Annotated in this window: 48 protein-coding genes and 3 pseudogenes (2 of these 51 running past the window's edge); 25 read left to right on the plus strand and 26 right to left on the minus strand. The window is 72.2% G+C overall.

Annotation, left to right across the window (positions count from 1 at the left end; all coding sequences use genetic code 11):
* The 3 genes from ACZ404_RS01020 to ACZ404_RS01030 all read right to left on the minus strand — a co-directional run.
* Positions 1-2,081 carry the 5' portion of a putative bifunctional diguanylate cyclase/phosphodiesterase gene (locus ACZ404_RS01020; RefSeq protein ID WP_468435149.1) on the minus strand. Its footprint begins 64 nt before the window's first position, so 2,081 of the gene's 2,145 nt are visible here — the first part of the coding sequence; it begins with the start codon at positions 2,079-2,081; its stop codon lies beyond the left edge, outside the window.
* Positions 2,078-2,890 (minus strand): SAM-dependent methyltransferase, encoded by an 813-nt coding sequence (locus ACZ404_RS01025; protein ID WP_468435150.1) that lies wholly within the window; start codon positions 2,888-2,890, stop codon positions 2,078-2,080. The genes ACZ404_RS01020 and ACZ404_RS01025 overlap by 4 nt, the downstream gene beginning before the upstream one ends.
* Positions 2,891-3,141: 251 nt before the next feature.
* Entirely contained in the window at positions 3,142-4,119 is a 978-nt protein-coding gene (locus ACZ404_RS01030) for an SCO0930 family lipoprotein (RefSeq protein ID WP_468435151.1), read from the minus strand.
* A 736-nt stretch (positions 4,120-4,855) separates the two neighbouring features.
* On the opposite strand from ACZ404_RS01030, the gene ACZ404_RS01035 reads away from it, so the two are divergent.
* Both ACZ404_RS01035 and ACZ404_RS01040 read left to right on the plus strand, forming a co-directional pair.
* Positions 4,856-4,984, plus strand: coding sequence for a hypothetical protein (locus ACZ404_RS01035; RefSeq protein ID WP_468435152.1), 129 nt, complete (start codon positions 4,856-4,858; stop codon positions 4,982-4,984).
* Positions 4,985-5,014: 30 nt separating this feature from the next.
* Positions 5,015-5,779, plus strand: a complete 765-nt coding sequence (locus ACZ404_RS01040; protein ID WP_468435153.1) for a bestrophin-like domain — start codon at positions 5,015-5,017, stop codon at positions 5,777-5,779.
* Positions 5,780-5,888: 109 nt separating this feature from the next.
* On the opposite strand, the gene ACZ404_RS01045 is transcribed toward ACZ404_RS01040, so the two are convergent.
* Positions 5,889-6,749: a hypothetical protein gene (locus ACZ404_RS01045; protein WP_468435154.1), complete on the minus strand. Its 861-nt coding sequence runs from the start codon at positions 6,747-6,749 to the stop codon at positions 5,889-5,891.
* A 334-nt stretch (positions 6,750-7,083) separates the two neighbouring features.
* Between ACZ404_RS01045 and ACZ404_RS01050 the strand changes: the two genes are divergently transcribed.
* Positions 7,084-7,758: a class F sortase gene (locus ACZ404_RS01050; protein WP_468435155.1), complete on the plus strand. Its 675-nt coding sequence runs from the start codon at positions 7,084-7,086 to the stop codon at positions 7,756-7,758.
* Positions 7,759-7,808: 50 nt separating this feature from the next.
* Here the strand turns inward: ACZ404_RS01050 and ACZ404_RS01055 are convergent.
* The 4 genes and pseudogenes from ACZ404_RS01055 to ACZ404_RS01070 form a co-directional block, all read right to left on the minus strand.
* Positions 7,809-8,383, minus strand: a pseudogene (locus ACZ404_RS01055) (hypothetical protein).
* 129 nt (positions 8,384-8,512) lie between these two features.
* Positions 8,513-9,448 carry a GNAT family N-acetyltransferase gene (locus ACZ404_RS01060; RefSeq protein WP_468435156.1) on the minus strand — a complete coding sequence of 312 codons (936 nt, stop codon included), beginning with the start codon at positions 9,446-9,448 and terminating at the stop codon, positions 8,513-8,515.
* Positions 9,449-9,582: 134 nt separating this feature from the next.
* Complete coding sequence (locus tag ACZ404_RS01065) at positions 9,583-10,092, minus strand: helix-turn-helix domain-containing protein (protein WP_468435157.1); 510 nt, start codon at positions 10,090-10,092, stop codon at positions 9,583-9,585.
* Positions 10,093-10,518: 426 nt separating this feature from the next.
* On the minus strand, positions 10,519-11,286 hold the full coding sequence (locus ACZ404_RS01070) for a helix-turn-helix domain-containing protein (protein ID WP_468435158.1): 768 nt from the start codon (positions 11,284-11,286) through the stop codon (positions 10,519-10,521).
* Between the two features lie 239 nt (positions 11,287-11,525).
* Here ACZ404_RS01070 and ACZ404_RS01075 point away from each other — a divergent pair, with 239 nt between their 5' ends.
* From ACZ404_RS01075 to ACZ404_RS01085, 3 genes are all read left to right on the plus strand, one after another.
* Entirely contained in the window at positions 11,526-12,191 is a 666-nt protein-coding gene (locus tag ACZ404_RS01075) for a DUF4097 family beta strand repeat-containing protein (RefSeq protein ID WP_468435159.1), read from the plus strand.
* Between the two features lie 157 nt (positions 12,192-12,348).
* Entirely contained in the window at positions 12,349-13,164 is an 816-nt protein-coding gene (locus ACZ404_RS01080) for an alpha/beta fold hydrolase (protein WP_468435160.1), read from the plus strand.
* A 317-nt stretch (positions 13,165-13,481) separates the two neighbouring features.
* Complete coding sequence (locus ACZ404_RS01085) at positions 13,482-13,826, plus strand: hypothetical protein (protein WP_468435161.1); 345 nt, start codon at positions 13,482-13,484, stop codon at positions 13,824-13,826.
* Between the two features lie 16 nt (positions 13,827-13,842).
* Here ACZ404_RS01085 and ACZ404_RS01090 read toward each other — a convergent pair.
* Positions 13,843-14,289, minus strand: a pseudogene (locus ACZ404_RS01090) (transposase); the annotation flags it as partial.
* A gap of 95 nt (positions 14,290-14,384) precedes the next feature.
* On the opposite strand from ACZ404_RS01090, the pseudogene ACZ404_RS01095 reads away from it, so the two are divergent.
* Positions 14,385-14,741 (plus strand): annotated as a pseudogene (locus ACZ404_RS01095) (IS982 family transposase); the annotation flags it as partial.
* 39 nt (positions 14,742-14,780) lie between these two features.
* Here the strand turns inward: ACZ404_RS01095 and ACZ404_RS01100 are convergent.
* The gene (locus ACZ404_RS01100; protein WP_468435162.1) at positions 14,781-15,614 is read right to left on the minus strand and encodes a polysaccharide deacetylase family protein; all 834 of its coding nucleotides are present in this window, start codon (positions 15,612-15,614) and stop codon (positions 14,781-14,783) included.
* Between the two features lie 173 nt (positions 15,615-15,787).
* A complete protein-coding gene (gene lysX, locus ACZ404_RS01105) occupies positions 15,788-19,063 on the minus strand; it encodes a bifunctional lysylphosphatidylglycerol synthetase/lysine--tRNA ligase LysX (RefSeq protein ID WP_468435163.1) in 3,276 nt (1,091 codons plus the stop codon).
* 503 nt (positions 19,064-19,566) lie between these two features.
* Here lysX and ACZ404_RS01110 point away from each other — a divergent pair.
* A complete protein-coding gene (locus tag ACZ404_RS01110) occupies positions 19,567-20,046 on the plus strand; it encodes a universal stress protein (protein WP_468435164.1) in 480 nt (159 codons plus the stop codon).
* Here ACZ404_RS01110 and ACZ404_RS01115 read toward each other — a convergent pair.
* The gene (locus ACZ404_RS01115) at positions 19,982-21,232 is read right to left on the minus strand and encodes an MFS transporter (RefSeq protein ID WP_468435165.1); all 1,251 of its coding nucleotides are present in this window, start codon (positions 21,230-21,232) and stop codon (positions 19,982-19,984) included. The two genes, ACZ404_RS01110 and ACZ404_RS01115, sit on opposite strands and share 65 nt — an antisense overlap.
* A 123-nt stretch (positions 21,233-21,355) precedes the next feature.
* On the opposite strand from ACZ404_RS01115, the gene ACZ404_RS01120 reads away from it, so the two are divergent.
* Together ACZ404_RS01120 and ACZ404_RS01125 are read left to right on the plus strand one after the other, a co-directional pair.
* Positions 21,356-22,312, plus strand: coding sequence for a LysR family transcriptional regulator (locus ACZ404_RS01120; RefSeq protein ID WP_468435166.1), 957 nt, complete (start codon positions 21,356-21,358; stop codon positions 22,310-22,312).
* A gap of 51 nt (positions 22,313-22,363) precedes the next feature.
* Positions 22,364-23,788, plus strand: coding sequence for an amino acid permease (locus ACZ404_RS01125; RefSeq protein ID WP_468435167.1), 1,425 nt, complete (start codon positions 22,364-22,366; stop codon positions 23,786-23,788).
* 30 nt (positions 23,789-23,818) lie between these two features.
* Here ACZ404_RS01125 and ACZ404_RS01130 read toward each other — a convergent pair whose 3' ends face one another.
* Positions 23,819-24,979, minus strand: a complete 1,161-nt coding sequence (locus ACZ404_RS01130; RefSeq protein ID WP_468435168.1) for a CapA family protein — start codon at positions 24,977-24,979, stop codon at positions 23,819-23,821.
* A 243-nt stretch (positions 24,980-25,222) separates the two neighbouring features.
* On the opposite strand from ACZ404_RS01130, the gene ACZ404_RS01135 reads away from it, so the two are divergent.
* From ACZ404_RS01135 to ACZ404_RS01145, 3 genes are all read left to right on the plus strand, one after another.
* The gene (locus ACZ404_RS01135) at positions 25,223-25,771 is read left to right on the plus strand and encodes a sigma-70 family RNA polymerase sigma factor (protein ID WP_468435169.1); all 549 of its coding nucleotides are present in this window, start codon (positions 25,223-25,225) and stop codon (positions 25,769-25,771) included.
* A 142-nt stretch (positions 25,772-25,913) separates the two neighbouring features.
* Positions 25,914-26,429: a hypothetical protein gene (locus tag ACZ404_RS01140; protein WP_468435170.1), complete on the plus strand. Its 516-nt coding sequence runs from the start codon at positions 25,914-25,916 to the stop codon at positions 26,427-26,429.
* Between the two features lie 228 nt (positions 26,430-26,657).
* A complete protein-coding gene (locus tag ACZ404_RS01145; RefSeq protein WP_468435171.1) occupies positions 26,658-27,311 on the plus strand; it encodes a zf-HC2 domain-containing protein in 654 nt (217 codons plus the stop codon).
* A gap of 28 nt (positions 27,312-27,339) precedes the next feature.
* On the opposite strand, the gene ACZ404_RS01150 is transcribed toward ACZ404_RS01145, so the two are convergent.
* Together ACZ404_RS01150 and ACZ404_RS01155 are read right to left on the minus strand one after the other, a co-directional pair.
* Positions 27,340-28,203 (minus strand): Fpg/Nei family DNA glycosylase, encoded by an 864-nt coding sequence (locus ACZ404_RS01150; protein ID WP_468435172.1) that lies wholly within the window; start codon positions 28,201-28,203, stop codon positions 27,340-27,342.
* Between the two features lie 43 nt (positions 28,204-28,246).
* Positions 28,247-30,343, minus strand: coding sequence for a SpoIIE family protein phosphatase (locus ACZ404_RS01155; protein WP_468435173.1), 2,097 nt, complete (start codon positions 30,341-30,343; stop codon positions 28,247-28,249).
* Between the two features lie 170 nt (positions 30,344-30,513).
* Between ACZ404_RS01155 and ACZ404_RS01160 the strand changes: the two genes are divergently transcribed.
* Positions 30,514-31,935: a lipase maturation factor family protein gene (locus tag ACZ404_RS01160; protein ID WP_468435174.1), complete on the plus strand. Its 1,422-nt coding sequence runs from the start codon at positions 30,514-30,516 to the stop codon at positions 31,933-31,935.
* A 105-nt stretch (positions 31,936-32,040) separates the two neighbouring features.
* Positions 32,041-33,402, plus strand: a complete 1,362-nt coding sequence (locus ACZ404_RS01165; protein WP_468435175.1) for an amidase — start codon at positions 32,041-32,043, stop codon at positions 33,400-33,402.
* On the opposite strand, the gene ACZ404_RS01170 is transcribed toward ACZ404_RS01165, so the two are convergent.
* Positions 33,399-33,884 carry a GNAT family N-acetyltransferase gene (locus tag ACZ404_RS01170; protein ID WP_468435176.1) on the minus strand — a complete coding sequence of 162 codons (486 nt, stop codon included), beginning with the start codon at positions 33,882-33,884 and terminating at the stop codon, positions 33,399-33,401. The two genes, ACZ404_RS01165 and ACZ404_RS01170, sit on opposite strands and share 4 nt — an antisense overlap.
* 53 nt (positions 33,885-33,937) lie before the next feature.
* Entirely contained in the window at positions 33,938-34,111 is a 174-nt protein-coding gene (locus ACZ404_RS01175) for a hypothetical protein (protein WP_468435177.1), read from the minus strand.
* A 431-nt stretch (positions 34,112-34,542) separates the two neighbouring features.
* Here ACZ404_RS01175 and ACZ404_RS01180 point away from each other — a divergent pair, with 431 nt between their 5' ends.
* A complete protein-coding gene (locus tag ACZ404_RS01180) occupies positions 34,543-35,409 on the plus strand; it encodes an SDR family oxidoreductase (protein ID WP_468435178.1) in 867 nt (288 codons plus the stop codon).
* Positions 35,410-35,497: 88 nt separating this feature from the next.
* Here the strand turns inward: ACZ404_RS01180 and ACZ404_RS01185 are convergent, their stop codons facing one another.
* The 6 genes from ACZ404_RS01185 to ACZ404_RS01210 all read right to left on the minus strand — a co-directional run bounded on the left by ACZ404_RS01185 (position 35,498) and on the right by ACZ404_RS01210 (position 44,331).
* Positions 35,498-37,006, minus strand: a complete 1,509-nt coding sequence (locus ACZ404_RS01185; RefSeq protein ID WP_468435179.1) for an SDR family NAD(P)-dependent oxidoreductase — start codon at positions 37,004-37,006, stop codon at positions 35,498-35,500.
* Between the two features lie 159 nt (positions 37,007-37,165).
* A complete protein-coding gene (locus tag ACZ404_RS01190; protein WP_468435180.1) occupies positions 37,166-38,509 on the minus strand; it encodes a wax ester/triacylglycerol synthase family O-acyltransferase in 1,344 nt (447 codons plus the stop codon).
* A 144-nt stretch (positions 38,510-38,653) separates the two neighbouring features.
* The gene (locus ACZ404_RS01195; RefSeq protein ID WP_468435181.1) at positions 38,654-40,975 is read right to left on the minus strand and encodes a GH92 family glycosyl hydrolase; all 2,322 of its coding nucleotides are present in this window, start codon (positions 40,973-40,975) and stop codon (positions 38,654-38,656) included.
* A 126-nt stretch (positions 40,976-41,101) separates the two neighbouring features.
* Positions 41,102-42,322, minus strand: coding sequence for a glucose-1-phosphate adenylyltransferase (gene glgC / locus ACZ404_RS01200; protein ID WP_468435182.1), 1,221 nt, complete (start codon positions 42,320-42,322; stop codon positions 41,102-41,104).
* 11 nt (positions 42,323-42,333) lie between these two features.
* The gene (glgA, locus tag ACZ404_RS01205) at positions 42,334-43,536 is read right to left on the minus strand and encodes a glycogen synthase (RefSeq protein WP_468435816.1); all 1,203 of its coding nucleotides are present in this window, start codon (positions 43,534-43,536) and stop codon (positions 42,334-42,336) included.
* Positions 43,537-43,581: 45 nt separating this feature from the next.
* A complete protein-coding gene (locus tag ACZ404_RS01210; protein WP_468435183.1) occupies positions 43,582-44,331 on the minus strand; it encodes a (2Fe-2S)-binding protein in 750 nt (249 codons plus the stop codon).
* Positions 44,332-44,561: 230 nt separating this feature from the next.
* Here ACZ404_RS01210 and ACZ404_RS01215 point away from each other — a divergent pair, with 230 nt between their 5' ends.
* Positions 44,562-45,857: a DMT family transporter gene (locus ACZ404_RS01215; protein ID WP_468435184.1), complete on the plus strand. Its 1,296-nt coding sequence runs from the start codon at positions 44,562-44,564 to the stop codon at positions 45,855-45,857.
* Here the strand turns inward: ACZ404_RS01215 and ACZ404_RS01220 are convergent.
* Complete coding sequence (locus tag ACZ404_RS01220; RefSeq protein WP_468435185.1) at positions 45,827-47,041, minus strand: transglycosylase family protein; 1,215 nt, start codon at positions 47,039-47,041, stop codon at positions 45,827-45,829. The two genes, ACZ404_RS01215 and ACZ404_RS01220, sit on opposite strands and share 31 nt — an antisense overlap.
* Positions 47,042-47,323: 282 nt before the next feature.
* Here ACZ404_RS01220 and gndA point away from each other — a divergent pair, with 282 nt between their 5' ends.
* Complete coding sequence (gene gndA / locus ACZ404_RS01225; RefSeq protein WP_468435186.1) at positions 47,324-48,763, plus strand: NADP-dependent phosphogluconate dehydrogenase; 1,440 nt, start codon at positions 47,324-47,326, stop codon at positions 48,761-48,763.
* 575 nt (positions 48,764-49,338) lie between these two features.
* Here gndA and ACZ404_RS01230 read toward each other — a convergent pair.
* Together ACZ404_RS01230 and panD are read right to left on the minus strand one after the other, a co-directional pair.
* Positions 49,339-49,683: a GNAT family N-acetyltransferase gene (locus ACZ404_RS01230; protein WP_468435187.1), complete on the minus strand. Its 345-nt coding sequence runs from the start codon at positions 49,681-49,683 to the stop codon at positions 49,339-49,341.
* A 28-nt stretch (positions 49,684-49,711) separates the two neighbouring features.
* Complete coding sequence (panD, locus tag ACZ404_RS01235; protein WP_468435188.1) at positions 49,712-50,131, minus strand: aspartate 1-decarboxylase; 420 nt, start codon at positions 50,129-50,131, stop codon at positions 49,712-49,714.
* Between the two features lie 225 nt (positions 50,132-50,356).
* On the opposite strand from panD, the gene ACZ404_RS01240 reads away from it, so the two are divergent.
* The 7 genes from ACZ404_RS01240 to ACZ404_RS01270 all read left to right on the plus strand — a co-directional run.
* Complete coding sequence (locus ACZ404_RS01240) at positions 50,357-51,412, plus strand: lytic transglycosylase domain-containing protein (RefSeq protein WP_468435189.1); 1,056 nt, start codon at positions 50,357-50,359, stop codon at positions 51,410-51,412.
* Between the two features lie 54 nt (positions 51,413-51,466).
* A complete protein-coding gene (locus tag ACZ404_RS01245) occupies positions 51,467-52,504 on the plus strand; it encodes an RNA polymerase sigma factor (protein WP_468435190.1) in 1,038 nt (345 codons plus the stop codon).
* A gap of 96 nt (positions 52,505-52,600) precedes the next feature.
* The gene (locus ACZ404_RS01250; RefSeq protein WP_468435191.1) at positions 52,601-53,542 is read left to right on the plus strand and encodes an ABC transporter ATP-binding protein; all 942 of its coding nucleotides are present in this window, start codon (positions 52,601-52,603) and stop codon (positions 53,540-53,542) included.
* Positions 53,539-54,309 (plus strand): MlaE family ABC transporter permease, encoded by a 771-nt coding sequence (locus ACZ404_RS01255; protein ID WP_468435192.1) that lies wholly within the window; start codon positions 53,539-53,541, stop codon positions 54,307-54,309. The genes ACZ404_RS01250 and ACZ404_RS01255 overlap by 4 nt, the downstream gene beginning before the upstream one ends.
* Positions 54,310-54,312: 3 nt before the next feature.
* Positions 54,313-55,116: an MlaE family ABC transporter permease gene (locus ACZ404_RS01260; RefSeq protein ID WP_468435193.1), complete on the plus strand. Its 804-nt coding sequence runs from the start codon at positions 54,313-54,315 to the stop codon at positions 55,114-55,116.
* 5 nt (positions 55,117-55,121) lie between these two features.
* A complete protein-coding gene (locus ACZ404_RS01265; RefSeq protein ID WP_468435817.1) occupies positions 55,122-56,357 on the plus strand; it encodes an MCE family protein in 1,236 nt (411 codons plus the stop codon).
* Positions 56,354-56,739 carry the start of an MCE family protein gene (locus tag ACZ404_RS01270; protein ID WP_468435194.1) on the plus strand. It continues 652 nt past the right edge of the window, so 386 of the gene's 1,038 nt are visible here — the first part of the coding sequence; its start codon is at positions 56,354-56,356; its stop codon lies off the right edge, out of view. Before ACZ404_RS01265 ends, ACZ404_RS01270 begins: the two co-directional genes overlap by 4 nt.

Here is a 56,739-nt window from a genome sequence, read left to right on the forward strand (position 1 = left end):
TACCAGCCCTGGGCCGTGTCGCAGCCCAGTATCCGCAGCTGTTCGGCCTGGGCTCCGGTCTCCACGCCCTCGACGGTGACCGCGAGGTCGAGGCTGTGGGCCAGGGAGACGATGCCTTCGACGATCTTGAGGTCGACGGGGTCGGCCGGGAACTGCTGCATGCCCTGCGTGAAGGAGCGGTCCAGTTTGAGGATGCTCACCGGCAGGCGGCGCAGGTTGGCCAGGTTCGAGTAGCCGGTGCCGAAGTCGTCCAGGGCGATGTCGACGCCCATCTCGGCGAGGCGGCGCAGCGGTTTGAGGCGGTCGTCGTCGGCGCCGATCAGGGCCGACTCGGTGACCTCCAGGCAGAGGGCGTCCGGGCCCACACCCGCGCGTTCGAGGATCTCGACCGTGTCCTGGACCAGGCCCGGATGGGTGAGCTGGCAGGGCGAGAGGTTGACGTTGATGCGCAGCGGGCCCGCCGTCGTGCGGTCGCCGTACCGTTCTCGCCAGGCACGGGCCTGGCGGATGGACTCCTCCAGGACCCAGCGGCCGAGGGGCACGATCAGGCCCGTGTGCTCGGCGAGCGGGATGAAGCGGTCGGGCCCGAGCACGCCGTGCTGCGGGTGCAGCCAGCGCACCAGGGCCTCGGCGCCGCGGACGCTGCCGTCGCCGAGGTGGACCAGCGGCTGGTACTCGATGAAGAACTCGCCGCGCTCCAGGGCCGTCGGCAGAGCGGTGGTCAGGCCGTGCCGGGTGATCGCGCGGGCGTCGGCCTCGGGGTCGGCCAGTTCCGAGCGGTTGCCGCCCGCCGACTTGGCCCGGTACATGGTGATGTCCGCGCTGCGCAGCACCTCGGCGGCGGTGCGCTCGCCCGCCGGGCCCTCGACGATGCCGAGGCTGCCGCGGACCATCAGGTCACGGCCGTCGATGCTGATCGGGGTGACCAGCGCGTTCATGATGCGCTCGGCGAGCTCGTCGACCTCGCGCTCGGTGCCGGGGCCGGTGGTCAGGGCCACGAACTCGTCGCCGCCGAGCCGGGCCACCATCTCGCCGGGCGCGGTCGCGCAGGACTGCAGCCGGTCGGCGACCTCCACCAGCAGCCGGTCGCCGGCGGCGTGGCCGAGGCTGTCGTTGACGGTCTTGAAGCCGTCCAGGTCGAGGTAGCACAGGCCGAAGCGCTGCCCCTCGCCGGCGCCCAGGGCCTTCTCCAGGCGCTCGAAGAACAGCGTGCGGTTCGGCAGCCCGGTGAGGGCGTCGTGCGTGGCCTCGTAGCGCAGCCGGAGGTTGAGCAGCCGGCGCTCGGTGGTGTCCTCCATGAGGGCCAGCTGGTACTGCGGGTTGCCGTCGGCGTCGCGCAGCAGGGAGACCGTCAGATTGGTCCACAGGACCGTGCCGTCGGGGCGGTTGAACGCCTTCTCGACGTGGTAGTGCTCGCGGTCGCCGCGGACGAGCTCCTCGTAGAGCTTCCAGGTCTGCGGGGCGTCCTCGGGATGCACCCAGTCCAGCACCCGGCGCCCGCGCAGCGACGGCTCCGGGAGGCCGAACATGCGCAGCAGGGCCTCGTTGACCTGAAGGACGTTGCCCTCGAGGTCGGCGATGCCGATTCCTATGGCCGCGCCCTCGAAGACCGCGCGGAAGCGGGCCTCGCTCGCGTGCAGCGCCTGCGCCACCACGCCCTGGGCCTGCAACGCGGCCTGGGCGATGGACTCCTGCTCGGCGAGGGTGCGCTCGCGCAGCGCCTGCGCGTACCCGGCGGCCATCGCGTGCTGCAACCGCGAGGAGCGCATGCGCAGTTCGTCCTGGGGGCCGTCCCCGCCGCAGTACAGCACGAGATAGGCGTCGACGCAGTCCAGGGTGCGGGCGAGCGCCTCGGGGTCGGTGCAGTGGGCGCCGACCAGTGCGGCACCGACCGCTTTCGCCTCCCCTGCGGCGAAGCCGCGGGCCCGCAGCAGCTCGCTCAACCGGCGTGCGAGCGGGAGGAGTTCCGCCTCGAACTCGGGTCGGGTCAGCGACGTGGAGGTGACCGGGAAGACCGCCCGGCTCCAGATCGTCGCGAACCGGCGCAGTCTGTCCTCCGGCCCGTCCGGTTCCGCGGTCACGCCGCGCGCCCCACGCCGGCGAACCCGGAGAAGGCATACGGATCCTCGTCCTCCGGTGCCGACTCCGGCCGCCACAGCGGCGGCGGCACCAGTCCGGGCTCCACCATGTCGTACCCCTCGAAGAACCGTGCGATCTCGTCGCGCGAGCGCATGATCAGCGGATTGCGAATGTCCTTGTATACGTCGACCGCGCCCTCGGCCCGCTCCTGCGGCAACGGGATTCCCTCGTACGAGGCATGGGTCAGGATCAGCAGGCTGCCGGGCGCGAGGGCCGCGCGCAGCTCGGCCACGGCGGCGTAGGGGTCGTCCGCGTCTTCCACGAAGTGCAGTATGGCAACGAGAAGCAGGGCGACTGGCCGATTCAGGTCGATGAGCCGCTGCAGCGGGAGGCTCGCGAGGATCTCCTGGGGCTTGCGCAGATCGGCCGCGACCACGTCGGCGTCCTCGTTGCCCGCCAGCACCGCCTGGCTGTGCGCCACCGCCACCGGGTCGTGGTCGACGTACACGACACGCGCGCCGGGTGCGGCGGCCTGGGCCACTTCGTGGACGTTGCCGAACGTCGGGATGCCCGAGCCGATGTCGAGGAACTGGGTGATGCCCTCGGCGGCCGCGAAGCGCACGGCCCGGCGCATGAACGCCCGGTTGGCCTGCATGACCTTGGGCAGTCCCGGCATGAACTCCATGGCCTTGCGGGCCGCTTCCCGGTCGACCTCGAAGTTGTGCGAACCGCCCAGGTAGAAGTCGTAGATACGGGAAACGCTCGGCACCGAGATGTCGATGCTCCGGGGTGCCCAGGCGGGACGCTCCATGTATCTCTCCAAGGGTGGACGACGGGTAGGCGATCCGGTGTTCGAGCTGAGGCTACTGATCGCCCGCCAATGGAGCGACCTGAAACGGAAATTGACCATCCGTTCCCGGTCACTGCCTGCGGCATGTGCCCGTTCGACCCCGTTCGGTAACCGCTCGCACACAGCGGTCCGCCCCCTCCGTGCGGTGCGGAGGGGGCGGACCTTCGGTCAGGCGCCGGTGGGCGGGGCGATCGACCCTGGGGAGGTGATCCTTACTTGCCCGGCGCGCCGACCGGCTTTCCGTCGGGTCGGACGGCGTACCAGGTGCCGCCCACGCCCTGACCGTTGGTGTCACCGGGCGCCTTGTCGCCGGAGAAGGTGTAGATCGGCCAGCAGTCGACGGTCATCTGCTTGGTCCCGTCGGGCCGGGTGAAGCCCATCAGGCCCTTCTTCTCCACACCCTTGGTGTCGTCGGCCGCCACCGGGGCGACCGCCGGCCACTTCTCCAGGCAGGCGCCGGTGCAGTTGGAGACGGACTTCGGCCACGCCTTGTCCTTCATGAAGCGGTAGACCGTCATGCCGTTCTTGTCGATGACGATCTCACCGAGCTTGGGGTCCTTGCGGACGGACAGCCCGGGCAGCGAGGACAGCGAGGCCTTCTTGCCGTTGGGGGCGAGCGCGAACCACTTGCCGCCCACGCCCTGGCCGTTGACGTCACCGGAGTTGACGTCCTTGGCGTACCGGTACGCCGGCCAGCCCCCGATCGTCAGCTGCTTGGTGCCGTCGGCACGGGTGACCTCGCCGAGCAGCGCCTTGTCGATTCCGGCACCGGCGGTGGCGTCGTCGGCGGGCACCGGGGGCCAGGTGGTGGCGCAGTCGCCGTTGCAGTTGGACTTGGGCGGATTGGCGGTGTCCTTGTCGAACCGGTACAGGCTGAGACCGGAACCGTCCGTCAGCACCTTGCCCAGGTCGGGGTTGCTCGCCACGGTCAGCTTGCCCGCCGGGGCGGCGGGGCTCGGGGAGCTGGAGCTCTGATTGCCGTCGGCCCCGTAACCGTTGCCCGCACCGGTGCCGGTGCCGGGGCTCGTTCCGGTGCCCGGGTTGCCGTAGTCACCCGCCGCGGCCGTGGCGCCCACGTTCTGGGCCGCCGAGGCCGGGGTCGTGGTGTTGTCCTGACCGCACGCCGTCGTCAGCGCCAGCACCGAAGCGGCTGTGGCCACCAGTGAGGCGGTCCGCCAGGAGGTCTTCATCGTCAACTCCCCAAATTCGCCTGGATATTGCAGCGCCTGCTGTGCCGCCGCACGGCCATGGGTACGCAGCGAGGGGGTGCGGGTGTTCAATCCGGCCGGGAAATTTCTTTCCGGAACCTGTGGCGCGTTCCGCGCGGGGGGTCGTACGGCCGTACATATCGGCCGGACGGTCTCCTTCCGCCCGTCAAACCACGGATGGCGCTTTGTCCCTCCTTCGGATCAATCCGGGGGCACTCCGGCGTAGGGCGGCCCCGCGGGACCCATGATCTCCGTCGTGCATGGACCCGAAGTGACCCGACGCGCGCCCGTCCCCCGGGTGTTGGCGGTACTGGCGCTGACCTGGACCCTGGCGGGCTGCCCGGTCGGGAGCGCGTCGGCCGACGCCTGCGCGTACGCCTCGACGGGCCCGGACGGCACGGTGGCGGTGGCCGCGGCGGGGGACCTCGCCCACTGGCCGGCGTTCCCGTCCTGCCCCGAGCCCACGCCGCCGGCCCCACCGCCCCCTCCTCCCCCTCCAACGCCTGCACCCACGCCCACGCCGGCCCCACCACCGCCGCCGAAGCCGACGCCCCGGCCGACACCGGTGCCGAAGGCCCCGCCCAAGCCGGCACCCCCGGCCCGGCCGGCCCCGGTGCCGCCCGCGGCCCGGCCGGTCCCGCCCCCCGCGCCGGCACCGCCCCGCCCGGCCCCGGAGCCCAAGGGGACCCCGCCCTCCCCACGGCCCTCCGTGACCCCGGTGAGCTACCCGGCGTACCACCCGCGGCCGGTGCACCACACCCCGGCCGACCCCACCTCACCGGTCACCTACGTCCTGCTGATCACCGTCCCCGCGATCGTCGCCGTCGCCGCGCTGCGCCCGCGCTGACGCGCCGCCGCTCACTCCAGGAGGCACCTGTTGTCGGATTGGCTTGTTCTCGTCCTCGCGATGCTGGGGGCCTGTGCCGTCGTGGTGGTCATCACCCTCGTACGGCACAGGCGGGCCCCCGAGGACGAGGACCCCAGCGAGACCCCGGACGTCATCGAGTACATGACGATGTGGATCGGCGTCGTGTACGCCATCGTCCTGGGCCTGGCCATCGCGGGCGTGTGGGAGGCGCGCAGCGCCGCCCAGGACCATGTGCAGGCCGAGGCCCAGGCGCTGCACGAGATCTCCGAGCGGGTCCGGGTCTACCCGCCGGCCGTCCGGGACCGCATCCGCGACGACATCGACGCCTATGTCGCGCAGGTCGTGACCACCGAGTGGAAGTCGATGACCGACCACGGGCGGGTGACCCCGCGGGGCACCGAACTCCTGTCACGGGTCCGCCAGGACGTCACCGACTACCGGCCGGCCAACGACTTCGAGGCGCAGGCCTACCAGCCGGTGCTGGACCAGATGGCCGCCGCCGACCAGGCCCGCAACGCGCGCGCGGACTCGACCGGGGCGACCATGCCGTCCGTGGTGTGGTTCGGGCTGCTCTCCGGGGCGCTGATCACCATCGGCATGGTCTTCGCGCTGCAGATCCGGCGCACCCGGCGGGAACTGATCCTGGCCGGGCTGTTCTCCGCGACCATCGCCTTCATGCTCTTCCTCATCTGGGACTTCGACGCCCCCTACAGCCGGGGCATCGCCGCGACCGCGGAACCGTTCCTGACTCTGTTCCCGGGCGTCAAGGGGTAGCGCGCCCGAGTCCACAGGCCTTCGCCCCGGCCTCCTGAAGGAGACCGGGGCGAAGGCCTGTCCCGTGCGCCGCGCTCCGGCGGCCGCCGGAAGGACGACCGGGCATCCGTCAGAACCGCTCGTTGCGGCGTCGCAGCCAGACCACACCCCCTCCGAGCACGGCGGCGCCCACCAGCGCGCCCCCGATGGCCATGTCGGTCGGCGTGGCACCACTCGTGATGCTTCCGCCGAGTCCCCCCTGCACACCGCCGAGCACCGTGAAGGCGTTCGGACGGGTCAGGGTGCGGCCGTTGCAGTTGACCGTGATGTCGTACCGGCCGGGACGGGCGTCGCGGTCGATGTCGGCGATGCCGCGCGAGGTGTCGCCGCGGAAGGGGAAGAGCTGGATGGTGCGGAAGGCCCGCGAGCGGGCCGTACCGCCGCGGCAGCCCTCCACGGTGACGGCGAGCCGGCCGCCGGCGGGGAGCACGTTGGGCGTCGCGATGATGTTCCGGGGGTTGCCGTCCCCCCGGCCGCCGAAGTCGCCCCCCAGGCCGTTTCCGAAGTTGTCGCCGCGTCCGTTGTTGAAGTCGTTGCCCCGGCCACCGCCGATGTTGCCGTTGATGTGGCCGTTGAAATTGCCGTTGATGTGTCCGTTGAAATTGGCGTTCCCGTTGCCCGGGAAGTTGCCGTTCCCCGGGAAGTTCCCGTTGCCGGGAAAGTTGCCGTTCCCCGGGAAGTTGCCGTTCCCGGGGAAGTTGCCGTTCCCGGGGAAGTTGCCTGGGAAGTTGCCGTTGAAGTTGCCAGTCCCGGGGACGATCACCCCGGTGTTGCCGGTTCCGGGGATGACCACCCCCGTGTTGCCGGTCCCGGTGGTGTCCGACGGGCCGCCGCCGTTGCCCATGCCGTCCGCGACGGCCACGGGGGCGGCGGCGAGCCCGAGCACCGCGACCGCCGTGCACGCGGCCGCAAGGGCACGTTGGTTTCGCATGTGATCCTCCGCGGGAGGCACCCCGGGTCCCGTACCCGGGTCGATCGGCGAGAAAGCACCTCCTGACACGACACTCGGGCGCGCGGAACACGCCCGCATGTCGAGAATGGTCCGTCCTGGTGAGCGGACACGCCGCGAGAAAAGCACACAATCGGATATTGCCGCAGGTCACGGACCGTCAGAAAATTCCTCTCGGCTGCAACTCGGATGGCGCACCGAAAGGCCGCCGGGCCACCCGTTCGCCCGCCGACGGCGTCGCCCACCGTCCGCGCGGGACTTAGCGTTTTCCCATGCGCGAGGGACGAGGTGAGGCCGCGCCGAGAAGGGAAGGCGAATGTATGCGTCCGAGTTGGCCGAGCTGGCCGAAGAGGAGGAACGGCGGAGGAAGCGCGCGCCGTGGGGGGTGATAGCGCTCCTTCTGCTGACCGGTCTCGCTCTCCTGCGGAACGGTTCGGGGGAGTTCGACGTCGGCCCGCCGCAACCCGCGTCGGCCGCCGCGCCGGACAGCCGCGTCACCCCCGCCCCGACCGCGTCCGCTGCCGCCGCCGCCCTGCCGTTCTCCCAGCCCGACCGGGTCCGGATCCCCGCGATCCAGGTGGACGCGCCGGTCATCCCCGTCGGCCTCGACGCGAACGGCTGGGTCGGTGCCCCGCCGCCGGACAACGCCAATCTGGCCGGCTGGTTCACCGGCGCCGTCTCCCCCGGCGAGAAGGGCACGGCGGTCGTCGTCGGGCATGTCGACAACAAGCAGGGGCCCGCGGTGTTCTACGGCCTCGGGGCCCTGAAGAAGGGGAACCGGATCGAGGTCCTGCGCCAGGACGGCAGGACCGCGGTGTTCGAGATCTACGGCGTCGAGGTCTTCGCGAAGGCCGATTTCCCCGGCGACCGGGTCTACGGCTCGAAGGGCACACCGGAACTGCGGGTGATCACCTGCGGCGGCGGTTTCTCGAAGCAGAACGGTTACGACGGGAACGTGGTCGTCTTCGCCCGCCTGGTGGCGGGCGCCTGAGGTGCCGTCACCGGGCGGACGAACCGCTGGATGAGTAGTTCCGATGTGGCTCAGTGGTCGTAGGCGGTCAGTGAGCGAGTGATGGGTGCGCCGATGGTGCGGTTGTGCCAGATGGCGCAGGTCATGGCCAGGATCCGCTGGGCCACTCGGACACCGACGCCTTCGATGGTCCGGCCGGCGTGTTGTTCCAGGTCGAGCCGGCCCTTGAGGGTGTTTGAGCAGGCCGGGTCGGTCGGCGGCCAGGTGCGGTTCGTTGTCGATCAGGGCGGCCAGGACCTGCCGCTCGTCGATCTTGGCAGTAGCCGTAGCCGGCCCATCCGGTCAGGTCGGAGCGCTGGACGGTCTCAGGCGAGCGGGCGCACTCGACGGGCGTGGAGTCCACGATCCACACGGGGTCCAGCCACGGATCGCTGTCCGCTGACTAGAACAGGCCGTGCAGGTGGGCGTGGGCGAGGCGCAGCCGGCGGGCCTCGCAGTGGAAGCCCAGCATGGCCTGGGCCACGGCCAGGGTGACCAGCTCCGCGTCGGTCAGCTTCGGCGGTCGGCCACGCCGGCGCGGGGTCTTCAAGCGGTCGTCGATGTGCACGTACAGTGCGGTCAAGAGGGTGTCCAACTCGGTCGTCACAACCCGATGTTGGACACCCTCCCCGCGTCCGTGAACCCCGCATTCGGAACTGATCGTCTAGTACTGGCCCTACCCACCGGGGTCGGGAGGGGCGCTCAGTATTCGTCACGGCGCGGGAGCGGCCCCCGCTCACAACCGGCGGGTGAACTCCTGGCGGTCGGCGAAGTTCTCGTAGCCTGCCTGTTCGAAAGCCATGATCATGGCGATGTTGCCCGCGTCGCAGTCGCCACGGATCTCCTCGGCGCCCGCTTCCACCAGTAGCCGCGTGCCGCGGGCCACCACCGCCGTCGCGTAGCCGTTGCCGCGGCAGGCGGGAGACACAGCCACCAGCCCGATCACCGCGGTCGAGGGGTTTCGGGCGGGGAGGCTGAGGGCAGCCGGCGTGCCGTCCGGAGCGTAGCCGATTTCCCACCACGAGGGCTCGTACGAGAACTCCTCCATGTCCGCGAAGAGGCTCTCCGCGGCACGCCGGGCGCCATGCCGGGCGACCCTGGCGGCGAGTTGGGCGTCGGCGCTGGTCGGCAGCGCCTCGGCGAGGAGAGCGATGAACGGCTCACGGCCCAGACTGGGCAGGGAGTGCCAGGTCAATCGGTCATCGTTCGAAGTGAGTTCTACCCCGGAGCGGCGGCGGAAGCGGCGACCGTCTCGGGCCCGCTCGAAGCCCGCCAGACGGAGAAGTTCGGCGCGCCGTTCCGGCTCCGCCTGGTACTGCGGCGGCTGCGCCGGCGAGTCGGTGACGTGCTCCAGCTCCGTGGCGCCGAGCGAGCCGGCCAGGGCGACGGCCTCGGCCAGCAGGGCCTGGCCGGTGACCAGGCCGGGTTCGTCCCACGGTGTCTCAAGGAGCACCAGGGCCATCGGAACGTCGTTCCCGGGGAGGGTCCACAGCGCGGTGGCCGCGGTGAGCCGACCGGTCTCGTCCTCCGCGACCAGGCACCACTCCGGCCGGGTGCACTTCTTGGCAAGTAGGTCGGTGAGGTAGGCGGCCGTCCCGGCGTTGCGCTCGGGCTGGTCGGCGTGCTGGACGAGGGCAGGTAGTTCGTCTGGACGCGCTATACGTACAAGCATGTACTGGGATCGTCCTGTCTCTCGATGACGTGGCCGCCTTTGCGTGAAATCGCCACCCAGTGGCACCGGCAGGCGATCCCACGGCCCATCGGCGGTGGTCGTGGCCTGGCGCGGTGCGGTGCGGCGCAGGCAGCTCATTCCACCGGGTAGCGCACCACCAACGCCCCCTCCACATCCGTCCCCACCGCCTCGTACTGATGCGGTACATCCGCCGCCCACCGGGCGTGGCCGCCCGGGCCCACCTCGAGCAGAGCGGAGGCGGGACCAACCCGCGCCGTGCCACTGAAGACCAGCAAGTGCTCCACCGTGCCCCGCGCATGAGCGGCCGAGCGCTGCACTGCGCCGCTCTGAATGCGGATGCGATACACCTCCGACACCGCAGCCGCGTCCTGCACGCGGTCCGTCAGCACCGCGTGCACCGCCGCGCCCTGCACCGGGGCGGGGCCGACGACCGTGCTGAGCGGCGCCCCGAGGGCCGTGGTCAGCGCGTACAGCGTCTCCAGGGTCGGATTGCGCCGGCCGGTCTCCAGTTCCGAGAGCGTGCCCTTGCCGACGCCGGAGCGGCGGGCCAGTTCCGACAGCGACAGGCCGCCGTCCTGCCGCAGACGGCGCAGCCGCTCGCCCACCTCCTGGGCCAGTTCCACAGCTTTCCACCCCTACAGCGCCGGTGATGCTTTGTTGTGACGCGCCCAGCGTTCCACAAACAGAACGTTCTGTAAACGGAACGATCGCGGGGATGCGCACGCACCGCGGCTCAGGCGGGTTCGGACGTACTCGTCGAGGCTGCTCCTCGCCTCAGGCCGGGTCAGCGAGCGGGGCTGGAGGCGGTCTTCGGCCCCTTCGGCTGGGCGAGACGAGGTCGGGTGCCTGATGCCACCGAGTCGGCTCCGGTCGAGTACGACCACAACGCACCGCTGGCATCGACCGCCAGCAGGTCGAGCCCGCCCATCCGCTCAGCCGCCTCGTCGACGGCCCGGGCGAGCGCGTCCGGATCCGTGACGTCTGCCTGGACCCCGGGCAGTCCTGACTCCTTCAGCCGCTCTGGATCCCGTCCGCGGACGCCGACACGATCAACCCGCTTGATCCCGCTGGTCCGGGCTTGGTTGGGCGGTGTCGTTCGAGGTTGTTCCGGGTTTCGTGTGGAGGACGTCGCGGGCCTGGTCGGCGGCGCGGGCGAGACTTTCGGAGACGTAGTCGAGGAAGCGGGCGGTGTTCTCCAGGCGGACGGCAGCCGGGGTGCCGGGGCCGAGAATGCCGACGCCTTGGCGGGCGGTCTCGGCGACCTGGGCGGTGGAGCGGACGCTGGCCATCATGGCCTGGTACCAGACATCGTCGTCGATGGCGTAGCGCTCGCGGCGGCGTTCGTCGCGTCCCCGGCGAACGAGGTCCTGGCTCTCCAGGAACGTGATCGCCTTGGAGATGGACGCCGGGCTGACCTGGAGGCGCTGGACGAGTTCGGACGCGGTGAGGCTGCCCGCGTCGCTGGTGCAGAGGCAGGCCATGACCCGGGCCATCATCTTGGGCGTGCCCGAGCCTATGAAGACGGTGGTAAGCGTCTCCTCGTACTCGCGCACCGCCTCGGCGTCGCGTCCATGGGCCGCCGGGGGCATCGTCGCATCACGGGGTGCGGCCGGCCTGCGTCGGCGCGCGCGGCGCTCGGTGGCACGGTGGGCGAGATCGGCACGGTAGGCGGTGGGGCCGCCGTTGCGCATGACCTCGCGAGTGACGGTCGAGGTCGGGCGGTCGAGGCCTCTGGCGATCTCCGCGTAGGCGAGGCCGTCGGCCAGTCCCAGCGCGATCTGCTGGCGTTCCTGCTGGGTGAGCCTGCCTCCCGGCATCGCGGTCCCCTTCGTGGTGCGTGGTCTTTCGTGGTCCCTGGTGGTTGCAGCATAGCCTTCACCGTCAACTCATTGCAATGATCCGACTAGGGGGTGTTGCGTTGCTGTTCAAGTCGTTGCAACGATTATTGTGCTCTGAACTGCTGGTTTAGCGGCGTAAAGCAAAGAGCGTGTTGCCGAATATTTGAATGCAACGTAGCGTTTCTGTCATCGGAAACGAAGAACCCAAGGAGCGCACGATGCAGAAGTTCGCCACCCCCGCCCCGGTCTCCGCCGTCCTCGACATCCCTGCGGGACGTATCCAGTTCATCGCGGCCGACCGGGCCGACACCACGGTCGATGTCCGGCCCGCCAGCGCCGCCAAGAGCCGCGATGTGAAGGCGGCGGAGCAGGTCGAGGTCACCTACAACGAGGGCGTCCTGCGGATCGAGACCCCGAAAGCGAAGAACCGGATCCTCGGCAACTCCGGATCCGTCGAGGTGACGGTCCAACTGCCCGCCGGCTCCCGCGTCGAGGCCAGGGCCGCGAGCGCCGAGCTCCGCGGTGTCGGCCGGCTCGGCGATGTCGCCTTCGAAGGCGCGTACCGCCAGATCAAGATCGACGAGGCCGCGAGCGTCCGTCTCACCGCGGTCGACGGCGACGTCGAGGTCGGCCGGCTGGGCGGCTCCGCGGAGATCAGCACCGCAAGGGGGGACATCCGGATCGCCGAGGCTGTGCGCGGCACGGTCGTGCTCCGCACCCAGTCCGGCGACATCTCGGTCGGCGCCGCCGCCGGCGTCTCGGCCGCCCTGGACGCTGACACCAACTACGGCCGCGTCAGCAACGCCCTCAAGAACGACGGCACCACCGAACTCGACATCCGTGCCACCACCTCCCACGGCGACATCACCGCCCGCAGCCTCTGAGGGAGCGGAATCCAGGACCATCCGGCCGGGCCCACCGCGACCGCGATCCTGTCGGTCGTCGCCGAGGACCCGGCCGTCCGTCCGAGAGGGGCCTGCGATCCACGCGCAGGGCCCGGAGAAGCCGTACAAGACGCTCTTACGCGACCAGGGGAAAGACATGACGAAGAACAGCACTTCCTCCACCCGCTCGCAGTGGACCGGCATGGTGCCGGTCGACGATACGGCCCTGGCCGTCACCGACACCGGCGGTCCCGGTGTCCCTGTGGTCTACCTCAACGGCCAGTTCGCCACCCAGGGGTACTGGCGACGGGTCATCGCTGACCTGGGGACGGGGTGGCGGCACATCACCTACGACGAACGGGCCCGCGGCGCATCGAAGCGTTCGGCGGACTATTCCTTCGAGGCAGCCGTCCGGGACGTCGATGCCGTCCTCGCGGCCAGGAGTGTGGACCGGGCGCTGGTGGTGGGCTGGTCCTACGGGGCGGTCGTCGGGGCGCACTGGGCCGACCGCAATCCGGAGCGCGCCTTGGGCGCGGTCCTCGTCGACGGCGCGTTCCCGTACGACTGGCTCGACGAGGCCATGGAGCAGCGGATCCGGAAGCTGTTCCGGCGGATGAGCTGGTTCCTGCCGCTGCTGCGCCCGACGGGCCTGGCCCCGCGGATGACCGCCGAACAGCAGGCGAACAGCAACATCGAGCTCGGCAGGCTCTCCCGCGAACGCGAGCTGGGCCCCGTGCTGGACGACATCACCGTCCCGGTGCGGTATGTGGTCGCTTCGGGGACGTCCTTCGGAAGCCGCGGTGACGAGCAGGAACGGATACGCACCAGCCTTGATGCGGTGACCGCACGCAACCCGAACATCCAGATCGGCGCGAAGGTCGCCAGCAACCACGGTGCGATCCTCAAGAAGGACTTCCCGTCCATCGCCAAGGCCGTACGCGAGGTCGCCGCCCTCGACCGCCGGGGGCGCTGAAGACGACCAGCGGACTCCCGGTCAGCCAGGCAGCGTCCAGCACGACGGCGTTGAGGACCAGGACGAGCGCGGCGGGCTGGTCCTCCTGGCCGTCGCGGGTACGCCTGGCGGATCTGGCCCCGGAGGCAGGTGCGTCCGTAGCCGTTCCCACTCGGCATCCATGAGATCGCCGCGATCATGCCGGCTCACATGGCATGCCCTCTTTGAACGACGTGCCGCCGCACGTTGTCGACCAGAAGTCATCGCCTGGCCGCGCTACTCGTCCTTGGGTGGCCGGGCCAGAATGAAGCTTCATGAATGACGGATCAAGCTGGCCCGTGGACAAACTGAGCGCACTCCGCCTCGGCAGGAGGCTCGTTGCGGAAGTCCCAGCATCGAAGCCGGGCCGCCAGGCGTTTGTGGACGTCCGCCCCAACAAGAGCCATCCCGACGCCCAGGCACAGGGCGAGGGATGGGTTCACAGCGACGCTGAACGCAGCTTCCACCTTGAGCACTGGGAGTACGACCGCGCACGCATCGACGGCTTCGACTACGACATCGGAGCAGTCCTCATCGGGTCCGCTGACGCCACGGACGAGTCCGAACTGATCACTGTGCTCAACGCATGGGGCGTCCGGCCTGGCCTCTTCGTCTACCCGTGGGAGAGCGAGGACCCCAAGTAATACGACGGAGAAGCCGTCAACGGCGGCTGTTCAACTCCGCCGCTGCCGCATCAAGGTGCTCACGAGGATGGACCGAAAGGTCAGTGCCCTTGGGAAAATACTGCGCAGCAGGACGTTGGTGTTCTCGTTCGAGCCGCGCTGCCACGGACTGCCGGGGTTGCAGAAGTTGACGGTGGTGATGAGGGCGTCGCGCACGGCTGCTGAGTTGTAGCCGTCGGGCAGGTGGACCAGCATCAGGTAACGGGTGCTGCGCTCGACCAGGGTGGCGATCGCGGAGTGCTTCTTGCGGCCGAGGATCAGGTCGCTCCCAGTGCCCGGGGACCGCCCGGTCGACTGCCTCGGCCGGCCGCTGGCTGATCATGGCCATGTTCTTGACGGCTCGAGAGCGTCGGCGGTCGGCCAGGCGGCGAGGGAGCCGCCTGGCGCGTCCAGTGCGCAGGGCCCGGGTCAGTTCGCGTCGGATCAACGGCTGGTTGCCCTGGGGCCTTCGGATCCCACGAAATTCGATGTCCACTGCCACCTCTGAGCTGAGGTGTTGCAACGACCGTTAGAACCCAGAAGATCGACGAGCGGCAGGTCCTGGCCGCCCTGATCGACAACGAACCGCACCTGGCCGCCGACCGACCCGGCCTGCTCATCCTGGCCGACAAGGGCTGCATCGCCGCCGAACTCGACCGCTTCCTGGCCGCCCGCAGCATCAGCCTGCTGCGACCGTCCTCCCGCAACCGCGGCACCCCACGCCCCCGAGAAGACCTGCTCAAGACGGTGCGGCAGCTGATCGAGTCGGTCAACGACACCCTCAAGGGCCAGCTCGACCTGGAACAACACGGCGGCCGGACCATGACCTGCGCCATCTGGCACAACCGCACCATCGGCGCACCCATCACTCGCTCACTGACCGCCTACGACCACTGAGCCACATCGGAACTACTCATCCAGGGGACCACATGGCCGTCAGGAGAGCCGGCGGCGCGGCACGGTGAAGTGATAGCCGGAGTCGAGCAGATGCGGCAGCCATTCGCGGATCGCGCGGACGGTCTGCGAACGGTCGCCCCCGGCATCGTGGGAGAGCACCACGACGCCGGGGGCGGCGCCGTTCTCGATGCGGTCGACGATGGTGCGCTTGCCCGGAGTGGTCCAGTCGAGGCTGTCGACGGTCCAGGCCATCGGCTCCATGCCCATCTCGGCGCCGAGCTGGAAGGCGGCGCGGTTCCAGGCACCGTACGGGGCGCGGAACCACTGCGGGCGCTCCCCGTAGGCGTCCTCGATGGCGTCGCTGGTCCGCCCCATCTCTGAGCGGATCTCTCTCCGGTCGAGGGTGGTCAGCAGCGGATGCGTCCAGGTGTGGTTGCCCACGACATGTCCCTCCTCCGCCATCCGGGCGAGCAGTTCCCGGTTCACGACGACGCACTCCCCGCACACGAAGAACATCGCCCGTACGTGGTAGCGGGCGAGGGTGTCCAGGATGTGCGGGGTGTACTCCGGGTTGGGGCCGTCGTCGAACGTCAGCATCATGTGCCGGCCGCGCCCGGAGATGCTCATGATGGGCTCGTGACGCACCTTCAGCCTGTGCGGTGCGGCCCGGGGCGGGCCGTAGCCGGTGAGCGGCTGGAGCCGGAAGGCGGAGGACTTGAGCTCCTGCCGGGCCTGCGGTCCGGGGACCGGGTCGGCGGTGTGGGCCGGCTCGTCCCCGTCGGCCGCCAGGACGGCTCCAGCGGTCCCCGCGGCCCCGAGGGCGGCACCGGCCAGCAGCATCCGGCGCCGGGTGAACAACTGATCCTTCTGCATGACTCATCAGTCGCCCGGCAGGCCACCGGCGCACCACAACGACACCGGTGCGGCGGCCGGAAAGCACCCGATCGGCCCACACCCACCACCCTGGGCAGGTTTGACCCCTAGGGTCTGTCCGACAATTCCCGTCTGCCGCCCTTCGGGCAACGACGCCAATTGTCAGACAGGCCCTAGCGGCGGCGGACCAGGGGGAAGGGCAGGGTCTCCCGGATCGTCAGACCGGTGAGGAACATGACGAGGCGGTCGACGCCCAGGCCGAGGCCGCCGGTCGGGGGCATCGCGTACTCGAGGGCGTCGAGGAAGTCCTCGTCGAGTTCCATGGCCTCGGGGTCGCCACCCGCGGCCAGCAGGGACTGCGCGGTGAGGCGGCGGCGTTGTTCGACCGGGTCGGTCAGCTCGGAGTAGGCGGTGCCGAGTTCGGTGCCGAAGGCAACGAGGTCCCAGCGTTCGGCGAGCCGCGGGTCGGTGCGGTGCTGTCGGGTCAGCGGCGAGACGTCGGTCGGGAAGTCCTTGTAGAAGGTGGGCGGCCCGGTGCGCTCCTCCACCAGCCGCTCGTACATCTCCAGGACGATGTCGCCGGGGCCGTCGTCGGCGGTGTACGGCACCCCGGTGCGGTCGCACAGCCGGTGCAGCCGGAGCAGTTCGGTGCCGGGCCCGATCTCGTCCCCCAGCACCTCGCTGAGCGCGCCGTGCACCGTCTTGACCGGCCAGATCCCGGAGATGTCGTACTCCTGGCCGTCCTTGCGGACGACGGGGGCGCCGAACGCGGCGGTCGCGGCGCCCTGGATCAGCTCGCGGGCGAGGTCGAGCATCACGTCGTAGTCGGCGTACGCCTGGTAGGCCTCCAGCATGGTGAACTCGGGGTTGTGCTTGTAGGAGACGCCCTCGTTGCGGAAGGTGCGGCCCAGTTCGAACACCTTCTCCAGGCCGCCGACGCACAGCCGCTTCAGGTACAGCTCGGGGGCGATGCGCAGGTACAGGTCGAGGTCGTAGGCGTTGCTGTGGGTGGTGAAGGGACGGGCGTTGGCGCCACCGTGGATCTGCTGCAGCATCGGGGTCTCGACCTCGAGGTAGCCGCGGTCCAGCAGGCCCTGGCGCAGCGCCTGTACGGCGGCGGAGCGGGCGCGGATCGCCCGGCGGGCGTCGGGGCTGGTGGCCAGGTCGAGGTAGCGGTGGCGGACCTTGGCCTCGGGGTCGGTGAGGCCGCGGCGCTTGTCGGGCAGCGGGCGCAGGCATTTTCCGGTGAGCTGCCAGGAGGTGACGAAGACGGTGGGCTCGCCCTTCTCGCTGAGGCCCGCGCGGCCGGTGGCGGTGACGTGGTCGCCGATGTCGGTGTCGGCGCGGAACCGGTCGAGGGCGGCCCCGGAGGCGTCGCGGGTGAGGGCGAGCTGGTGGTCCCCGGACCAGTCGCGCAGCACGGCGAAGACGAGGCCGCCGAAGTCGCGGACCAGCATGATGCGTCCGGCCACGGTGACGTCCTCGCCCCGCGGGACGGCGGCGAGGGCGTGGGTGGGGGCGGGGACGCCCACCGGGTAGGGGTCGGTGCCGGTGGCGCGCAGCCGGTCCAGGGTGCGGTGCCGGACGCGGACCTGGTCGGGCAGGCCCGCGTCCGGGGCCACGGGCCCGGTCTGGTCCCCTCCGTCGAGGCCGAGCGCCGTCAGGGACGGCAGGCCCGCCGTGGTGGCGGGCCGCTGCCCCGGTTTCGGGTGCCCCTTTCCCCAGAGTTTGCGCAGGGAAGGTACGGAGACGAACCCCTCGGCGATGCCGGAGGCCAGGCCGATGCGGGCGAGAGAGGCGGTCTCGCCGTAGCAGATGAAGCGCGGGTACCACTCCGGGTGGTACTTGGCGTTGGAGCGGTAGAGGGCCTCGAGCTGCCACCAGCGGGAGAAGAACAGCAGCAGGCGGCGCCAGAGCCGCAGCACGGGTCCGGCGCCGATGCGGGCGCCCTCCTCGAAGACGGAGCGGAAGACGGCGAAGTTCAGCGAGATCCGGTGCACGCCCAGCTTGGCGGCGGCCGCGCACAGTTCGGCGACCATGAACTCCATGACGCCGTTGGGTGCGGCGCGGTCACGGCGCATCAGGTCCAGGGAGATGCCGTCGCGTCCCCAGGGCACGAAGGAGAGCAGCGCGAGGAGTCGGCCGTCCTCGCCGATGGCCTCCACGAGCAGGCAGTCGCCGTCGGCGGGGTCGCCGAGCCGGTCCAGCGCCATGGAGAAGCCGCGTTCGGTCTCGGTGTCGCGCCAGGCGTCGGCCTTGCGGACGATCTCCTGCATCTCGTGCTCGGTGAGCGTGGCGTGGCGGCGGATGCGGCAGGTGGCGCCGGTGCGGCGGACCCGGTGCACGGCCTGGCGGGTGACGCGCATGTCCCGGCCGTTCAGGTCGAAGCCGGGGATGTGCAGGATCGCCTCGTCACCGAGCTGGAGGGCGCCGAGTCCGGCGCGGGCGTAGGCGCGGGCGCCGTCCTCGGAGGCGCCCATGACGGCGGGCGCCCAGGCGTGCCGGCGGGCCACGTCCTGCCAGGCGGCGATGGCGTGCGGCCAGGCCTCGCGGTCGCCGACGGGGTCGCCGCTGGCGAGGCAGACGCCGGCCTCGACGCGGTAGGTGACGGCGGCCTTGGCGCTCGGGGAGAAGACGACGGCCTTGTCGCGGCGGGTGGCGAAGTAGCCGAGCGAGTCCTGATCGCCGTACGCCCGCAGCAGGGCGCGGATGCGGGCCTCCTCGTCGTCGTGCAGGGCCGCCTCCAGGCGCTGTGAACGGAACAGCGCGGCGGCGGCGTTCAGCAGGGCGAGGGCGCCGAACAGGCCGAGCAGGAAGGTGACCGGGCGGGGCGGGCGGCCGTCGAAGGCGCTGTTGGACACCAGGCCGCCGCACACCCGGTCGGCGGCCCAGGCCAGGTGCTGGCCCTGGGGCAGGGAGCCCGGGAAGAGCATGACCAGGCCCCAGCCCAGCAGGATGGCGACGACGAGCCCGGCCAGGAGCACGGCCAGCGCCCGCCATACGGCGCCGTGGCGGGAGGCGGCGTAGAACTCGCCGCGGGCGACGACCAGCAGGGCCAGCAGGAGGCCGCACAGCACGAGGGACGGCACCGACTCGGCGTAGAGGCCGAGGGCCACGCCGAGGACGTCGTCCAGGACGAGCAGGCCGAGGTAGACGACGACCAGCCACCAGGCGATCCTCTTGCGGGCTGCGGTGGCGCCGGCCAGCAGGAACAGGAAGACGGCGTAGGCGAGGTTGGCGCTGATGGGGACGAGCAGCAGGTCGAGGGTGCGGACCAGCGGGTGGAGGAGGAGACGCAGCGGGGCGATGACGGCGAGCAGGGCGCACAGCAGGCCGAGCGAGGCGAAGAGGGTCCCGAAGGCCTCGGGCACCCACCCGAGACGTCCACCGGCGGCCGGGCGTGTCCCACCCGCGGCATCCCTGCGTGCGGCCTCGGCGGTGGCGGTCATGGTTCCGACTCTAGGAACCACGGACCCGCGCCGCCCGTCGAACGCCCCAGCCCCGGAGGGCGGGGACACCGGGCGATTCGCGGCACGATCGAGGCAGGCCGGCTCGCCCACGCCGAGACGCCCCACCCGACGCACGATCGCCGTCCGGTGGAGGACCTGCGGAAGGCCTACGCCCTGGGGCTGAGCCACGTCCGGCGCTCATCACCGGCACGGGCACGGCCGCCTCCCCGGCGGAGGACCCGCGGGCCGCGCTCCGAGCCCCGGGCCCCGCCCGGGACCCAGCGCCGGCACCCGTCGACCCCGGCTCCCCCACCAGGCGCGGCACAGCACGCACCGCCAGGGCCCGCGAACCGGCCACCCCCGGGCACCGTGACGTGCCCGCCCCGGCGCACCAGACCCCTCCCGCGACACGGCGACCCTGCGACGCGGTGCCGCAGGTGAGGAACCGCTCCCGCCCTCGCCCGTCCTCCTGGCGGAGCGGCCCCTTCCGATAGCCTCGGCGCGTGACGGAAGAGCATGAGCACCATGAGCAGCATGCCCATCGGTTCGAGCGCGGTACGGACGGGCCGAAGGTGATCGTGGTCGGCGTGGACGGGTCCGACTCCTCGTTGCGGGCCGCCGCGTACGCGGCCGGGCTGGCGCGCCGGCAGCACGCCCTGCTGGCCGTGGTGTACGTGCAGCCGGTGCTGGCGGCGGGGGCGGCGATGGGCGCGCCGGTGGCGGAGACGACCGACGCGATCGCCGAGGACCTGGTGACCTACATCCGGGAGTCGGCGGAGCGCCTCAAGGGGATATTCGAGGTGCGCTGGGAGTTCCACACCTTCCGCGGCGACCCCTACAACGGCCTGGTGAAGGCGGCCGACGAACTCAAGGCGGACGCGGTGGTGGTGGGCGCCTCGGAGCAGGCCGGGCACCGCATCATCGGCTCGGTGGCGGTGCGGCTGGTGAAGGCGGGGCGATGGCCGGTGACGGTCGTTCCGTAGGGTGCCCGCGCAGCAGCAGCGGCGTCGCGAGGAGCAGCGCTCCGGCCAGCGCGATCGCCGTGCGCGGCCCGGTGACCGCGGCCAGCAGCCCCCACAGGGCCGTCAGGGCCGCGGTGGCGGCCTTGCTGGTGACCGTCCAGGCGGACAGGGTGCGGGCGGCCCGGTCGGAGGGCGTCAGCTCCAGCCGCTCGGTGGCGAGGACCGGGTTGTAGATGCCGGCGCAGGTGATCAGGCCCAGTTCGACCGCCATGACGAGGACCAGCCCGGGCACGCCGGGGCGGATCAGCGCCAGCCCGAGCGACCAGCAGGCGCGCAGCACCCCCGTGGTGAGCAGCACCCGGCGCCTGCCGTAGCGGGTGACCAGCGGGCGGGCCAGGCGGGAGCCGAGCAGGCCGCCGAGGCAGGGCACGGCGAAGGCGAGGCCGTACTGCCAGGGCGGGAAGCCGAGCGGGCCGAGCATGAGGACGGCCAGCAGCGGCGACGTCGCCATGATGAGGGCGTTGACCAGGACCGTGTTCAGGAACAGCGGGCGCAGCACCGGGCTGGTGAGCAGGTGCCGCCAGCCCTCCAGCAGGTCCGCGACGCGCGTCCGCTCCGCGCCGGCGCGCACCGGGCGTGGCTCGTCCGTGCCGATCGCGCGGATGCCGAGCGCGGACAGCAGGTAGCTGACGGCGTCGGCCGCCACCGTCGTCACCGGCCCGAACAGACCGATCGCGGCTCCGCCGAGCGGGGGCCCGAGCACGGTGGCGGTCCAAGTGGTCGACTCGAACCTGCCGTTGGCGGCGAGCAGCCCGCCGGGCGGCACCAGGCTCTTGAGGTGGGCGCCGGAGGCCGTCCGGAAGGTGATGTCGGCGGTCGCGACGACGACGGAGACGAGGAGCAGCTGGGCGAAGCCGAGCACGCCGAGCACGTAGGCGACGGCGACGCTGAGCATCGCCAGGCAGCGCAGCAGGTCCGCGCCGATCATCACCGGCCGTTTGCGCCGGAACTCCACCCAGGGCCCGAGCGGCACCGCCGCCACCGCGCCCACCGCGAGTCCGGCCGAGGCGAGCAGCGCCACCTCGGCGGACCCGGCGTGCAGGACGCGGACCGCGATCAGCGGGAGGGCGTCGAAGGCCAGCCAGGTGCCGAGGGTGCTGACGCCGAACGCGGCCCACAGCCACCCGAACTGCCGCCCCAGACCCATGCGCACCCTTCCCTCCCCGTCGGACCCCGGACATGAAAGCGGGCAGGTGGCCGCCGGGGCAAACAACCGGCGGCAGCATGGCCACAACCGGTGGTTGTAGGTCGACGGGACTACGATGGCGGCGTGGATCTGAAGGGCGTGCGCACCTTCGTCGCGGTGGCGGACGCGGGCCGGTTCCAGGAGGCCGCCGCCTGCCTCGGCGTCACCCAGCAGGCGGTCTCCAAGCGGATCGCGGCCCTGGAGAAGGACCTCGGCGTCCTGCTGTTCAGGCGCACCGCGCGGGGCGCGGAGCCGACCGCCGACGGGCAGGCGTTCCTGCCGTACGCCCGGGAGCTGCTGCTGGCGGCGGAGCGGGCCGCCGCCTCCGTACGGCCCGGCCGGCGCGCCCTGCGCGTCGACGTCATCGGCCAGCGGCTCGCGCCCGCCGACCTGCTGCGCGACTTCCACCGGGCCCACCCCGCGACCGATCTGGACGTCGTCACCCTGTTCGACGCCGGTACGGCCGTGGCCGCCGTGCGCTCGGGCACCGTGGACGCCACCTTCCGGGCCGTCTGCATGCCCGGGTCGCGGCTGCCGGAGGGCCTGCTGGCCGCCCGGGTGCTGGACGAGCCGCTGCATCTGCTGACCGGTCGGGGGCACGCGCTCGCCGGTGCCCGCTCGGTGACGCCGGCGCAGCTCGCCGGGCACCGGATCTGGATGCCGGGCATCGTGGACGGCACCGAGTGGGCCGCCTACTACGCGGCGCTGGCCCGCGAGTTCGGCCTGACCGTCGACTCGGTCGGGCCCAACTTCGGCATCGAGGCGCTGCTGGACGCGGTCGCCGACTCCGCCTCGCTCGCCACCTTCGTCGGTGCGCGGACGCGTCTGGGCCGGCCCGCCGGGCACGACCTGCGGCGCATCCCGCTGACCGACCCGACCCCCGTCTATCCGCACTCGCTGGTCTGGGACGCGGCCAACGCGCACCCGGGCCTGGCCGCCCTGCGCACCCACCTGACCGCCGGTGGGCCGGCCCGGGCCGCGGTCCGCACCTGGACACCGGCCTGGGCCGAGCGTGGCGTCTTCCGTCCGGGGCGGCCCTGAGACATCATGATCCGCCGTCAGCCGTTTGCCGTCGGCGAAGAGGTGAGGCACATGGCCAAGCTCCGTGCGGGTGAAGGGATTCTCCGCCGCAAACCCATCGAGCACATCGAGGAGACCGAGGTCGGCCAGGGGGCACGGCTCGACCGGTCGCTCGGCCTGTGGCAGCTCACCGCGATCGGCGTGGGCGGCATCATCGGCGCGGGCATCTTCACGCTGGCCGGCACGGTGGCCAACGGTACGGCCGGGCCCGCGGTGCTGGTGTCGTTCCTCATCGCGGGCCTCGCGAGCGCCTGCGCCGCGCTGTCGTACGCCGAGTTCGCCGGGCTGATCCCGAAGGCGGGCTCGGCGTACACGTACGGCTACGCGGTGCTGGGCGAGTTCGCGGGCTGGTTCATCGGCTGGGACCTGCTGCTGGAGTACACGGCGATCGTCGCCGTGGTCGCCATCGGCATCTCCGGCTACTTCGGCTTCCTGGTCGAGGAGATGGGCGCGAAACTGCCCGCCTGGATGCTGGGGGCGCCCGGCACCGGGGCCGGGCACCGGGTCGACCTGTTCGCCATGGTGCTGTGCCTGCTGATCGCCTGGCTGCTCAACCTGGGCATCCGCAGCGCGGCCCGCTTCGAGACGTTCGTGGTCGCGCTGAAGGTGCTGGTGGTGCTGCTGGTGATCGGGGTGGGGATGTTCCACATCAACAGTGCGAACTACCACCCGTTCTTCCCGTTCGGCATCAGCGGCGCGTTCACGGGTGCGGCGACGGTGTTCTTCGCGGTGTTCGGCTACGACGCCATGTCCACGGCGGCCGAGGAGTCCAAGGACGCGCAGCGGCACATGCCGAAGGCGATCATCTACTCGCTGGTGATCTCGATGGTGCTGTACGTGGCGGCCTGCCTGGTACTGACGGGCATGCAGAACTACAAGCACATCGACCCGGAGAGCGGCTTCTCGTCGGCGTTCAAGTCGGTGGGCCTGAACGGGCTCGCGGACGTGATCGCCGTGGGCGCGATCATCGGCATCCTCACGGTGATGTTCACGTTCATGCTGGGCGTGACCCGGGTGTGGTTCTCGATGTCCCGCGACGGGCTGCTGCCGCCGTGGTTCGCCAAGACGCACCCGACCCGGCACGTGCCCACCCGGGTGACCTGGATCGTGGGGGTCGCCTCGGCCCTGATCGCCGGGGTCATCCCGATCGGGGAGGCGGCCGAGCTCACCAACATCGGCATCCTGCTGGCGTTCGTGGTGGTGTGCACGGCGGTGATCGTGCTGCGCTACCGGCACCCCGAACTGCCGCGCACCTTCCGGACCCCGTGGATGCCGTTCCTGCCGGCGCTGGGCGTGCTCTTCTCGATCTGGCTGATCACCTTCCTGCAGTGGCAGACCTGGGTGCGGTTCGCGGTGTGGTTCCTGGTCGGCTGCGTGATCTACGCCGCGTACTCCTACCGGCACTCCGCGCTGGCGGCGCGCCGGCCGGCCGAGTGACCGGCGCCGGGGCGGCCGCCGCCGGACGGGTCAGTCGGCCATGACCAGCCCGTCCGCGGCGGCACCCCGGCCGAGGACGACGTCCCGGATGCGGTCGCGCACGCCCTGCAGGTCCGCGCCCTGGGCGATCGCGTGGTTCAGGTCGAGGACCCGGCCGGCGTCGAGGTCGTACATCTGCGGGACGAACTCGGCCCGGGTGACCGCCCAGCGGCCGTCGGGCCGGGTGGGCCGGGTGAAGGTGAAGCGGGCGATGGTGGACTCGTTGCCGCGCGAGTCCTGCACGCCCCGGTTGTTGTACATCTCGCCGGCGATCTGGTCGCCCAGGCCGTAGACCACCCAGGTGCCGTTGACCTTCTCGTACGCCTGCGGGACGTGGGCGTGGGTGCCCAGGATCAGGTCGATGTCCGGGCGCCCGTTGGTCTGCGCGGCGGTCAGGCGCTGGGCGAGGGTGATCTGCAGCTGGTCCGGGACGTCCTGCCACTCGGTGCCCCAGTGCATCGAGACGACGACCACGTCGGCTCCGGCCAGCCGGGCGGCACGGGCGTCGGAGACGATCCGGTTCACGTCGATCAGGTTGACGGCCCAGGGCTGTCCGGCGGGGAGTGTGTGGCGGCCGGTGCCGAAGGTGTACGACAGGTGCGCGACCCGGGCGGGGCCCGCCTGGAGCAGGGTGACCGAGTGGGCCTCGGCCTCGGTGCGGGCCGTTCCGGTGTGCCGCAGGCCGGCCCGGTCCATGGCGTCCAGGGTGCGGCTGATGCCGCCGGGGCCGTCGTCCAGGGAGTGTTCGGAGGCGGTGGAGCAGCCGTCGTAGCCGGCCGCGGCGAGGCCGTCGGCGATCTGCGGCGGGGCCAGTGGACCGGCACGGTCCGCGGGTGTGCCGTCGGCGCCGTAGACACTCTCCATGTGACACAGCGCCACATCGGCGCCGCGGACGGTCTGCTCGACGCCGGAGAGCATCGGGCGGAAGTCGTGGCCGGTGCCGTGGGCGTCGAAGTTCGCCCGCTCGGCGACGGAGGCGTTCGCCAAGACGTCACCGGTGGCGACCAGGGTGAAGTCGCGGTCGACGGCCGGCGCCGGGCGGCCCGGTCCGGCGGCCTCGGCGGCCTCCTGCCGCCCCTGGTCATGGCAGGCGGCCGCGGCGGCGAGGATCGCCGTCAGGGCCAGCGCCACCAGGTGTCTGCGCGCGATCATCAGCTCACCCCAGGATCGTCGTACGTACGGACGTCGTATTTACCGACAGAACCTTGACGGCATATGGGTATGAACCCTGCCCCTGGCGCAAACGGCCCGGGCGCCCGAATTAGCCCGTCCGGCGTCGTCCCCGCTGTGGTGTCGGGCGGCGCGTGCGACCGTTCGCCGACGGGATCGGACCGTCCGGCGCAGAGCCCTGTGCCTGCTCTGTCCCGCGGCGGCGCCCTGCGCTGCCATACGGCCATGACGGCCGGAACCACACTTCCCCCCGGGACGACGACCGCCGAGCACGAGCTCGCCGCCCTGCAGCGCGAGCACGGCGGGCCCCTGTTCGCGCTGCTGCTCAGGCTGAGCGACGGGGACCGGCAGCGCGCCGAGGACCTGGTGCAGGAGACCCTGGTGCGCGCCTGGCAGCACCCGGAGGCGCTGCACGCGGACGACTTCGACTCGGTGCGGCCCTGGTTGCTGACCGTCGCCCGGCGGCTCGCGATCGACGCCCGGCGGGCCCGGCAGGCCCGGCCGCCCGAGGTCGGCGACGAGGTGCCGGAGAACGCGCGGGTGACCGCCGACCACGCCGAGCGGGCCGCCGCGATGCTCGACGTCCGGGAGGCTGTGAAGAGGCTCACGCCGGAACACCGTGACGTTCTGGTGCTCGTGTACTTCCTCGGGGCCAGTGTGGCGGAGGCCGCGGACACCCTGGGGATTCCGCCCGGTACCGTGAAGTCGCGCGCCTACTACGCGCTGCGTGCCCTGCGCCGGGTCCTGCCCGGATACGCGGCCGACCTGCGGTGAAACCCACGGTCACGTAAAGCCTTCGCAAAGCGCCTTGCTGAGACCCCCGTTGGGGCAATCAGCTGTCCTCATCCGTGTTCCGGACGGGGGCCGGGTCCGGGGGTTCGGGCGACGCGCACGCACCGGAGGAAGGCAGGAAGGGATGCTGCACAGAGGTCACGAGGGCACGGAGGGCACCGGCGGCGGCGAACTGGCCGTTCCCATGGCCTGGTTGTACGCCGAGTACATCGCCGACGAGCTGCTGCGCACCGGCGATCTCATGCCGCCGACGTCCTTCGAGTTCCGGGCCGGCCGGGACGCGCTGGCGCTGACCGTCTTCCTGTCCGACACCGACGGCGAGCTCTCCGGGATCCGGGTGATCTCCCAGCTGGAGAACTGGCTGTCGCTGACGGCGTACGACCAGCCCTGGCAGGAGTGGGTGCGCGAGCGGATGGCGGAGCTGGCCGCCGAGGAGGCCGCCGCCCAGGCGCCCTCGCCGGATCTCGCGCTGGCCGCCGAGGCCTGGCGCTGGCTGGAGGAGACCGAGCTGCTCGCGCCCGACCTGGACGCGGTGCCCGGCGGTGGCGCGGCGTTCGGGGAGGACGAGGGGCCGAAGGTGTGGACGCCGGCCTGGCGGCTCGGACTGCCGCTGGGGCACCTGGCCATCCACCTCTTCTGAGGCCGCTCCGGGGCCTCTTCCGAGGCGTTGTCCGGCGCTTTTACGGCGCTGCCGGGCCACCCGTTCAGCCTTTTCGAGATTTTCTGGAATCCGACCAATCCACGGGCCGGGCCGCTCCGAATCTCTAGGTCACGATTGTGTGTGCGCCTTGAGTGATTCGGTGGTCGCCTGCGTACGGGTGGGAGCAAGGAGTAACCCCACCCACACCCATCGGCACGAGGATTCGGCATGAGGTCCCTGGAAAGGCATCGCGACGTCGGCGCGTACGCGCTCGGCGTGCTGGACGAGGCGGAGGCCTTCCGCTTCGAGGACCACCTCATGGAGTGCCCTCAGTGCGCGGCACAGGTGACCGAGTTCGGTCCCACGACACGGCAGTTGTTGCTGTACCGCCGGGCCACGCCGCGCTTGGTGCACCCCATGGCGCAGCCCGGTCCCCGGCTGCTGGACCGGCTGCTCGGCGAGATCACCCAGCGGCACCGGGCGCGGCGCCGCCGGATGCTGTACGGCCTGGCGGCCTCGGTGGTGCTGGCCGTGGCCGGGCCGGGGCTGATGATCCACACCATGCAGCCGGAGCCGGCCGGACGGGTCACCGCGGCGACCGACCCGGGCACGGGGGTGTGGGCGCGGGTGACCACCGAGGACGGGGACTACGGCAGCCGGATGCGCCTGGAGGTCAAGGACGCCTCCGGCCCCCACTCCTGCCGGTTGGTGATCGTCGGCCGCGACGGCTCCGAGCAGGTCGTCAGCGGCTGGACCGTGGGCAGCCACGACACCGGTACGACCACGACGACGGCCGCCTCCACCATGCACCCGGACCAGATCGCCCGCTACGACGTGCGCACAGCCGACGGCAAGCCGCTGGTCTCGCTCAGCCCGCGGTGAGCGCGGGCTCCCGGGCGGCGCGGCGCGCTCACTTCAGCAGGCGGGAGAGTCTGCGGTCCGCCAGGGGCTTGCCGCCGGTCTGGCAGGTGGGGCAGTACTGCAGGGAGGAGTCGGCGAAGGAGACCTCGCGGACGGTGTCGCCGCAGACCGGGCAGGGCTCGCCGGTGCGGCCGTGGACCCGCAGCCCGCTCTTCTTCTCCGCCTTCAGCCGCCCCGCGGCCAACCCCCGGGAGCGCTCGACCGCCTCGGCGAGGGTGGTGCGCAGCGCCTCGTACAGCCGCCGGGTCTCCTCGGGCGTCAGGGACGCGGCGAGCTTGAACGGGGACATCTTCGCGGCGTGCAGGATCTCGTCGCTGTAGGCGTTGCCCACCCCCGCGATCAGGGACTGGTCCCGCAGCGCGCCCTTGAGCTGCCGTCTCTCCCCGGCCAGCAGCGCGGCCAGCCGCTCCTCGCCGAAGTCGGCCGCCAGCGGGTCGGGGCCGAGGCGGGCGATGCCCGGCACCTCCTGCGGATCGCGCACGACGTACACCGCGAGGCGCTTCTGGGTGCCGGCCTCGGTGAGGTCGAAGCCCTCGCCGGTCTCCAGCGCCACACGCAGCGCCAGCGGGCCCTTCCCGGGGCGGGGCGGGCCGTCGGGCAGCCGGTCCCTCCACTGCAGCCAGCCGGCCCGGGCCAGGTGGGTCACCAGCTGCAGGCCGCCGCTCGTCTCCAGGGCGAGGAACTTGCCGTACCGGCGCACGGCGGTGATCTCGCTGCCCTCGACGGCGGTGACCGGCGGGTCGTAGGTCTTCAGGACGCTGACGGCGACCGGCAGCACCCGCGCGACCCGGCGGCCGGTCAGGTGCTCGGTGAGGAAGTCCCTCAGCGCTTCTACCTCGGGCAGTTCGGGCATACGTCCAGACTGCCATCCGGCACCGACATCGCCGCCCCTGCGCTCAGCCGCCTGACCCGCACGACACCAGGAACTCGCACCACACGGCCTTGCCGCCGCCGCGCGCCTCCACGCCCCAGCCGTCGGTGAGCCGGTCGACGAGGAGCAGCCCGCGCCCGGAGACGCCGTCCTCCCCGGCCTCCCGGCGCCGGGGCAGCGCGCTGGAGGAGTCCTCGACCTCGACCCGCAGCCGGCGGCCGCCACCGCCGTCGAGGACCCTGAGAGTGACGATCGCGGAGCCCTCGGTGTGCATCAGGGCGTTGGTGATCAGTTCGTCGGCCACCAGTTCGATCTCGTCGGCTCTGTCCCGGGCGCCCCAGCTGCGGACCGCGGCCCGGATCATGTGCCGGGCCTGGGTGAGGGCCTCGGGGTCGCCGGGGGCCACGTGCTGCTGGAGCCGGCCGCCGGGCCGGGGGGTCTCCGGGACGCGGCGGCGCAGCAGGAGCAGGGCCACGTCGTCGTCGCCGCCGCGTTCCTCGGCCATCTGGATCAGCAGATCGGCGAGGTCGCGCACCTCGTCGGGCGCCTTGGCGATGAGGTGCGTCAAGGTGTTCATGCCGTCGTCCAGGTCGGTGCCGGGCTGCTCGACGAGCCCGTCGGTGCACAGCAGCAGGGTGTGGCCGGGGTCGAGTTCGAGGGTGGAGACGGGGTACTCCAGCCGGCCGAACTCGGCGGACAGGCCGAGTGGCAGCCCGCCCTCGACCGTGATGCGGCGGCAGCTGCCGTCGGCGTCCCGGATCAGCGGGTCGATGTGCCCGGCACGCACCACCTGGACCACGCCGGTGGACAGGTCGGCCTCGGCGTACAGGCAGGTGGCGAAGCGGTCGGTGTCGAGTTCGTGCAGGAATACGGAGGCGCGGGCCATGACGGTGGCCGGAGGGTGCCCCTCGGCGGCATAGGCGCGCAGCACGATGCGCAGCTGGCCCATCACGGCCGCCGCGTGCGTGTCGTGCCCCTGGACGTCGCCGATGACCGCGCCGACCCGGCCGCCGGGCAGCGGGATCAGGTCGTACCAGTCGCCGCCGATGTCCCGGCCGAGGCCGCCCCCGGCGGTGGCGGCGCGGTAGCGGACCGCGACGTCGGCGCCGCGGACGCTCGGGATGGTGCGCGGCAGCATGGCCTGCTGCAGGCCCTGGGCCAGGTCCTTCTCCTGCTCGTAGAGCATGGCCCGCTGCAGGCTCTGCGCGATGCTGCTGCCGAGCGCCACCAGGACGGCGCGCTCCTCCTCCGAGAAGCCGCGCCGGTCGCTGTAGAGCAGCCCCATGGCGCCGATCGGGCGGGCCTGGGCGATCAGCGGCAGATAGGCGGCGGAGGTGATGTGCAGGTCGGTCAGGCCGGGCCAGAGGACGGGGTAGCCCTCGGCGAACTCCTCCGGGGACTCGATGAAGCGCGGGGTGAGCGTGCGCACGACCTCGCTCATCGGGTAGGGCTCGTCGATCCCGGTGATCCGGGTGCCGGGGATCGAGGCGCCCGCGGGGCCCTCGGCGACGAGCCGGATCCGGCCCGCCTCCACCAGCCCCATGACCAGGCTCGCCGCTCCCAGGTGGCGGATGCCGTGGGTCTGCTTGAGGACGTCGATGACGTCCCGGACGCTGCGGGCGTGGGCGAGGGCGGCGGAGATGACCTGGACGACGTTGGTCTGCTGGCGGAAGGCCTCGTCCTGGGCGGCCCGCAGGCTGCGCTCCTCGCTCTCGGCGAGCTCGTCGGTGGCGTCCCGGACGATGCCGACGACCCGGCGGGGCCGGCCGGTCTCGTCGCGCCGGATGTAGCCCTGGGTGTGGGTCCAGCGGGCGGTGCCGTCGCGGCAGCGGATGCGGAAGTAGACGCCGTAGTTCTCGCTGCCGTCCTTGATGGCCCGGGCGACCGCCGCGTCCAGCCGGGCGGCCTCCGGGGGCGGCACCCGCAGGGCCAGGGACTCCGGGCGCCCGTCGTACTCCTCGGGGAGCAGGTCGAACACCTCGTAGGCCTGGGCGTCCATGTGGAAGAGACCGGCGTCCAGGTCCCAGTCGAAGCTGCCCATGCGGTTGAGCGCCAGGATCGGTTCCGGGTGCGCCGGCCAGTCCTCCGGGAGGGAGAGGGCGCTCGCTCCCCGATCAGCCATGGAGCCACCTTGCCAGGGTTTGTCCGATTCTTCGAGTGGGACGTTCCTCCTGTGCGACGTGCCCGGGTTACGCGGGCGGAGGGACGCGGTACACGCAGTGACGGGCCCTTTCCCCGCCGCTGGGGGCAGGCGCGTCACGGTGGCCGCGACGGAGGCAGGAGCAGACGGCCGTGGACTGGTTCACCGCACCCGAGTACTGGCTGAGCCGGCTGGTGTTCCAGCGGGCGCTGGCCGCTCTGTACCTGGTCGCGTTCCTGGCGGCCGCCCTGCAGTTCCGGGCCCTGCTGGGCGAGCGCGGCATGCTGCCGATCCCTCGCTTCACCGCGCGGATCCCCTTCAAACGGGCCCCGAGCCTCTTCCACCTGCACTACTCGGACCGCTTCTTCGCCGGGTGCGCCTGGGCGGGCTGCGCGGTGTCGGCGGCCCTGCTCGCCGGGGCGGACTCGCTGCTGCCGCTGGGGGCGGGAATCCTGCTGTGGCTGGTTCCGTGGGCGCTGTATCTGTCGATCGTCAACGTGGGGCAGACGTGGTACGCGTTCGGCTGGGAGTCGTTGCTGCTGGAGGCCGGTTTCCTGGCCGCCTTCCTCGGCAACGACGAGGTGGCGCCGCCGGTCGTCGTGCTGTTCCTGCTGCGCTGGATCCTGTTCCGGGTGGAGTTCGGCGCGGGGCTGATCAAGATGCGCGGGGACGCGTGCTGGCGCAAGCTCACCTGTCTGGACTTCCATCACGAGACCCAGCCGATGCCGGGCCCGCTGAGCTGGTTCTTCCACCATCTGCCCAGGCCGCTGCATCGGGTCGAGGTGGCCGCCAACCATGTCACCCAACTGGCCGTGCCGTTCCTGCTGTTCACGCCGCAGCCGATCGCCTCGGCGGCCGCCGCGCTGATGATCGCCACCCAGTTGTGGCTGGTGCTGTCCGGAAACTTCTCCTGGCTGAACTGGATCACCATCGTGCTGGCCGTGTCCGCGCTGCGGCTGCCGGGCACGGCGCCGTCCGTGCCCGCCGCACCGCTGTGGTACGAGGTGCTGGTGCTCGCGGTCGCCGCGCTGCTGGTGTTCCTGAGCCATCGCCCCGTGGTGAACATGATCTCCCGCCGCCAGGTCATGAACCGCTCCTTCGACCCGCTGCACCTGGTGAACACCTACGGCGCGTTCGGCAGCGTCAGCCGGATCCGCTACGAGGTGGTGGTGGAGGGCACGCTGGACGACGTGCCCCGGCAGGACTCCGACTGGCGGGAGTACGAGTTCCGGGGCAAGCCGGGCGATCCCCGGCACTGGCCGCGCCAGTTCGCCCCCTACCATCTGCGCCTGGACTGGCTGATGTGGTTCGCGGCCCTGTCCCCCGCCTATGCCGGGGACTGGTTCGGCGCTCTGGTGGAGCGGCTGCTGGAGAACGACCGCGCCACCCTGCGCCTGCTGCGCCGCTCCCCGTTCCCGCCGGACACCCCGCCCCGCTTCGTCCGGGCCCGCCTCTTCCGCTACCGGTACACCACCTGGCGGGAGCTGCGGGAGACGGGCGCCTGCTGGGAGCGGACCTACGTGCGCGAGTATCTGCCGCCGACGCGGCTGGCCGGGGCGGTTCAGCGGTCGTAGGCCTGTCTCGTGCGGAGGTCCGGGCCTCTCGACGTGGGGCGTCCGACCGTGCACAGTTCTCCCTACGCGCCTTGATCCGTACCCACGAGTAGCCGAGGAGTGCCCGTGAGCAGCTGGCCCGGCCGGACCGCCGCCGACATCGCCGCCGCCGTCCGCGCGAAGGAGGTCGCGCCGCGGGAGGTGGTGGCGGAGCACCTGGCCCGGATCGAGCGGCTGAACGGCCGGGTGGGGGCGTTCCGGAAGGTTCTGGCCGAGGCGGCGCTCGCCGAGGCGGACGAGGTGGGCTCGCGTGCCGACCTCGCCCGACTGCCGCTCGCCGGCGTGCCGGTGGCGGTGAAGGACAATCTGGCGGTGCGCGGCGAGGCGCACCGCGACGGCTCGGCCGCCACCCCGGACACGCCGGCCGGCGAGGACCACGTCACCGTGGCCCGGCTGCGGGCGGCCGGCGCTGTGGTCGTAGGGCTGACGAACGTGCCGGAGCTGTGCGTCTTCGGCACCACGGAGGGCCCGTACGGCACCGCCCGCAACCCGTGGGACACCTCCCGTACGGCGGGCGGCTCGTCCGGGGGCAGCGCGGCCGCGGTGGCCGCCGGCTGCGTGCCGCTGGCGCTCGGCAACGACGGCATGGGCTCGCTGCGCATCCCGGCGGCCAACTGCGGTCTGGTCACGCTGAAGCCGGGCCACGGGGTGGTCCCTGCGGGCATCGGCGACGGCGACTGGTTCGGCATGGCGGAGAACGGCCCGCTGGCCACGACCGTCGCGGACCTGCGGCTGATGCTCTCGGCGCTGGCCGGCACGGAGTTCGCACCGCCCGAGGAGCCGGCGCGACGGCGGAAGATCGCCGTCGCGCTGCGCAGTCCGCTCGCCGGGGTGAGCGTGAGCACGCCGTACACGAGCGCGGTCCGGCAGGCGGCCGGGGTGCTGGCGGAGGCCGGTCACCGGGTGCAGCGGGCCGAGCCGCCCTATCCGCTCTCCCTGGGCGTGACCTCGCTGCAGCACTGGACGGCCGGTACGGCGGTGGACGCGCGGGGCCTGGACCCGGCCCTGCTGGCCCGCCGGACCCGGGTGCACGCGGCCGTGGGACGCCGCTTCGTGCGCTCCGTGCGCACCGGGGACCGGCGCGAGCGTCTGCGCGCCCGGCTGACCCCCTTCTTCGCCGAGCACGACATCCTGCTCACCCCGGCCCTCGCCCGCCGCTCTCCCCAGGCGGGCCCGTGGCACGAGCGCGGCTGGCTGCGCAACCTGCTGGCGAACACCGCCTACTCGCCCTTCACCCCGCCGTGGAACCTGACCGGCTGGCCCGCGATGGCCGTTCCCTTCGACACCCTGCCCTCCGGCGCCCCCTGCGCCGTCCAGCTCGTGGGGCGCCCGGGGACGGAGGCGGACCTGCTGGCCGTGGCGGAGGAGCTGGAACGGCTGCGTCCGTGGCACCGGACGGCGCCCGTGGCCGGGGAGACGGCCTCCTAGTCGAGCGCCTTGTACATGATGTGCAGGCCCACCCGGCCGTGCCGGGGGTGGTCGTAGGCGTCCGGGACCGTGCCGAGGACGGTGAAGCCCAGGGAGGTCCACAGGCGCACGGCGGGGTTCGTCTCCACGACGGCGTTGAAGACCATGGCGTGGTAGCCCTGGGCCTTCGCCTCGGTCAGGAGGTGTTCGGCGAGGGCGCGGCCGATGCCCTGGCCGGCGTGGTCGGGGTCGACCATGAAGCCCGCGTTGGCGACGCCCGAGGCGGGGCCGCCGTAGTTCGGGGTGAGATAGGCGGAGCCGGCCACGGTGCCGGTGGCGTCCTCGGCGACGTAGACGCGTTTGGCCGGGCCCATCCACAGGGCGCGCGCGTCCGCCTCGGAGGTGTCGGGGTCCCAGGCGTAGGTCTCCGCTGCGGCGACGATGCGGTGCCAGAAAGGCCAGATCCGCGGCCAGTCCTCGGCCGCGGCTTCTCTGATCAGCATGGGCGTGAGTCTGCCACGCCCATGCGTGCGGCGATCGCGACGGTCCGGCCCGGTCAGTCGACGCTGGGCAGGATGTGGGGTTCGGCGAGGTCGTCCTCGTAACCCGCCAGGCGGATCGGTGCGGAGCGGGCCCACACGTCGAGGCTGCCGAGTTCTCCGGGCCGGCGGCCCGCGCGCTCCGCGCGTTCCTTGGGGCGCTGTTCGCGATTCGTCTTCTCCGGTGTCACCGCGCACTCCTTATGTGTCGGGTCACCCTCGGGGCCTGCCGGACAGCCTGCGCTCCGGCACTCGTCGCCCGCTCGGGTCTGGGTGGAAGGCCAGTTCGGACGCGGTGGCGCCGGTACCTCACGCCGGAGCAGGCCGATGTGGACCGGCTCGCCCGGGACGGACGATGGGTGTGGGTGGGACCCCGTACTGCTGTCCGTCCCCTCCAGATTAACCAAATGAGCGGACCCTCGCTCGATAGGGAGTGCAAACAAGCGGTAACTATCAGAGGTCGCAGGCGCTTCAATACCGGTCAATATGTGACTATTTGCCGCATACCGCATCACCCGCGTCCGCCATGAATCACCCGGTCGGCCCAGCAGGGCGAACACACCTTCGACGCCACTTCGTCCCACCCCTGTCGCCTGACGGCCCGTCATGAGACGGTACGGCGATGACCTCGTCGTACGGGCTCAGGGGCAGGGTGGCCGTCGTCACCGGGGGGACCCGCGGGATCGGCCGGGCCGTCGCGGAGGCGTTCGCGCAGGCCGGGGCGCTGGTCTGCGTGACGGCGCGGGACGCGGCTCAGGTGCGGCGCACGGCCGCCGGGCTGGGCGGGATCGGGCTGGCCGGGAGCGTGGCCGACCCGGACCATCCGCAGGCGTTGACGGACCTCGTGCTGCGGGAGTTCGGGCGCCTGGACGTCCTGGTCAACAACGCGGCGACCAACCAGCCCCACGGCCCTCTGATGGAGGCTCCCGCGGCGGCGTGGCGGGAGGCGTTCGCGGTGAACGTCGAGGCTCCGCTGCGGCTGGTGCAGTGCGCGTGGCGGGGATGGATGGCCGAGCACGGCGGAGCCGTGGTCAACGTGTGCACGGAGGGCGCCGGGCATGTGGGACCGCGGGTCGGCGCGTACGGCACCACGAAGGCGGCCCTGCTGCATCTGACCCGGCAGCTCGCGGGCGAGCTCGCGCCCCGGGTGCGGGTCAACTCCGTCTCCCCCGGGCTCGTGCGCACCGAGATGGCCCGGTTCGTGTGGGAGCCGGGGGAGGCGGAGGTGGCCGCGGGGCTGCCGCTCGGGCGGATCGGGGAGCCGGAGGACGTGGCGCGGGCCGTGCTGTGGCTGGCCTCGGACGCCTCCGAGTGGGTCACGGGCGCCGACCTGCTGGTGGACGGCGGGACGCGGGTGCGGGCCGCCTCCGGCGCGGGGGCGTACGCGGTGCACGACCGGCTGCGCGGGGTGCCCGAGATCAGGACGGCGACGCGTCGGCCCCGGGGGGCCGGCAGTCCCATGGGGTCTGCGGATGGATCACAACCATGAAGAACGCGTCACCCGCGCACCGGGCACCCCGGCACCGCTGCCTCACCGTACGACGCGGGCATCGGCGCAGGCCACCGGATTACCGGCGTCACCACTTGCCCGGCGCATAGTCCTTCAGGAAGACGCCGTACAGGTCCTCGCCCGCCTCCCCGCGCACGATCGGGTCGTAGACGCGGGCGGCGCCGTCGACCAGGTCGAGGGGGGCGTGGAAACCGGCCTCGGCGAGGCGCAGCTTGTCGTAGTGCGGACGCTCGTCGGTGATCCAGCCGGTGTCGACGGAGGTCATGAGGATGCCGTCCGTCTCGAACATCTCCTGGGCGCTGGTCCGCGTGACCATGTTCATGGCGGCCTTGGCGGCGTTGGTGTTCGGGTGGCCGGCCCCCTTGTAGCCGCGGCTGAAGACACCCTCCATCGCGGAGACGTTGACGACGTACGCACGGCCGCTGGAGGCCTTCTTCGCGGCGTCCGCCATCGCCGGGCGCAGGGCGCTGATCAGGATGAACGGGGAGGTGTAGTTGCACAGCTGGGTCTCGAGCAGCTCGACCGGCGAGATCTGGTCGATGGTCTGCACCCAGGTGTTGGTGTCGACGACGTCGGGGACCAGCCCGCCGGCGTCGATGGCGGTGCCCTCGAGGTGCCGGGCGATGCTGGCGTTGCCCGCGACGAGCGCGAGGTCGGCGACCTGCTGCGCGTCCAGGCCGCTGGTGCCGACCGGCAGCGCGGCGATGCCGTCGACCGCGCCGGAGTTGAAGGCGCCGATGACGTGGTGCGCGGGCAGCTCACCGGCGGGCAGCGGGGCGCTCTCGCCCTCGACCAGGGCCGCATAGGCGGAGGGCAGGCGGCGCACGGTCTGCGTCGCGTTGTTGATCAGGATGTCGAGCGGGCCCGCCGCGGTGACCTGCTCGGCCAGCGCGACGGCCTGCGCCGGGTCGCGCAGGTCGATGCCGACGACCTCCAGGCGGTGGATCCAGTTCGCGGAGTCCTCCATCGCCGTGAACCGGCGGACGGCGTCCTTCGGGAAGCGCGTGGTGATGGTCGTGTGCGCACCGTCGCGCAGCAGCCGGAGCGCGATGTACATGCCGATCTTGGCGCGGCCGCCGGTGAGGAGGGCGCGCTTGCCGGTGAGATCGGCGCGGGCGTCCCGCTTGGCGCGGTTCTCCGCGGCGCACCGCGGGCAGAGCTGGTGGTAGAAGTAGTCGACCTCGACGTAGCGCTGCTTGCAGGTGTAGCAGGAGCGGGGGCGCTGGAGTATGCCCGCGATCCTGCCGGTCTCGACCTTGGAGGAGGGCAGGATGCCCTCGGTCTCGTCGTCGATGCGCTCGGCGGAGCCCGTGGCGGTGGCCTCGGTGACGGCGCGGTCGTGCGCGGTTTTGGCGGCCCGGCGCTCCTGGCGGCGGCGCTGCTTGACCGTGCGGTAGATGTGCGAGGTGGCCCGGCGCACCTTGATCGCGTCGGGGTGGTCGACGTCGAGCCGGTCGAGCTCCTCCAGCACGCTGAGGCAGACGGCCAGCCGCTCCGGGTCGATACCGGGCCCGTACACCACCTCGTCCACGGACACCGCGTCCATGGCCGCCGAGCCGTCCTCTGTCACCGTCATCGCGCTGCCGCTTCCCTGCTCACCCGCGCAGCGCTCCGACGCGCCCGCTTTCGAACGCGGAAGTCTACGGAGCCTGCGGCCCCAGCACCAAACCCGTTCCGTGCACCGGGACCACGTCCCACCCGACCGGGCCGGGTGGGACGTGGGCAAAGGCCGGGCTCAGCGGTCGCAGACCCTCAGCAGCAATCGGACCTCGTCGCTCACCGCACGGGCGAACACGTCCAGGTCCGGCACGGCCTGCGCATCGGCCACCAGCCCGTAGTGGACGCGCCCGCGATACGTGGAGATCGCGACCGCCAGCGCCTGCCCCGGCGCCAGCGGCGCCAGCGGGTAGACCTCGGTCAGCTCGTGTCCGCCCAGCCGCAGCCCGAGCCCGGGCAGGGGCACGCTGGTGACGAGGATGTCGAACCAGAGCCGCGCGGCCTGCCCGACCAGCGGCCCGCCGAGCCGGTGGCCCAGCGCGGGCACGTGATCGGCGAGCAGCGCCACCGCACCGGCGCCCCGGTTCGGCCCCGCGTCCTTGTTGCGGAGCATCCCCGTGCGCACGGTGTCGAGCCGGCGGACCGGGTCGGCCTCGTCCACCGGAAGCCGTATCAGATACCCGGAGAGCCGGTTGCCCTGTGGGTGCGCGGTGCGCGGACGGCGCCGGGAGACGGGGATGAGGGCGCGCGGCGCCACCCCGTCGCTGCCGTCGCCCCGCTCGTCCAGCCATCGCCGCAGCGCACCGGCGACGACGGCGATGAGCACGTCGTTCACGGTGCCGCCGGCGCTCTTGCGGACCCGGTGCACGTCGTCGATGTCCAGGACGACCCCGGCCGTCCGCCGGGTGCCGCTCGGCTCCGAGGTCAGCGCGGAGGAGGGCCGCATGCCGAGCGTGGACCGCGCGAGGGAGGCGCCGATGTCCAGGGCCCGGCCGACGTCGGACAGCGCGCCCCTGACCAGTCCGGGCACCATCCCGGGGAGTCTGCGCACGTCGGACAGCACGTCGGTGAGCAGCCCGCGCGGTGGCTCGAGGGCGCGGGGGGCGCGCTCGGGCAGCTCCACGGGGTCGAGCACCCCGGCCGCCAGCTTCAGCGCGCGCAGGCCGTCGGCGAGCGCGTGGTGGAACTTGAACAGCACGGCGAAGGAGACTCCGTCCTCGCCGGGCAGCACATGCGCCTCCCACGGCGGCCGCCCCCGCTCCAGCGGACGCTCCATCAGCCGTCCCGCGGCCGCGTGGAAGTCGGCGGTCGGGGCGTGCAGCCGTACGTGGTTCAGCGGGTCGAAGTCGGGGTCCGTCTCGCGGGCGGCACCGCCGAAGGCGAGCGGCTGCCAGACGTCGCGGATGCGCATGCGCAGGCCGGGCACGGCGGCGGCCCGGGCGGCGAGCAGGTCGGCGGCGTGGGCACCCGCGGTGGGCGAGTGCGTGGCGAAGACGCCGAGCGCGCCGAGGTGCATCGGATGGCGTTCGGACTCCATGTTCCAGAACGCCAGGTCGAGGGGTGCGAGCAGGTCGGAAGTCAAGGGCGTGCCTCGCGTCGACGACGGGTGGATCTGCAGTCAATCCCCGGGAACCGATTACGGTCAAGTACGATCAGGCTACGCTCAGTTAACACCAGATTAAGCCCCGCCCCCGGGAAAGGGGCGGGACTCAGGTGTTCTCTGAGGTCACCTCAGAACCGGAGGTGCCGCATCGGGTGACGTACCCCACTCGGACGGGCGCGGGCCGACCGTGAAGGCGACGGAGCGCAGGGAGCGCAGCGCACGCGTCGTCAGATACGTCCGGGCGTGCGGTGTCCTGTCCGTGCGGACGGTCTGGACGTAGCGGTCGCTCGCCGAGGTGCCCGGGGCCGTGACGGTGAGCCGGCCGACCGGCCAGAAGCGGCGGTCCAGGACGAGGTCGACGCGGTCGAAGACCGGCGTGGACAGGCCCCAGGTGTCGTAGCCGGGCTGGATCGGGAAGAGGCCGACCGACGCCAGCACGTTCCAGGCGGACATGGTGCCGAGGTCGTCGTTGCCGGTCATGCCGGTGGGTCCGTCGGTGAACAGGGTCAGGGCCGCGTGGACGACGTCGGTGGTCTTCCAGGGCTGGCCGGTGGCCAGATAGGTGTACGGCGCGATGAGGTCGGGCTCGTTCATCGGGTTGTACTTGTCGGCGTTGTAGTAGTCGTACGCGTCCCCGTGCACCCACACCCGGCGCGCGGTCCCCTCGGGGTCGGCCAGCAGCCGGTCGTAGGCGAAGAAGGAGTCCAGCCGCTCGTTGGCCGCGCGCTCCCCGCCGATCAGGTCGATCATGCCGGGCAGGTCCTGCGGCACGAGCCACTGGTACTGCCAGGCCGTGCCCTCGTGGAAGCCGGGGCTGCGGGCCGGGTCGGGCGAGCCGGTGAAGGCGCCGGAGCCGTCGCGGGGACGGAAGAAGCCGGTCGAGGGGTCGAACAGGTTCCGGTAGTTCTGCGCCCGGGCGGCATAGCGTGCGGCGTCGTCCGGGTGGCCGAGGTCGCGGGCCATCTGGGCGAGCATCGCGTCGGCGAGGGCGTACTCCAGGGTGACGGAGGCGCCGTGGTGGTAGTCGGAGTCGCCCATCTTGGCCAGCGGCCGGTTCCAGATGTAGGGCGCGAAGCCGTGTGCGATGTACTCGGCGTTGGCCTCCCGGCCGATACCCGGGTAGCCGGCCGGCGGCACCCCGTCGGCGTTCTTCCGCAGCGCCCGGTACGCCCGCTCCTCGAACCCGCCCAGCAGGCCCATCTGGTACGCGGTGGTCAGGAACGGGGTGACCGGGTCGCCGCTCATCACGTTCGTCTCGACCGTGCCGTAGCCCCATTTGGGCAGCCAGCCGCCGTCCTCGTCGACCTTGACCACCGACAGCGCCATGTCGCGGGCCTCGCGCGGCGCGAGCAGGGCGAGGAGCTGGGCCTGGGTGCGGTAGGTGTCCCACAGCGACCAGTTCTGGTAGTACGTGAAGCCCCGCGCCCGGTGGACGCGGCGGTCCCAGCCGGTGTAGCGGCCGTCCGCGTCGCTGCCGACGTTGGGCGCGAGGAACGAGCGGTACAGCGACGAGTAGAAGGTACGGCGCCGGACCGGGTCGCCGCCCTGGACGCGGACGCGGGCGAGCCGCCGCTCCCACTCCTCGCGCGCCCGGAGCCGTACCGCGTCGAAGGACCGGCCGCCCTCGGCCCGCAGGTTGACGGTCGCACCGCGCGCGTCGACGTACGACAGGGCCGTCGTCGCCTCGACCGTACGGTCGCCGGTGGTGTCGAAGCGGACGTAGGCGCCGCCGCTCCCGGTGCGGGCGCCGGGGGTGATCTCCCGGCCGCTCCAGGTGCCGTAGGCGGTGAAGGGGCGGTCGAAGCGGGTGACGGTGTACACGGTGTAGGGGCCGGTGTCCCGGCAGAAGCCGTGGCCGGTGACGGCGGTGCGCACGGTGTGGTCGTCGACGATCTCGACCGAGGCGGCGACCGGCTTGTGCAGCGCCTGGGCGGCGTTCAGCAGCACGTTGGCCCGGTCGGTGGCGGGGAAGGTGTAGCGCTGGACGCCGGTACGGGCGGTCGCCGTCAGCTCGGCGCTGATCCCGGAGTCGAGGCCGACGCGGTAGTAGCCCGGGCTCGCCTCCTCGTCGTCGTGGGAGAAGCCGGCGGCGTACCGGGCGTAATCCGTCTGGGTCACCTCGCCGGTGGTCGGCAGCACCGGCAGGTCGCCGCCGATGCGGCAGCCGACGCCCGAGAGATGGACGAGGGAGAAGCCGCGGATGCGGTGCTGCGTGTAGTCGTAGCCGGTGTTGTGCCCGGTGTCCGGGGAGAGCTGCACCATGCCGAAGGGCACGGCGGCGCCGGGGAAGGTGTTGCCCTCGTTCTGGCTCCCGATGAAGGGGTTGACCAGGTCGGTGAGGTGGCCGTCGGTCCGCTCGGCGGCGCGGGCGGCCGGGGTGGCGAACAGCGTGGACGCTGCCATCACCCCGGCCAGGCACAGCCGTGTGCGCCGGGTCCCTCTCATGTCGGATGACCTCCGAAGGTTCGACATCGTTGCCTGCATCGTGGCGGGCGAACGAGGTGAACCCGGGCATTCCGGGAGGGTGGTGCGAAACGCGTCGCGTACGGCGGCGGCCTGACGGGGTGTCGGTCAGTGCACCTGCTGCCCCTTGCCGAGGGCGATCACGCCGCCCTTGGAGACGGTGTACAGCTCGGCGTCCCGCTCCGGATTGACGCCGATCGTCGCGCCGGGCGGGACCTCGACGTTCTTGTCCAGTACGGCGCCGCGCACCACCGCGCCCCGGCCGATGAGCACGTTGTCGTGCAGCACCGAGCCCTGGACGACCGCTCCCGGGTCGACGCGCACCCCCGGCGACAGCACCGACCGGGTGACCTGGCCGCGGATCAGGCAGCCGGCGCTGATGATCGACTCGCTGGCCATGCCGCCGGCGTTGAAGCGGGCCGGGGAGAGCTGGCCCGAGTGGGTGTAGATGGGCCACTGGCGGTTGTAGAGGTTGAAGGCCGGGCGCTCGGCGATCAGGTCCATGTGCGCCTCGTAGTAGGCGTCCAGCGTGCCGACGTCGCGCCAGTACCCCTGGTCCCGGGTGGTCTCGCCGGGCACGTGGTTGTCGCTGAAGTCGTACAGCTGCGCCTCGCCGCGGCCGGTGAGCTGGGGCAGGATCGAGCCGCCCATGTCGTGCACCGACTGGCTGTCCTCGGCGTCCCGGTGCAGCGCCTCGATCAGCGCCTTGGTGGTGAAGATGTAGTTGCCCATCGAGGCGAACACGCACCCCGGGTCGCCCGCGAGTCCGGGCGGGTCCGCGGGCTTCTCCAGGAAGCGTTCCACGGTCCGGCCGTCCGAGCCCGGTGTGATCACCCCGAAGGACGAGGACTCCGCGCGCGGCACCCGGATGCCGGCCACCGTCACGCCCGCGCCGCCCTCGATGTGCTGCCGGAGCATCTGCCGCGGGTCCATGCGGTACACGTGGTCGGCGCCGAACACCGCGACGTACTCGGGCTGTTCGTCGTGGACGAGGTTCAGCGACTGCAGGATCGCGTCGGCGCTGCCCAGGTACCAGCGCGGCCCGAGGCGCTGCTGGGCGGGGACCGGGGTGACGTAGTTGCCTAGCAGGCTGGACATCCGCCAGGTGGTGGTGATGTGCCGGTCCAGCGAGTGCGACTTGTACTGGGTCAGCACGCAGATGCGCAGCACGTCGGCGTTGACGAGGTTGGACAGCACGAAGTCCACGAGCCGGTACGTGCCGCCGAAGGTGACCGCCGGTTTGGCGCGGTCGGCGGTCAGCGGCATCAGGCGCTTGCCCTCGCCGCCCGCCAGCACGATCCCGAGAACCGAAGGTCCACCACGACGCATGGCCGCTCCCCTCACCCTGGTTGAACCATGGATGCCCCGCGCGGGCCGGACCAATCCTGCTTGAGGATCTCCTCGTACAGCCCGGCCGTGCGCCGGGCCACCGTGTCCCAGCCGAAGGCGCCCACCGCGCGCTCCCGTCCGGCCTCCCCCATGCGCCGGGCCGCCTCCGGGTCGCCGAGGACGGTGTCCAGCGCGCGGGTGAGTCCCCCCTCGAAGTCCTCCGCGCCGCCCGGTCCTTCGCCCAGGTCGACCAGGAGACCGGTACGGCCGTCGTCGACGACCTCGGGGATGCCGCCGACCCGGGAGGCCACGACCGGTGTGCCGCAGGCCATCGCCTCCAGATTGACGATGCCGAGCGGCTCGTACACCGACGGGCACACGAACACGGCGGCACGGGTGAGGAGTTGGATGACCTCGGCACGCGGCAGCATCTGCGGGATCCAGAACACGCCCGCGCGGACCCGGCTCAGCTCCTGGTACAGCTCCCGGAACTCGCGGTCGATCTCAGGCGTGTCGGGGGCGCCCGCGCACAGCACCACCTGCGCGCCCGGGTCGATGTCCCGGACCGCGCGCAGCAGATGGGGCACACCCTTCTGGCGGGTGATCCGGCCGACGAACAGCACGTACGGGCGGTCGGGGTCGATGCCGTGCCGGGTGAGGGCGTCGGTGCCGTGGTCGGGGCGGTACAGGCGGGTGTCGATGCCGTTGTGGACGACGTGCACCCGGGCCGGGTCGAGGGCCGGGTAGCAGGCGAGGACGTCCTCGCGCATCGCCCCGGACACCGCGATCACCGCGTCGGCGGCCTCGACCGCGGTGCGCTCGGTCCAGCTCGACAGGGCGTATCCGCCGCCGAGTTGCTCGGCCTTCCAGGGGCGCAGCGGCTCCAGCGAGTGGGCGGTCACCACGTGCGGGATGCCGTACAGGAGCTTGGCCAGGTGGCCGGCGAGGTTGGCGTACCAGGTGTGGGAGTGGACGAGCTCGCGGCCCTCGAGGGCGGCGGCGATGGACAGGTCCACGGAGAAGGTGCGCAGCGCGTCGTTCGAGCCGTCGAGCACCGGCCAGGGGCGGTGGCGTACGACGCCGACGCCGCGGCCCTCTCCCCAGCAGTGCACCTCCAGGTCCACCAGGGGCGCCAGTTCGCGGGCGAGGAACTCCACATGGACGCCCGCGCCGCCGTACACGTCCGGGGGGTACTCCCGGGTCAGCAGTCCCACACGCACCCGACAACCCCCTGGTCTCGTGGGCAGGTTCCCTCATGGTCACCCAGATGCGGCGCGCGGGGAAGAGCGCGGCGGTCGGGTGAAGCAGCAGTCGCCGCACACTCCCCCGCCGGGGACCCGGTAGTACAGGCAGCAGCTGCGGCGGCGGAACGCCGCCCCGGAGCGGGTACCGGTGGTGCGCAGGAGCGGGTGGGCGAAGAGGCCGTCGGTGAGGGCGCGGGCCCGTTCCGCGACGTCGGTACGGCCGTGCGCGCGGGCCCAGCGGTCCAGTTCGCGGGCGGCGCCGGCGAGGGCGGAGCCCGCGTTGCCCCAGAGCAGGCCGGGCGCCACGCCGTAACGGGCCCTCAGGGTCTCCCCCAGGGGGACGAGATGGCCGTGCAGCACGGTGCCGGCGAGGGTGGCCGCGTCCCCGGGCAGCGGGCGCACCTCGGTCAGCCACAGGTCGTCGGGGGCGGTGGCGGCCGGGTCCCAGCGCAGCATCCGGGGGGCGAGGTCGGGCAGCCGGCCGTACAGGGACGCGCAGCCGAGGGCCGCGGACCACAGCCGGGCGGCCAGACCCTGATGGCTGATGGAGGCGGAAACCCGCAGCTCACGGGTGGGCAGCCGGGCGGCGACGGTGGCGACGCGCGAGGTCAGCGCGTCACGCTGAACATCTCGCGGGCGGGCCGCGTAGATCTCCGCGAGGGCCGGAGCGTCGCCGGGCGGCGGCCCGGCCGGGTCGGCGGCGGTGCGCAGGACGAAGAACGCGCCGAGCGGGCGAAGGGCGCAGAGGCCGGGGTCGAGGTCCACGAGGAGCACTGTCTACCAGGCTCCGCGGCCGCGCCGTTCTCGGGGTCTCCACCCCGGGACACCACCCTTGGGGATGATCGGGCCGCCGGTGTACTCCATCGGCAGTAGGACCCATTGCGTGCTCAGGTACGACGACGGGGAACACCCCGAGCGGGCAGAGTGTTCGCCATGAACGCCGACCGTACGTCACGCCGGACCCAGGGGTCCCGCCTCACGCAGAGGAGCTGCAGATGAGCGCCCTCGCGGTGTCCGTGCTGCTGTCGTTCGTCTCCGCCGTCGCGTACGCGGGCGGGGCGATCGTGCAGGAGCAGGTCGCGGTCTCCTCCCCCGACGGTTCGTACATGCCGCTGCGCCGGGCCGGCTGGTGGGCGGCGCTGGCGCTGAACGGTCTCGGCGGTGTGCTGCACGTGGTCGCGCTGGCCTGCGGCCCGCTCAGCCTGGTGCAGCCGCTGGGCGCGCTGACCATCGTCTTCGCCCTGCCCATGGCGGCGCTGTTCGTCGGCCGCAGGGCCGGGGCGGCCGCCTGGCGGGGCGCGGTCATGGCCACCCTCGGCCTGGCCGGCCTGCTGTCCCTGGTCGGCTCGTCCGACACGCACGCCCTCGACGCGGCCCAGCGGGTGGGCATCGCCCTCGTCACGGGCGGGGCGGTCGCCGCGCTGACGGTGGCGGGCCTGGCCGCGCACCGGCACCCCGCGGTGCGCAGCGTGCTGCTGGCCACCGCGTCCGGTATCGCGTTCGGCATGTCCTCGGTGTTCACCAAGACCGTCGCGGTCGACTGGGACAGCGGGCCCGGCCTCGGCGAGTTCTTCTGCTGTGCGGTGATCGTGGTGTTCTCGGCCGCCGGCGTCCTGCTCTCCCAGGCGTCCTACCGGGGTGGCGGCCTCGCGGCACCCCTGGCCACGCTGACGGTCGTCAACCCCGTGCTCGCCGCCGCCGTCGGCATCCTCATGTTCGGCGAGACCTTCCGCTACGGCAGCACGGGCACCGCGCTGGCACTGGGCTGCGGCGTGGTGGCCGCGGGTGGCCTGATCCTGCTGACCACGGAACGCCTGGAACCGGCTGCGGGCGTGGCCGCCGAGCCCCTGGCGGAACCTCTGGACTCCCTCCGAGGGCTGCCGCAGCAGCGTGAGGTGACGGAGCGCGAAGGGGCCGCCGCCGCGGGAACGACGGTGGAAGCCTTTGCCCGGGACATGGAACGAGGGCTCACCTTCGAGGACGTGTTCGGAGGACCGGCGAAGGCGCCGACACGGGGCGGTGTCTTCGCGGCACCGGTGGCGGACGGACGCCCGCCTGCGCGCGACGGCGTGTTCAGCACGCCCGCGGAGGCGCTCGGGGGCGTGTTCGCCGTGTCCGCCGCCGACGGTGTCCGGACCGCCGCCTCCCCCGGCGGTCTCCCGGCGGACGTGGCCGGCGCCGGCACGCCTCCGGCGTCGTACACGCCGCTGTCGGCGAGCCTCTACGTGCCGTTGCCCGTCCTGCGCCGGCACCGCGCGCGTCAGATCCTGACCCCGCCGGCCCGGAGATAGGCGATCGGGTCGACGTCCGTACCGAAGCCGGGCCCCGTCCGCACCTCGAAGTGCAGATGCGGGCCCGTCACGTTCCCGGTCGCCCCGGACCGGCCGATGCGCTGCCCCTCGGCCACCCGCTGCCCGGCCCGCACGGAGATGGCCGACAGGTGGCCGTACTGGGTGTACCGCCCGTCGGCGTGCCGGATGACCACCTGGTAGCCGTACGAGCCGCCCCAGCCCGCGTCCACGACCTGCCCGGTGGCCACCGCCCTGACGGAGGTGCCGGTCGGGACGAGGAAGTCGACTCCCGTGTGGTACCCCTTCGACCAGTGCGACCCGGCTGCGTGGTACCCGGTGCCGATCGCGGCGTGGACCGGTGCGACGAGCGAGTGCCCGCCGCCGGACGTCCGGTGCGGCGAGGTCTTCCGCTCCGAAGGAGCCTTCTTCTGCGAAGGGACCTTCTTCTGCGCGGAGTCGGTCTTCTTTTGGGGCCGGGGCGTGCGGCCGGTGTGCGTGTCGGACGGCGCCGGTGAGACGCCGGTGCGCAGGCTGAGCCGCTGGCCCGGCAGGATCAGGTCGGGATCGGAGCCGATGACGGCGCGGTTGCCGGCGTACAGCCGCTGCCAGCCGCCCTGGACGTGCTGGGTGTCGGCGATGCCGGAGAGGGTGTCGCCGTGCACCACCGTGTACATCTCGGCCCGGCCCGCCCGGGACTGCGGGGTGGTCTGCGGCTGTACGTCGCGCACGCTGCGCGCGTCCCGCGCCGAACCGGACGTCGCCGGACGGGTCGTGGCGCCGTCCGTGTGCACGTCGGGACCGGCGCCACCCCGGGTCAGACCGGCCCGTACCGAGCACGTCGGCCAGGCGCCCGGCCCCTGCCCGTCGAGGACCTTCTCGGCGACGGCGATCTGCTGGTCCCGGCCGGCGAGGTCGGCGCGCGGCGCGTACCGGGTGCCGCCGTACGCCTCCCAGGTGGACTGGGTGAACTGCAGCCCGCCGTAGTAGCCGTTGCCGGTGTTGACGCTCCAGTTGCCGCTCGACTCGCAGGCGGCGACCTTGTTCCAGGTCGACGCGTCGGCCGCGCCGGCGGTGCCGGCGGCGACCAGCGGGAGGGCGAGGCCGGCGCCGCCCGCCGTGACGGTGAGCGAGGCGCGGTTGATCCTGTTGGGCTGGTACCGGCGGTGCCGGCCGCGTACGGCCATGTCCGAAGTCCCCTCGGCATGCGTCAGGAGCGGCAAAAGTAAGCGCCGCGAACAGGCCATGACAAGACGGGAAATCGGCCTACTGCCACCCCAAGTGGCCGGGATGCGGCCCTCCTTGACGCGATCGGTTCCCGGGCGGCGGCCCCGCTGAGGCGACGGACGCCTTCCGTGCGTACACATGCCTGGCGGGTCGGATGTGCGCTCGCCGTAGCGGCACGTCAGGATGGGCGAGGAACCGTACTGACGGGGCCGTAGTCACGAGGCAGCTAGGGAGCAGGCGGTATGAGCACTTCAGCGCAGATCGGCGTCACGGGCCTCGCGGTCATGGGCCGCAACCTCGCCCGGAACTTCGCGCGCAACGGCTACACCGTCGCCGTGCACAACCGTACGGCGTCGCGGACGCATGCGCTGGTCGAGGAGTTCGGGCACGAGGGCGACTTCGTCGCGGCCGAGACCGCCAAGGAGTTCGTGGCGGCCCTGGAGCGCCCGCGCCGTCTGGTCATCATGGTCAAGGCCGGTCAGCCGACGGACGCGGTGATCGAGGAGTTCGCCCCGCTGCTGGAGCCCGGCGACATGATCATCGACGGTGGCAACGCGCACTTCGCGGACACCCGGCGCCGGGAGCGGGAGCTGCGCGAGCAGGGCATCCACTTCGTCGGCACGGGCATCTCCGGCGGCGAGGAGGGCGCGCTGCACGGGCCGAGCATCATGCCGGGCGGTTCGAAGGAGTCGTACGGGTCGCTGGGTCCGATGCTGGAGAAGATCTCCGCGAAGGCCGCGGACGGTGCGCCGTGCGTCACGCACGTCGGCCCGGACGGCGCCGGTCACTTCGTGAAGATGGTCCACAACGGCATCGAGTACGCCGACATGCAGCTCATCGGCGAGGCGTACCAGCTGCTGCGCGACGTGGCCGGGTACTCCCCCGCGCAGATCGCGGACATCTTCCGCACCTGGAACACCGGGCGGCTGGACTCCTACCTGATCGAGATCACGGCCGAGGTGCTGTCCCATGTGGACGCGGCCACCGGCAGGCCGTTCGTGGACGTGGTGGTCGACCAGGCCGAGCAGAAGGGCACCGGCCGCTGGACGGTGCAGATCGCCCTGGACCTCGGTGTGCCGGTGTCCGGCATCGCGGAGGCGGTCTTCGCGCGGTCCCTCTCCGGGCACGCGGCGCTGCGCGAGGCGTCGCGCGGGCTGGCCGGGCCGAAGGCGTCGCCGCTGAGCGAGGCGGAGGCGGGGGCCTTCGCGGACCGGGTGGAGCAGGCGCTGTACGCGTCCAAAATCGTCTCCTACACGCAGGGCTTCCACGAGATCGCCGCGGGCAGCGCGGAGTACGGGTGGGACATCGACCTGGGCGCGGTGTCGTCGATCTGGCGTGGCGGCTGCATCATCCGCGCGGCGTTCCTGGACCGCATCCGCGCCGCGTACGACGCCCGGGCCGACCTGCCGAGCCTGCTGTCCGACGAGACGTTCGCGCAGGAGATCGCGGCGGCTCAGGACGACTGGCGCGAGGTGCTGGTCGCGGCGACCCGGCAGGGCGTACCGACGCCGGGCTTCGCTGCGGCACTCGCGTACTACGACGCGCTGCGGGCGGAGCGCCTGCCGGCGGCGCTGACCCAGGGCCAGCGGGACTTCTTCGGCGCGCACACGTACCGGCGGGTGGACCAGGAGGGGTCGTTCCACACGCTGTGGGGCGGGGACCGGTCGGAGGTGTCGGCCTAGCGGTCGATCGACGCGGGAGCCTCGGCGCGGGGGCGCCGGGGCTTTCGTCGTGTGTCGGCTGCGCCGTGGGCGTGGCCGGCTCGCGCCGTTCCCCGCGCCCCTTTTCGGGGCGCCGGGCCCCCGGTGTCGTCGGTCAGGTGAGGGGTGGGCCGGGTTCGGGGTTGGGAACGGGTTCGGGGCCCGGCGGGATCGGGGACGGGGAAGGTTCCGGCGGCCCCGGGGCGGGTGGTGCCGGGGGCGGGGTCGGGTCGGGGCCCGGTGCCGGGGGTGTGGGCTCCGGCCCAGGGCCGGGCGGCGTGGGCTGGGGGCCCGGCTCGGGGGGCGGCACCGGGCTCGGATACGGGTCCGGCGGAGTGGGGCCCGGGCCGGGCGGCGGGCTCGGCGGGGCGGGGTCCGGGTACGGGTTCGTCATCGTGTCCTCCGGGCAGTCGCTGGAGATCGCCTCTGGACTCATCCCCCGCCTACCCGGGGCCCGCGCGGCCACTCACCCGACGGCGGCACGCGACACGCCCAGGTGGAGGCGCCGGGTGGCCGGAAACCACCGGTGCCCTCGGCGTGCCGCGCCGCCGCGGTGGTCAGAAACGGCCGGGGTGGGCGCGCAGCCAGTCCTTGGCCGCCGCGAGCAGCTCCGGGTCGGCCGGCGGGGCCGCGTCCGGGTGGCGCTCGGCCCACTTGACGACGTACGGGCACAGCGGGGCGACCGGGACCCCCTCGCGCTCTGCGAGGTCGTACAGCTCGCGGGCGAGGGAGCCCGCGATGCCCTTGCCCTCGTGGGCCGGCTCGACGATGGTGTGCACCGGGACCAGGGCGCGCGAGGGGCCGTCGAGGACGAAGTACTCGATGCGGCCGACGACCGCACCGTCACCGACGGCCTCCAGCCGGCCCGCCGCACGGTCGTCGCGGATCTCGATGTCGCTCATGGCAGGCTCCTGGTCCGGTGTCGGTCGGTCAGGCCGGTACGGCCTGCGGGCTGCGCTGCTGGTCCGAACCGGGCACCGGCTCGGACGGGTCGGCACCGAGGGCCACGATCCGGTTGCCGGCGTCGACGTGCACGACCCGCGGCTCGAACGCCCGCGCCTCGGCGTCGGTCAACTGAGCGTAGCTGATGATGATCACCAGGTCCCCGGGGTGCACGAGATGGGCGGCGGCCCCGTTGATCCCGATCACGCCGGATCCGCGCTCCCCTTCGATGACGTACGTCTCCAGGCGGGCGCCGTTGGTGATGTCCACGATGTGCACGAGCTCACCGGGCAGCAGATCGGCGGCATCCAGCAGATCCGCGTCGATGGTCACCGATCCCACGTAGTGCAGGTCGGCCTGGGTGACGGTGGCACGGTGGATCTTGGACTTGAACATGGTGCGCAGCATGTTGAACTCCCGGAAGACGGCTCCCTGCCTGCTTTGTGCAGGTCAAGGGCGATGTTCACTCTACAACTGTCACGCGCCCGACTCGAAGATTGTGAGGAACATCGCTTGAACGTCAGGGACCGCGCCCCGGCGGGCGCTGTCTTCTCGACACCCGGGTCGTTCCGACGGACGCGTCTGCCTCCCGCGTAGAGCAAACGACAGCAACCCACAGGGAGGGATCGCGACGTGGCAGGGCACATGGTCAGGGGCGTCAAAGGTACGGTGATCGCGGCGGCGACGATGGCGGCGCTGACCGCGTCACAGGCACCGGGTGCGGCCCCGGTGCGGGCCGCCGTACCAGCGGAGCGGCCCGGCGGACACGGGCCGAGCGTGTCCGGCGACACCCCGTACCGCACGGAGCTTCCTCCGCCGGCGGGGGCCCGGACGGGGAAGAAGGCTTCGGTGGGCGGCGCCGCGCTGCCCGCGACCGTCTTCGCCGCGTACCGGCACGCCGAGGCGGAGCTCGCGCGCACCGCGCCCGGCTGCCGGCTCAGGTGGCAACTGCTGGCCGCGATCGGCCAGGTGGAGTCGGGGCAGGCCGAGGGCGGCCGGGTGACCGCGGACGGCACGACCGTGACGCCGATTCTCGGTCCGCGCCTGGACGGCGGCGCCTTCGCCGTCGTACGGGACTCGGACGGTGGCGCGTACGACGAAGACGTGGTGTACGACCGGGCGGTCGGGCCGATGCAGTTCCTTCCGTCGACCTGGGTCGGCTGGGGCGCGGACGGGAACGGCGACGGGCGGGCCGACCCGGACAACGTGTTCGACGCGGCGCTCGCCGCCGGGCGCTATCTGTGCGCGGCCGGAAGGGACCTGTCCGAGCCCGCCGGCCTGGACGGGGCGATCCTCGGCTACAACCACTCGACGGCGTATCTGCGCACGGTCAGGGCCTGGTACGCCTACTTCCTCGATGGTCACCGGGTGGTACCGGACGACTCCGCCACGACGCCGGTACCGACCACGCGCCGGCCCGGGCCCTCGCGAGCGAAGCCCACGCCGAAGCCGGAACCGTCGCCCCGCCGGAGGGCCGCACCGTCCCCGACACCGTCCGCCCCCGCTTCGCCGACGCCCTCCAACTCCCGTCCAGGGGGCGGGAAGACGGCGGAGCCCGTGGTTCCCGTGCCCGACCCCTCCGTCGGCCTGCCCGCCGACGACCCGCTCCCGAGCAGCGTTCCGCTGACCAGTAACAACGGGAACTCGATGGCCCTCGCCCCCTCCACAACGGCGGCTACCGGGCGGTAATGTCGCCGCACGCCGGACGGGACGAGACCGGCGGGTGAGCGCAAAGGGGCCCTCATGGCGACGGACATGCCTGCGGAGATACGAGCCGCCGACGACCGTTGGCAGCGCATGTGGAGCCACCGCGAGCAACTGCTCAAGGTGGCCCGGCGCAGGTCGATGAGCCGGGAGGACGCCGAGGACGCGGTGCACGAGGCGATGCTGCGCGCGGCGGAGCGGCCCGACCTGGACGACGAGCGGCTCGCCGCCTGGCTGACGACGGTGACCATGCGGCTGTGTGTGGACCGCTATCGGCAGGTCAACCGCGAGGCCGAGGTCCGCACCAGCCCGACACTGGTCGCTCCCGGACCGGTGCCGATCGAGGAGGCCGTGTGCGACCGGGCCGAGGCCAGGTGGCTGGCCAGGCGCAGCGGAGAGCTGCCCACCCGCCAGGCGGAGGCACTGCGGCTGAAGTCCCAGGACCTTGATGTGAGCCAGGTCGCCGTCCGGATGGGGCTGAGCTACCGGACCGTCGAATCCCTGCTTGCCCGTGCCCGGCGCACGCTGCGCGCCTCGCTCGCCGGGACGCTCGGGTTCGCGCTGTTCATGATCGGGCGGGGGCGGCTGCGGGCGGGCGGCAAGGCGCAGGTCGTGGCGGCCACGTCTGCGGCGGCGACCCTTGCGGTGGCGGGGGTCGTGCTGCCGCACGCCCTCCACGGGGGGTGGCCGGACACGCCCCCCCGGTCCGCCGCGACCCCCGTGGCGGACGCCACCACCGCAACCGCGGGGCCCCGCGGCGCCGACCGGACGCCCGTCCCGAGCACCCGCGAGTTGTCGGCCGCCTCGCCGACTCCCGGAGCGACGCCGTCGACCGGCGCCCACGGCCGGTCGTTGCTGCCGCTGTCGGTGCCGTCCCTGCCGACGGCCTCACTGTCGCCCGTGCCGGCCGTTCCCGAGGTCCCGAGCGTGCCGAGCGTGCCGAAGCTGCCGAGCGTGCCCAGCCTCCCCGGCCTGCGGGACGCGTCCACGGCCCCGACGACGCTGCCGGCCGTCCCCGAGGCCTCCGCCACGCCGTCCGTCCCGGTCGCCGTACCGACGCCGACCGCCCTGCCATAGGCCGTCGAAAAAAATCTCCCTCTCCCGCGACGGACCCCCCGCCTCTCCCCGTAGAGCAGATGTCGGAGCTGCTCCACGGGCCGAGAGGTGGAACGGATGGGTGTCGAGATCTGTGTGGAAGGGCTGACCAAGTCCTTCGGTCACCAGGTCATCTGGCAGGACGTCTCGCTGACGCTGCCCGCCGGGGAGGTCTCGGTCATGCTCGGCCCCTCGGGCACGGGCAAGTCCGTCTTCCTCAAGACGCTCGTGGGACTCCTGAAACCGGACTGCGGCTCGGTCAAGATCGCGGGGCGTGACATCACCGTCCTCCGTGAGCACGAGCTGTACGAGGTGCGGAAGCTCTTCGGCGTGCTGTTCCAGGACGGCGCCCTGTTCGGCTCGATGAACCTGTACGACAACATCGCCTTCCCGCTGCGCGAGCACACCCGCAAGTCCGAGAGCGAGATCCGGCGCATCGTGCTGGAGAAGATGGACATGGTCGGGCTGATCGGCTCGGAGGGGAAGCTGCCCGGCGAGATCTCCGGCGGGATGCGGAAGCGGGCCGGTCTCGCCCGCGCCCTCGTCCTCGACCCCGAGATCATCCTCTTCGACGAACCCGACTCGGGCCTCGACCCGGTACGCGTCGCCTATCTCAACCAGCTCATCGTCGACCTCAACGCCCAGATCGACGCGACCTTCCTGATCGTCACGCACGACATCGCCTCGGCCCGCCAGGTCCCGGACAACATCGGGCTGTTGTTCCGGCGCGAGCTGGTCATGTTCGGGCCGCGTGAGGAATTGCTGACCAGCGACGAGCCGGTCGTCCGGCAGTTCCTGAACGGCCGGATGCAGGGCCCGATCGGCATGGCGGAGGAGAAGGACGCCGCGCAGGTCGAGCAGGAGCTGGCCGCGCTGGGCGACGGCAACAGGACCCCCGGCAGCCAGGCGCTGACTCCCCGCCTGCTGCCGGGACCGGGCATCACCCGACCGCCCCGATGGGAGGCGATCGCCCGGCACGAGGCCGAGCTGCGTCGCCGGAAGGCGGTGGCGGACGCATGAGACTGTCACCGACCGGAGCGCTGCGGCACTCGGGAAACCTGTTCGCGATGGCGCTGGACGTCGTCCGGACCATGCCCCGAAGGCCGTTCCAGGCAGCCGAGTTCATCCAGCAGGCCTGGTTCGTCGCAAGCGTCACCATTCTTCCCACAGCCCTCGTGTCCATCCCCTTCGGCGCGGTGATCGCGCTGCAGATCGGCAGCCTGACCCGGCAGCTCGGCGCCCAGTCCTTCTCCGGGGCCGCCTCCGTGCTGGCGGTGCTGCGCGAGGCGTCGCCGATCGTCACCGCGCTGCTGATCGCGGGCGCGGGCGGCACGGCGATCTGCGCGGATCTCGGGGCGCGGAAGATCCGCGAGGAGGTCGACGCGATGCAGGTGCTGGGCATCGACCCGATCCACCGGCTGGTCGTGCCACGCGTGCTGGCGTCGATGGTGGTGGCGGTACTGCTCAACGGCCTGGTGTCGGTGGTCGGCGTGGCCGGCGGCTACTTCTTCAACGTCGTCCTGCAGCACGGCACACCCGGCGCCTACCTGGCGTCCTTCACCACCCTGGCCCAGCTCCCCGACCTGTGGGCGGCGGAGATCAAGGCGCTGGTGTTCGGGGCGATCGCGGCCATCGTCGCCTCGTACAAGGGACTCACGGCGAAGGGTGGCCCCAAGGGCGTGGGCGATGCCGTGAACCAGTCGGTGGTGATCACCTTCATGTTGCTGTTCGTGACGAACTTCGTGATGACCGCGGTGTACTTCCAGGTCGTCCCGCAGAGGGGCTGAGGCATGGCAGTGTTGAGGAGTCTGGAGGAGCTGGGCCGCCAGCTGTCCTTCTACGGGCGCTCGCTCGCATGGACGGGCCGCACCCTGCGCCGCTACAAGAAGGAGATCCTGCGGCTGCTCGCCGAGGTGAGTTTCGGGCGCGGCGCCCTCGCGGTCGTGGGCGGCACGGTCGGCGTGATCGCCTTCCTGTCGTTCTTCACCGGCACCGAGGTGGGTCTGCAGGGGTACGCCGCGCTGAACCAGCTCGGCACGTCCAACTTCGTGGCCTTCCTGTCGGCGTACTTCAACACCCGGGAGATCGCCCCGCTGGTGGCCGGGCTGGCGCTGTCCGCGACGGTCGGCGCGGGGTTCACCGCCCAGCTCGGCGCGATGCGGATCAGCGAGGAGACCGACGCCCTCGAAGTGATGGGCGTGCCCTCGCTGCCGTTCCTGGTGACCACCCGGATGATCGCCGGTTTCGTCGCCGTGATCCCGCTGTACGTGATCGGACTGCTGTCCTCGTACTTCGCCGCCCGCACCATCACCACCGGCTACTACGGCCAGTCCGCGGGCACCTACGACCACTACTTCCAGCAGTACCTGCCGCCGGCCGACGTGCTGTGGTCCTTCGGGAAAGTGCTGGTCTTCGCCGTCCTGATCATCCTGGTGCACTGCTTCTACGGCTACTACGCGAGCGGCGGCCCTGCGGGCGTCGGCGTCGCGGTGGGCCGCGCCGTGCGGACGTCGATCGTGGCGATCAACGTCCTCGACTTCTTCCTGTCGCTCGCGATCTGGGGCGCCAGCACGACCGTGAGGATCGCGGGGTGAACCGTATGAGGGTGCTGAGACTTCGGTTGTACGGCGTGGTGTTCATCGCCGTACTCGCAACTCTGCTGTCGCTGTCGGTCGCCGTGTACCAGCAGGTGTTCACCCCGGCCGTACGGATCAGGCTGGAGGCCGACGGCCTGGGCAACCAGCTCGAGCCGCGGGCCGACGTCAAGCTGCGCGGGCTTCTGGTCGGCGAGGTGCGCGAGGTGCACGCCGACGGGACGAAGGCGACGCTCGACATCGCGCTCGAGCCGGAGTACGTCCCCGACATCCCCTCCGACGTACGGGCGCGCCTGCTTCCCAAGACGCTGTTCGGCGAGAAGTACGTCGACCTGGTCGCGCCGGCACACTCGGTGGCCCGCCCGATCCGGGCCGGTGATGTCATCACCCAGGACCGCACCCGCGTCGGCATCGAGCTCCAGCAGCTGATGAACGACCTGCTGCCGCTGCTGCGGACCGTGCAGCCCGGCAAGCTCAACGCCACACTCTCCGCCTTCGCCACCGCCCTCGAAGGGCGCGGCGACCGGATCGGCGACAACCTCACGCGCGTGGGGACCTATCTGCACCGCCTCAATCCGCACCTGCCGTCCATGACCGAGGACTTCGCCCGCCTGGCCGATGTCGCCGAGGTGTACGGCGACGCGGCGCCGGACCTGATGGACATCCTGCGCAACACGGTCACCACCAGCCGCACCGTGGTCGAGCAGCGGGACCGCATCGCGTCCGCGCTCACCACGACGGCCGGCGTGGCGGCCACCGCGGACGACTTCCTCCACGCGAACGGCGACCGGCTGATCACTCTTGGCCGGGTCTCCCGCCCGACGCTGGAGCTCTTCGCCCGCTACTCGCCCGAGTACCCCTGCCTGCTGGCCGGCCTGGTCCACGAGGAGCAGGCCTCCGAGCAGGCGTTCCGGGGCGGCAAGATGCACATCACGCTCGAGGTGGTACGCCAGCAGGGAGCTTACCAGCCCGGTGAGGAGCCCCGCTACGCCGACCGGTCGGGGCCCAACTGCCGCGATCTGCCGCATCCTTCCGTGCCCGCACCGGAAGTCCACCTCAACGACGGTTCCCGGACGAGGAGTTCCTCCGGTCCTCCCGGCGTCTCCGCCACCCGGGCCGAGCAGCACGCCGTCGGCTCGCTCGTGTCCCCCGTGCTCGGCGTGCCCGACGACGAGGTGCCGCCGGTCGCGACGCTGCTGTTCGGACCGATGGCGCGCGGGACGGCGGTGAGCGTCACATGAGGAGCACAGGCACCCGGCAGACCACCGCTTCGCTGATCAAGTTCAGCCTCTTCGCGCTGGTGACGATCCTGGCGACGGCGTTGCTCGCCGCCACCATCGTCAACCTCTCCTTCACCCCCGGGCACACGTACCGTGCCGTCTTCAGCGACGTCACCGGCCTGGAGAAGGGGGACGACATCCGGGTCGCCGGGGTACGAGTCGGTGAGGTCGAGGACATCCGGATCAAGGACCGGACACTGGCGGAGGTCACCTTCACCGCCGGCGCGGACCGGCCGCTGCTCACCAGCACCCACGCGGTCATCCGCTACCGGAACCTGGTCGGGCAGCGGTACGTCGCCCTGACGGAGGGTGCGGGCGACGGCACCCGGCTGAAGCCCGGCGC

This window comes from Streptomyces sp. NPDC030798 (assembly GCF_055572275.1).

Excerpts from the sequence above, each read along its gene's own strand:
- ACZ404_RS01025 (WP_468435150.1), bottom strand. The coding sequence starts at position 2,890 with ATGGAGCGTCCCGCCTGGGCACCCCGGAGCATCGACATCTCGGTGCCG.
- lysX (WP_468435163.1), bottom strand. The coding sequence starts at position 19,063 with ATGACCGCCACCGCCGAGGCCGCACGCAGGGATGCCGCGGGTGGGACA.
- ACZ404_RS01130 (WP_468435168.1), bottom strand. The coding sequence starts at position 24,979 with ATGATCGCGCGCAGACACCTGGTGGCGCTGGCCCTGACGGCGATCCTC.
- ACZ404_RS01220 (WP_468435185.1), bottom strand. The coding sequence starts at position 47,041 with ATGGCCGTACGCGGCCGGCACCGCCGGTACCAGCCCAACAGGATCAAC.
- ACZ404_RS01115 (WP_468435165.1), bottom strand. The coding sequence starts at position 21,232 with ATGGGTCTGGGGCGGCAGTTCGGGTGGCTGTGGGCCGCGTTCGGCGTC.
- ACZ404_RS01195 (WP_468435181.1), bottom strand. The coding sequence starts at position 40,975 with ATGAGAGGGACCCGGCGCACACGGCTGTGCCTGGCCGGGGTGATGGCA.
- ACZ404_RS01045 (WP_468435154.1), bottom strand. The coding sequence starts at position 6,749 with ATGCGAAACCAACGTGCCCTTGCGGCCGCGTGCACGGCGGTCGCGGTG.
- ACZ404_RS01215 (WP_468435184.1), top strand. The coding sequence starts at position 44,562 with ATGAGCGCCCTCGCGGTGTCCGTGCTGCTGTCGTTCGTCTCCGCCGTC.
- ACZ404_RS01230 (WP_468435187.1), bottom strand. The coding sequence starts at position 49,683 with ATGAGCGACATCGAGATCCGCGACGACCGTGCGGCGGGCCGGCTGGAG.
- ACZ404_RS01030 (WP_468435151.1), bottom strand. The coding sequence starts at position 4,119 with ATGAAGACCTCCTGGCGGACCGCCTCACTGGTGGCCACAGCCGCTTCG.
- ACZ404_RS01180 (WP_468435178.1), top strand. The coding sequence starts at position 34,543 with ATGACCTCGTCGTACGGGCTCAGGGGCAGGGTGGCCGTCGTCACCGGG.
- ACZ404_RS01140 (WP_468435170.1), top strand. The coding sequence starts at position 25,914 with ATGCTGCACAGAGGTCACGAGGGCACGGAGGGCACCGGCGGCGGCGAA.
- ACZ404_RS01150 (WP_468435172.1), bottom strand. The coding sequence starts at position 28,203 with ATGCCCGAACTGCCCGAGGTAGAAGCGCTGAGGGACTTCCTCACCGAG.
- ACZ404_RS01265 (WP_468435817.1), top strand. The coding sequence starts at position 55,122 with ATGAGGGTGCTGAGACTTCGGTTGTACGGCGTGGTGTTCATCGCCGTA.
- ACZ404_RS01125 (WP_468435167.1), top strand. The coding sequence starts at position 22,364 with ATGGCCAAGCTCCGTGCGGGTGAAGGGATTCTCCGCCGCAAACCCATC.
- ACZ404_RS01245 (WP_468435190.1), top strand. The coding sequence starts at position 51,467 with ATGGCGACGGACATGCCTGCGGAGATACGAGCCGCCGACGACCGTTGG.
- ACZ404_RS01250 (WP_468435191.1), top strand. The coding sequence starts at position 52,601 with ATGGGTGTCGAGATCTGTGTGGAAGGGCTGACCAAGTCCTTCGGTCAC.
- ACZ404_RS01170 (WP_468435176.1), bottom strand. The coding sequence starts at position 33,884 with ATGCTGATCAGAGAAGCCGCGGCCGAGGACTGGCCGCGGATCTGGCCT.
- ACZ404_RS01145 (WP_468435171.1), top strand. The coding sequence starts at position 26,658 with ATGAGGTCCCTGGAAAGGCATCGCGACGTCGGCGCGTACGCGCTCGGC.
- ACZ404_RS01135 (WP_468435169.1), top strand. The coding sequence starts at position 25,223 with ATGACGGCCGGAACCACACTTCCCCCCGGGACGACGACCGCCGAGCAC.
- ACZ404_RS01255 (WP_468435192.1), top strand. The coding sequence starts at position 53,539 with ATGAGACTGTCACCGACCGGAGCGCTGCGGCACTCGGGAAACCTGTTC.
- gndA (WP_468435186.1), top strand. The coding sequence starts at position 47,324 with ATGAGCACTTCAGCGCAGATCGGCGTCACGGGCCTCGCGGTCATGGGC.
- ACZ404_RS01155 (WP_468435173.1), bottom strand. The coding sequence starts at position 30,343 with ATGGCTGATCGGGGAGCGAGCGCCCTCTCCCTCCCGGAGGACTGGCCG.
- glgC (WP_468435182.1), bottom strand. The coding sequence starts at position 42,322 with ATGCGTCGTGGTGGACCTTCGGTTCTCGGGATCGTGCTGGCGGGCGGC.
- ACZ404_RS01080 (WP_468435160.1), top strand. The coding sequence starts at position 12,349 with ATGACGAAGAACAGCACTTCCTCCACCCGCTCGCAGTGGACCGGCATG.
- ACZ404_RS01260 (WP_468435193.1), top strand. The coding sequence starts at position 54,313 with ATGGCAGTGTTGAGGAGTCTGGAGGAGCTGGGCCGCCAGCTGTCCTTC.
- ACZ404_RS01060 (WP_468435156.1), bottom strand. The coding sequence starts at position 9,448 with ATGCTTGTACGTATAGCGCGTCCAGACGAACTACCTGCCCTCGTCCAG.
- ACZ404_RS01075 (WP_468435159.1), top strand. The coding sequence starts at position 11,526 with ATGCAGAAGTTCGCCACCCCCGCCCCGGTCTCCGCCGTCCTCGACATC.
- ACZ404_RS01070 (WP_468435158.1), bottom strand. The coding sequence starts at position 11,286 with ATGCCGGGAGGCAGGCTCACCCAGCAGGAACGCCAGCAGATCGCGCTG.
- ACZ404_RS01185 (WP_468435179.1), bottom strand. The coding sequence starts at position 37,006 with ATGACGGTGACAGAGGACGGCTCGGCGGCCATGGACGCGGTGTCCGTG.
- panD (WP_468435188.1), bottom strand. The coding sequence starts at position 50,131 with ATGCTGCGCACCATGTTCAAGTCCAAGATCCACCGTGCCACCGTCACC.
- ACZ404_RS01050 (WP_468435155.1), top strand. The coding sequence starts at position 7,084 with ATGTATGCGTCCGAGTTGGCCGAGCTGGCCGAAGAGGAGGAACGGCGG.
- ACZ404_RS01100 (WP_468435162.1), bottom strand. The coding sequence starts at position 15,614 with ATGCAGAAGGATCAGTTGTTCACCCGGCGCCGGATGCTGCTGGCCGGT.